This is a genomic window from Vibrio sp. FF266, assembly GCF_041439695.1.
GTDB classification, from domain to species: domain Bacteria; phylum Pseudomonadota; class Gammaproteobacteria; order Enterobacterales; family Vibrionaceae; genus Vibrio; species Vibrio tasmaniensis_A.
In genome coordinates this window covers 1-55,770 of record NZ_JBGOOO010000027.1, presented here as the reverse complement: position 1 = coordinate 55,770, position 55,770 = coordinate 1, and the positions used below count along the sequence as shown (strand labels likewise).

Annotated in this window: 62 protein-coding genes and 3 pseudogenes (1 of these 65 only partly in view); 24 read left to right on the top strand and 41 right to left on the bottom strand. The window is 41.7% G+C overall.

The window, feature by feature from the left end:
- The 5 genes from ACED59_RS17860 to manA form a co-directional block, all read right to left on the bottom strand.
- Nucleotides 1-525 carry the beginning of an ABC transporter ATP-binding protein gene (locus ACED59_RS17860; RefSeq protein ID WP_371731369.1) on the bottom strand. Its footprint begins 759 nt before the window's first position, so the window shows 525 of its 1,284 coding nt (coding positions 1-525); its start codon is at nt 523-525; the stop codon falls past the left edge of the window.
- Entirely contained in the window at nt 525-1,319 is a 795-nt protein-coding gene (locus tag ACED59_RS17855; RefSeq protein ID WP_017097365.1) for an ABC transporter permease, read from the bottom strand. Before ACED59_RS17855 ends, ACED59_RS17860 begins: the two co-directional genes overlap by 1 nt.
- Entirely contained in the window at nt 1,319-2,704 is a 1,386-nt protein-coding gene (cpsG, locus tag ACED59_RS17850) for a phosphomannomutase CpsG (protein WP_017097366.1), read from the bottom strand. Before cpsG ends, ACED59_RS17855 begins: the two co-directional genes overlap by 1 nt.
- Nucleotides 2,704-4,104 carry a mannose-1-phosphate guanylyltransferase/mannose-6-phosphate isomerase gene (locus ACED59_RS17845; RefSeq protein ID WP_017097367.1) on the bottom strand — a complete coding sequence of 467 codons (1,401 nt, stop codon included), beginning with the start codon at nt 4,102-4,104 and terminating at the stop codon, nt 2,704-2,706. The genes cpsG and ACED59_RS17845 overlap by 1 nt, the downstream gene beginning before the upstream one ends.
- A gap of 123 nt (nt 4,105-4,227) precedes the next feature.
- Nucleotides 4,228-5,430 (bottom strand): mannose-6-phosphate isomerase, class I, encoded by a 1,203-nt coding sequence (gene manA / locus ACED59_RS17840; protein WP_017097368.1) that lies wholly within the window; start codon nt 5,428-5,430, stop codon nt 4,228-4,230.
- 306 nt (nt 5,431-5,736) lie between these two features.
- On the opposite strand from manA, the gene ACED59_RS17835 reads away from it, so the two are divergent.
- From ACED59_RS17835 to ACED59_RS17815, 5 genes are all read left to right on the top strand, one after another.
- A complete protein-coding gene (locus tag ACED59_RS17835; protein ID WP_016786319.1) occupies nt 5,737-6,171 on the top strand; it encodes a rhodanese-like domain-containing protein in 435 nt (144 codons plus the stop codon).
- A 99-nt stretch (nt 6,172-6,270) separates the two neighbouring features.
- Complete coding sequence (gene secB, locus ACED59_RS17830; protein WP_009847959.1) at nt 6,271-6,738, top strand: protein-export chaperone SecB; 468 nt, start codon at nt 6,271-6,273, stop codon at nt 6,736-6,738.
- Nucleotides 6,739-6,916: 178 nt separating this feature from the next.
- Nucleotides 6,917-7,963, top strand: a complete 1,047-nt coding sequence (gene gpsA / locus ACED59_RS17825) for an NAD(P)H-dependent glycerol-3-phosphate dehydrogenase (RefSeq protein ID WP_032499719.1) — start codon at nt 6,917-6,919, stop codon at nt 7,961-7,963.
- 262 nt (nt 7,964-8,225) lie between these two features.
- Nucleotides 8,226-9,047 carry a serine O-acetyltransferase gene (cysE, locus tag ACED59_RS17820; protein WP_009847961.1) on the top strand — a complete coding sequence of 274 codons (822 nt, stop codon included), beginning with the start codon at nt 8,226-8,228 and terminating at the stop codon, nt 9,045-9,047.
- Nucleotides 9,048-9,120: 73 nt separating this feature from the next.
- Entirely contained in the window at nt 9,121-10,272 is a 1,152-nt protein-coding gene (locus ACED59_RS17815; RefSeq protein ID WP_277814471.1) for a murein hydrolase activator EnvC, read from the top strand.
- A gap of 237 nt (nt 10,273-10,509) precedes the next feature.
- Here ACED59_RS17815 and ACED59_RS17810 read toward each other — a convergent pair whose 3' ends face one another.
- From ACED59_RS17810 to rffG, 5 genes are all read right to left on the bottom strand, one after another.
- Nucleotides 10,510-11,148, bottom strand: a complete 639-nt coding sequence (locus ACED59_RS17810; RefSeq protein WP_029223855.1) for a TetR/AcrR family transcriptional regulator — start codon at nt 11,146-11,148, stop codon at nt 10,510-10,512.
- Nucleotides 11,149-11,255: 107 nt separating this feature from the next.
- Nucleotides 11,256-12,380, bottom strand: a complete 1,125-nt coding sequence (locus tag ACED59_RS17805) for a DegT/DnrJ/EryC1/StrS aminotransferase family protein (protein ID WP_017097372.1) — start codon at nt 12,378-12,380, stop codon at nt 11,256-11,258.
- 18 nt (nt 12,381-12,398) lie between these two features.
- The gene (gene rfbC, locus ACED59_RS17800) at nt 12,399-12,944 is read right to left on the bottom strand and encodes a dTDP-4-dehydrorhamnose 3,5-epimerase (RefSeq protein WP_017097373.1); all 546 of its coding nucleotides are present in this window, start codon (nt 12,942-12,944) and stop codon (nt 12,399-12,401) included.
- Nucleotides 12,931-13,806 (bottom strand): glucose-1-phosphate thymidylyltransferase RfbA, encoded by an 876-nt coding sequence (gene rfbA / locus ACED59_RS17795; protein WP_017097374.1) that lies wholly within the window; start codon nt 13,804-13,806, stop codon nt 12,931-12,933. Before rfbA ends, rfbC begins: the two co-directional genes overlap by 14 nt.
- Nucleotides 13,806-14,900 carry a dTDP-glucose 4,6-dehydratase gene (rffG, locus tag ACED59_RS17790; protein ID WP_017097375.1) on the bottom strand — a complete coding sequence of 365 codons (1,095 nt, stop codon included), beginning with the start codon at nt 14,898-14,900 and terminating at the stop codon, nt 13,806-13,808. The genes rfbA and rffG overlap by 1 nt, the downstream gene beginning before the upstream one ends.
- A gap of 343 nt (nt 14,901-15,243) precedes the next feature.
- Here rffG and rfaD point away from each other — a divergent pair, with 343 nt between their 5' ends.
- Nucleotides 15,244-16,185, top strand: a complete 942-nt coding sequence (gene rfaD, locus ACED59_RS17785; protein ID WP_029223856.1) for an ADP-glyceromanno-heptose 6-epimerase — start codon at nt 15,244-15,246, stop codon at nt 16,183-16,185.
- Between the two features lie 75 nt (nt 16,186-16,260).
- On the top strand, nt 16,261-17,214 hold the full coding sequence (lpxM, locus tag ACED59_RS17780) for a lauroyl-Kdo(2)-lipid IV(A) myristoyltransferase (protein ID WP_371705030.1): 954 nt from the start codon (nt 16,261-16,263) through the stop codon (nt 17,212-17,214).
- Nucleotides 17,215-17,275: 61 nt separating this feature from the next.
- On the opposite strand, the gene ACED59_RS17775 is transcribed toward lpxM, so the two are convergent.
- The 6 genes from ACED59_RS17775 to ACED59_RS17750 are packed head-to-tail and all read right to left on the bottom strand — an operon-like array spanning nt 17,276 to nt 22,465.
- Entirely contained in the window at nt 17,276-17,950 is a 675-nt protein-coding gene (locus tag ACED59_RS17775) for a CatB-related O-acetyltransferase (RefSeq protein WP_017097378.1), read from the bottom strand.
- A 7-nt stretch (nt 17,951-17,957) separates the two neighbouring features.
- The gene (locus ACED59_RS17770) at nt 17,958-18,845 is read right to left on the bottom strand and encodes a hypothetical protein (RefSeq protein WP_017097379.1); all 888 of its coding nucleotides are present in this window, start codon (nt 18,843-18,845) and stop codon (nt 17,958-17,960) included.
- A complete protein-coding gene (locus ACED59_RS17765; protein WP_017097380.1) occupies nt 18,835-19,791 on the bottom strand; it encodes a glycosyltransferase in 957 nt (318 codons plus the stop codon). Before ACED59_RS17765 ends, ACED59_RS17770 begins: the two co-directional genes overlap by 11 nt.
- 18 nt (nt 19,792-19,809) lie before the next feature.
- Nucleotides 19,810-20,298: a pantetheine-phosphate adenylyltransferase gene (gene coaD / locus ACED59_RS17760; RefSeq protein WP_017097381.1), complete on the bottom strand. Its 489-nt coding sequence runs from the start codon at nt 20,296-20,298 to the stop codon at nt 19,810-19,812.
- Between the two features lie 9 nt (nt 20,299-20,307).
- Nucleotides 20,308-21,372 (bottom strand): glycosyltransferase family 9 protein, encoded by a 1,065-nt coding sequence (locus ACED59_RS17755; RefSeq protein ID WP_371705031.1) that lies wholly within the window; start codon nt 21,370-21,372, stop codon nt 20,308-20,310.
- The gene (locus ACED59_RS17750) at nt 21,365-22,465 is read right to left on the bottom strand and encodes a glycosyltransferase family 9 protein (RefSeq protein ID WP_017097383.1); all 1,101 of its coding nucleotides are present in this window, start codon (nt 22,463-22,465) and stop codon (nt 21,365-21,367) included. The genes ACED59_RS17755 and ACED59_RS17750 overlap by 8 nt, the downstream gene beginning before the upstream one ends.
- A 71-nt stretch (nt 22,466-22,536) precedes the next feature.
- Here ACED59_RS17750 and ACED59_RS17745 point away from each other — a divergent pair, with 71 nt between their 5' ends.
- The gene (locus ACED59_RS17745) at nt 22,537-23,259 is read left to right on the top strand and encodes a 3-deoxy-D-manno-octulosonic acid kinase (RefSeq protein ID WP_017097384.1); all 723 of its coding nucleotides are present in this window, start codon (nt 22,537-22,539) and stop codon (nt 23,257-23,259) included.
- A gap of 1 nt (nt 23,260) precedes the next feature.
- On the opposite strand, the gene ACED59_RS17740 is transcribed toward ACED59_RS17745, so the two are convergent.
- From ACED59_RS17740 to radC (ACED59_RS17695), 10 genes are all read right to left on the bottom strand, one after another.
- Nucleotides 23,261-24,154, bottom strand: coding sequence for a hypothetical protein (locus ACED59_RS17740; protein WP_017097385.1), 894 nt, complete (start codon nt 24,152-24,154; stop codon nt 23,261-23,263).
- Nucleotides 24,155-24,157: 3 nt separating this feature from the next.
- Nucleotides 24,158-24,898: a glycosyltransferase family 25 protein gene (locus tag ACED59_RS17735; RefSeq protein WP_017097386.1), complete on the bottom strand. Its 741-nt coding sequence runs from the start codon at nt 24,896-24,898 to the stop codon at nt 24,158-24,160.
- Between the two features lie 23 nt (nt 24,899-24,921).
- Complete coding sequence (gene waaA / locus ACED59_RS17730) at nt 24,922-26,214, bottom strand: lipid IV(A) 3-deoxy-D-manno-octulosonic acid transferase (RefSeq protein WP_029223858.1); 1,293 nt, start codon at nt 26,212-26,214, stop codon at nt 24,922-24,924.
- Between the two features lie 13 nt (nt 26,215-26,227).
- Nucleotides 26,228-27,283, bottom strand: coding sequence for a lipopolysaccharide heptosyltransferase II (gene waaF, locus ACED59_RS17725; RefSeq protein WP_017097387.1), 1,056 nt, complete (start codon nt 27,281-27,283; stop codon nt 26,228-26,230).
- Nucleotides 27,280-28,230, bottom strand: a complete 951-nt coding sequence (locus ACED59_RS17720; protein WP_017097388.1) for a glycosyl transferase family 90 — start codon at nt 28,228-28,230, stop codon at nt 27,280-27,282. Before ACED59_RS17720 ends, waaF begins: the two co-directional genes overlap by 4 nt.
- 208 nt (nt 28,231-28,438) lie before the next feature.
- Entirely contained in the window at nt 28,439-29,248 is an 810-nt protein-coding gene (gene mutM, locus ACED59_RS17715; RefSeq protein WP_017097389.1) for a bifunctional DNA-formamidopyrimidine glycosylase/DNA-(apurinic or apyrimidinic site) lyase, read from the bottom strand.
- Nucleotides 29,249-29,250: 2 nt separating this feature from the next.
- Nucleotides 29,251-29,817 (bottom strand): hypothetical protein, encoded by a 567-nt coding sequence (locus ACED59_RS17710; protein ID WP_371705032.1) that lies wholly within the window; start codon nt 29,815-29,817, stop codon nt 29,251-29,253.
- Between the two features lie 203 nt (nt 29,818-30,020).
- Nucleotides 30,021-30,188, bottom strand: a complete 168-nt coding sequence (rpmG, locus tag ACED59_RS17705; RefSeq protein ID WP_002535344.1) for a 50S ribosomal protein L33 — start codon at nt 30,186-30,188, stop codon at nt 30,021-30,023.
- 13 nt (nt 30,189-30,201) lie between these two features.
- Nucleotides 30,202-30,438 carry a 50S ribosomal protein L28 gene (gene rpmB / locus ACED59_RS17700; RefSeq protein WP_004728407.1) on the bottom strand — a complete coding sequence of 79 codons (237 nt, stop codon included), beginning with the start codon at nt 30,436-30,438 and terminating at the stop codon, nt 30,202-30,204.
- Nucleotides 30,439-30,730: 292 nt separating this feature from the next.
- Nucleotides 30,731-31,405, bottom strand: a complete 675-nt coding sequence (radC, locus tag ACED59_RS17695; RefSeq protein WP_012603038.1) for a DNA repair protein RadC — start codon at nt 31,403-31,405, stop codon at nt 30,731-30,733.
- Nucleotides 31,406-31,628: 223 nt separating this feature from the next.
- Here radC (ACED59_RS17695) and coaBC point away from each other — a divergent pair, with 223 nt between their 5' ends.
- The 3 genes from coaBC to ACED59_RS17680 all read left to right on the top strand — a co-directional run bounded on the left by coaBC (nt 31,629) and on the right by ACED59_RS17680 (nt 34,604).
- On the top strand, nt 31,629-32,870 hold the full coding sequence (gene coaBC, locus ACED59_RS17690; RefSeq protein WP_017097391.1) for a bifunctional phosphopantothenoylcysteine decarboxylase/phosphopantothenate--cysteine ligase CoaBC: 1,242 nt from the start codon (nt 31,629-31,631) through the stop codon (nt 32,868-32,870).
- Nucleotides 32,871-33,009: 139 nt separating this feature from the next.
- Nucleotides 33,010-33,600 (top strand): nucleoid occlusion factor SlmA, encoded by a 591-nt coding sequence (gene slmA / locus ACED59_RS17685; RefSeq protein WP_017097392.1) that lies wholly within the window; start codon nt 33,010-33,012, stop codon nt 33,598-33,600.
- Between the two features lie 23 nt (nt 33,601-33,623).
- On the top strand, nt 33,624-34,604 hold the full coding sequence (locus ACED59_RS17680; protein WP_029223859.1) for a Kdo(2)-lipid IV(A) acyltransferase: 981 nt from the start codon (nt 33,624-33,626) through the stop codon (nt 34,602-34,604).
- A 134-nt stretch (nt 34,605-34,738) separates the two neighbouring features.
- Here the strand turns inward: ACED59_RS17680 and pyrE are convergent, their stop codons facing one another.
- Both pyrE and rph read right to left on the bottom strand, forming a co-directional pair.
- Complete coding sequence (gene pyrE, locus ACED59_RS17675; RefSeq protein ID WP_004735727.1) at nt 34,739-35,380, bottom strand: orotate phosphoribosyltransferase; 642 nt, start codon at nt 35,378-35,380, stop codon at nt 34,739-34,741.
- Nucleotides 35,381-35,484: 104 nt separating this feature from the next.
- A complete protein-coding gene (rph, locus tag ACED59_RS17670) occupies nt 35,485-36,201 on the bottom strand; it encodes a ribonuclease PH (RefSeq protein WP_017097394.1) in 717 nt (238 codons plus the stop codon).
- A gap of 282 nt (nt 36,202-36,483) precedes the next feature.
- Here rph and ACED59_RS17665 point away from each other — a divergent pair, with 282 nt between their 5' ends.
- The 3 genes and pseudogenes from ACED59_RS17665 to ACED59_RS17655 form a co-directional block, all read left to right on the top strand.
- A complete protein-coding gene (locus ACED59_RS17665; protein WP_009847984.1) occupies nt 36,484-37,350 on the top strand; it encodes a YicC/YloC family endoribonuclease in 867 nt (288 codons plus the stop codon).
- 236 nt (nt 37,351-37,586) lie between these two features.
- The gene (locus ACED59_RS17660) at nt 37,587-38,816 is read left to right on the top strand and encodes a site-specific integrase (RefSeq protein ID WP_305368220.1); all 1,230 of its coding nucleotides are present in this window, start codon (nt 37,587-37,589) and stop codon (nt 38,814-38,816) included.
- A gap of 46 nt (nt 38,817-38,862) precedes the next feature.
- A pseudogene (locus ACED59_RS17655) lies at nt 38,863-39,263 on the top strand (transposase); the annotation flags it as partial.
- 37 nt (nt 39,264-39,300) lie between these two features.
- Here the strand turns inward: ACED59_RS17655 and ACED59_RS17650 are convergent.
- The 3 genes and pseudogenes from ACED59_RS17650 to ACED59_RS17640 form a co-directional block, all read right to left on the bottom strand.
- A pseudogene (locus tag ACED59_RS17650) lies at nt 39,301-39,542 on the bottom strand (IS110 family transposase); the annotation flags it as partial.
- Between the two features lie 183 nt (nt 39,543-39,725).
- Nucleotides 39,726-40,613: a PhzF family isomerase gene (locus ACED59_RS17645; RefSeq protein ID WP_017098431.1), complete on the bottom strand. Its 888-nt coding sequence runs from the start codon at nt 40,611-40,613 to the stop codon at nt 39,726-39,728.
- Nucleotides 40,614-40,664: 51 nt separating this feature from the next.
- Nucleotides 40,665-41,030 carry a RidA family protein gene (locus tag ACED59_RS17640; protein WP_017098430.1) on the bottom strand — a complete coding sequence of 122 codons (366 nt, stop codon included), beginning with the start codon at nt 41,028-41,030 and terminating at the stop codon, nt 40,665-40,667.
- A gap of 557 nt (nt 41,031-41,587) precedes the next feature.
- Between ACED59_RS17640 and ACED59_RS17635 the strand changes: the two genes are divergently transcribed.
- The 9 genes from ACED59_RS17635 to ACED59_RS17595 all read left to right on the top strand — a co-directional run bounded on the left by ACED59_RS17635 (nt 41,588) and on the right by ACED59_RS17595 (nt 47,329).
- Nucleotides 41,588-42,418 carry a LysR family transcriptional regulator gene (locus ACED59_RS17635; protein WP_371705033.1) on the top strand — a complete coding sequence of 277 codons (831 nt, stop codon included), beginning with the start codon at nt 41,588-41,590 and terminating at the stop codon, nt 42,416-42,418.
- A gap of 399 nt (nt 42,419-42,817) precedes the next feature.
- Complete coding sequence (gene radC / locus ACED59_RS17630) at nt 42,818-43,291, top strand: DNA repair protein RadC (protein WP_017098427.1); 474 nt, start codon at nt 42,818-42,820, stop codon at nt 43,289-43,291.
- Nucleotides 43,288-43,725, top strand: a complete 438-nt coding sequence (locus tag ACED59_RS17625) for a DUF2787 domain-containing protein (RefSeq protein ID WP_371705034.1) — start codon at nt 43,288-43,290, stop codon at nt 43,723-43,725. The genes radC (ACED59_RS17630) and ACED59_RS17625 overlap by 4 nt, the downstream gene beginning before the upstream one ends.
- Before the next feature lie 46 nt (nt 43,726-43,771).
- Nucleotides 43,772-44,215, top strand: a complete 444-nt coding sequence (locus ACED59_RS17620) for a DUF2787 domain-containing protein (protein WP_017098425.1) — start codon at nt 43,772-43,774, stop codon at nt 44,213-44,215.
- A 317-nt stretch (nt 44,216-44,532) separates the two neighbouring features.
- Nucleotides 44,533-45,300 (top strand): hypothetical protein, encoded by a 768-nt coding sequence (locus ACED59_RS17615; protein WP_017098424.1) that lies wholly within the window; start codon nt 44,533-44,535, stop codon nt 45,298-45,300.
- Nucleotides 45,297-45,677, top strand: coding sequence for a hypothetical protein (locus ACED59_RS17610; RefSeq protein WP_017098423.1), 381 nt, complete (start codon nt 45,297-45,299; stop codon nt 45,675-45,677). The genes ACED59_RS17615 and ACED59_RS17610 overlap by 4 nt, the downstream gene beginning before the upstream one ends.
- A 50-nt stretch (nt 45,678-45,727) precedes the next feature.
- Nucleotides 45,728-45,988, top strand: coding sequence for a hypothetical protein (locus ACED59_RS17605; RefSeq protein WP_017098422.1), 261 nt, complete (start codon nt 45,728-45,730; stop codon nt 45,986-45,988).
- A gap of 41 nt (nt 45,989-46,029) precedes the next feature.
- Nucleotides 46,030-46,266 carry a hypothetical protein gene (locus ACED59_RS17600; RefSeq protein WP_017098421.1) on the top strand — a complete coding sequence of 79 codons (237 nt, stop codon included), beginning with the start codon at nt 46,030-46,032 and terminating at the stop codon, nt 46,264-46,266.
- A 229-nt stretch (nt 46,267-46,495) separates the two neighbouring features.
- Nucleotides 46,496-47,329, top strand: a complete 834-nt coding sequence (locus ACED59_RS17595) for a tetratricopeptide repeat protein (RefSeq protein ID WP_017098420.1) — start codon at nt 46,496-46,498, stop codon at nt 47,327-47,329.
- A gap of 255 nt (nt 47,330-47,584) precedes the next feature.
- Here the strand turns inward: ACED59_RS17595 and ACED59_RS17590 are convergent, their stop codons facing one another.
- Together ACED59_RS17590 and ACED59_RS17585 are read right to left on the bottom strand one after the other, a co-directional pair.
- Nucleotides 47,585-48,364 (bottom strand): DUF3658 domain-containing protein, encoded by a 780-nt coding sequence (locus ACED59_RS17590; RefSeq protein ID WP_017098419.1) that lies wholly within the window; start codon nt 48,362-48,364, stop codon nt 47,585-47,587.
- Nucleotides 48,365-48,539: 175 nt separating this feature from the next.
- Complete coding sequence (locus ACED59_RS17585; RefSeq protein WP_017098418.1) at nt 48,540-49,022, bottom strand: M48 family metallopeptidase; 483 nt, start codon at nt 49,020-49,022, stop codon at nt 48,540-48,542.
- A gap of 138 nt (nt 49,023-49,160) precedes the next feature.
- Here ACED59_RS17585 and ACED59_RS17580 point away from each other — a divergent pair, with 138 nt between their 5' ends.
- Entirely contained in the window at nt 49,161-49,532 is a 372-nt protein-coding gene (locus tag ACED59_RS17580; RefSeq protein ID WP_017098417.1) for a hypothetical protein, read from the top strand.
- A 59-nt stretch (nt 49,533-49,591) separates the two neighbouring features.
- Here the strand turns inward: ACED59_RS17580 and ACED59_RS17575 are convergent, their stop codons facing one another.
- The 8 genes and pseudogenes from ACED59_RS17575 to ACED59_RS17540 all read right to left on the bottom strand — a co-directional run bounded on the left by ACED59_RS17575 (nt 49,592) and on the right by ACED59_RS17540 (nt 55,709).
- Nucleotides 49,592-50,203, bottom strand: a complete 612-nt coding sequence (locus ACED59_RS17575) for a hypothetical protein (RefSeq protein WP_017098416.1) — start codon at nt 50,201-50,203, stop codon at nt 49,592-49,594.
- Between the two features lie 167 nt (nt 50,204-50,370).
- Complete coding sequence (locus ACED59_RS17570) at nt 50,371-51,036, bottom strand: glutathione S-transferase N-terminal domain-containing protein (RefSeq protein WP_017098415.1); 666 nt, start codon at nt 51,034-51,036, stop codon at nt 50,371-50,373.
- 88 nt (nt 51,037-51,124) lie between these two features.
- Nucleotides 51,125-51,751, bottom strand: coding sequence for a LysE family translocator (locus ACED59_RS17565; RefSeq protein ID WP_017098414.1), 627 nt, complete (start codon nt 51,749-51,751; stop codon nt 51,125-51,127).
- Nucleotides 51,752-51,818: 67 nt separating this feature from the next.
- Nucleotides 51,819-53,474 (bottom strand): SgrR family transcriptional regulator, encoded by a 1,656-nt coding sequence (locus tag ACED59_RS17560; protein WP_017098413.1) that lies wholly within the window; start codon nt 53,472-53,474, stop codon nt 51,819-51,821.
- 96 nt (nt 53,475-53,570) lie between these two features.
- A complete protein-coding gene (locus ACED59_RS17555) occupies nt 53,571-53,738 on the bottom strand; it encodes a hypothetical protein (RefSeq protein WP_371731368.1) in 168 nt (55 codons plus the stop codon).
- Nucleotides 53,739-54,334: 596 nt separating this feature from the next.
- A pseudogene (locus ACED59_RS17550) lies at nt 54,335-54,774 on the bottom strand (ribonuclease HI).
- 79 nt (nt 54,775-54,853) lie between these two features.
- Nucleotides 54,854-55,042, bottom strand: coding sequence for an AlpA family transcriptional regulator (locus ACED59_RS17545; protein ID WP_029223996.1), 189 nt, complete (start codon nt 55,040-55,042; stop codon nt 54,854-54,856).
- 67 nt (nt 55,043-55,109) lie between these two features.
- Nucleotides 55,110-55,709 (bottom strand): inovirus Gp2 family protein, encoded by a 600-nt coding sequence (locus ACED59_RS17540; protein WP_029223995.1) that lies wholly within the window; start codon nt 55,707-55,709, stop codon nt 55,110-55,112.
- Nucleotides 55,710-55,770: the final 61 nt, after the last annotated feature.

The following is a 55,770-nucleotide window of genomic DNA, read 5'->3' as shown; positions in this document are numbered from 1 at the left end:
GTCTCCAACGGATAGTGCTTCATCAACAATGAGTATGTCTGGTCTAATTGCAGTTGCAACAGCAAATGCTAATCGAACTTGCATCCCACTTGAATATACCCTAACTGGTTGATCGATATAATCACCAATATCGGCAAAGCTTTCAATTTCAGAGAAGCATGAGTCTATCTCTTCACTGGTAAGCCCTTGAAGCTGCCCTGCCATATATACATTTTGTCGCCCAGAGAAATCAGGGTGAAAGCCCATACCAAGTTCAAGTAACGCAGCAATGCGCCCCTCAACCATGATATCTCCGTCAGTAGGTTGAGTTGTTCCCGTTATCATTTTTAGTAGTGTACTTTTACCCGCACCATTAATACCAACTACACCAACGGCTTCTCCAGGTTCAATAGAAAAATTGATATCACTTAAAATCCATTTCAATTTGTGTTTAGTAAATGGCGATATCCATTCAATAAACCGAGCAAACCTTGAGTTATATAATTTATATGCTTTTCCAACATTGTTAACTGTGATTTTACCCATTACAATTCATCTACCATATCTGAAGAATGTTTACGAAATAAAGTTAGACCTACTAAACAGCAAAATATCGCAAAAATTAATACAGGAAATAAAAGTTGCCAATCTGGCGACTGCTTGTGTACAAATATTTCTTGATAAGATGATACTAGTCTAGCCATTGGGTTTAGCATTATGGCTGAATGTAATTCATCAGATATTATATCAATAGCATAAACAATAGGCGTAGACCAAAATAAGAACTGAAGACACACATCAACAAATTGTCCTACATCTCGAAAGAAAACATTCAAAATACCAACAATAATCCCAATCCCAGAAGCTAGTATAATTTGCAGAGTCAATACAATTAAGAAATCGAAAATAAGACTGCCTGGGAATTGACCAATTGATAGCAGGAAAATAATAAATAAGGAGAAAATAATAAAAAAGTTAATTGTTGATGATATAACAACTATTACAGGCAAGCATATTTTCGGAAAAGACATTTTTTTCAGTAGATTAGCATTATCGATAAAAACGCCTTTACTCCTGCCTATTATTTCTGCAAACAGCCCCCACGTTAAAACACCAGCACAAAGGTAAATACTATAAGCATATGGGCCAGTTTCGCCAGGAAGCCTAGCTTTCATTACTTGAGAAAAGACTAATGTATATACAAGTATCATTGCTAAAGGTTGTAATATCAACCAAGCAGCGCCTAACATACTCGTTTGATAGCGAGACTGAAAGTCTCGCTTAACACTAGCAACAATAAAGCCTCTGTAATTATAAATTGCTAATAATAACCCTTTCATTAATGACTGGCCTTTAACAAATCTAGTATTTTTTTAGTTTTTTCTTCCATTAACTCGATATCTGATCGAGATTCAACATTTAACCTCACAACAGGCTCAGTATTTGAAGAACGTAAATTAAAGCGCCAATCAGCGAACTCTAAACTAATTCCATCCGTCTCATCAAAAACTAAGGCATCATACTTGTATGACTCTAAAACCTTAGCAATTGATTCTTGTGGATTATCTAGCTTAGAGTTAATTTCGCCAGATGAAGGGTATGCGCTGATACGCTCTGAAACCGTTTCTGAAAGCTTCATGCTTTTAACTGACAACAGCTCGGTTACTAGCAACCAAGGAATCATACCTGAATCGCAATACGCGAAATCACGGAAATAGTGATGCGCACTCATCTCTCCACCGTAAATGGCATCCTCTTTACGCATTCGCTCTTTGATAAAGGCATGACCGGTTTTCGACATTACAGGAACACCGCCCGCTTTGGAGACAACGTCAATAGTGTTCCAAGATAAGCGAGGATCATGAATAATTTTCGCGCCTTTCTCTTTTTGTAAGAACGCTTCTGCGAGTAAACCTACAATATAGTACCCTTCGATAAAGTCGCCATTTTCATCAAATAAGAAACAACGGTCAAAATCACCATCAAAGGCGATCCCCATATCAGCCTTATGTTCTTTTACGGCATTTGCTGTATCTGCACGGCATTCTGGCAATAATGGGTTTGGGATACCGTTAGGGAAGTTACCGTTTTCCTCATGGTGAACTTTGATAAGTTCCAGCGGAATATTCAGTGCTTGAAAACGCTCTTCAAGAGCATCAATCACGTGCCCTGCAGCGCCATTACCAGAGTTGATCACCAGTTTCATCGGTTTGATATTAGCTGGCGTAATATATCCCATCAAATGATCGGTGTACTCTTTCAAAACATTAATTTGCTTGTAGGTTCCTTTAACAGCAACGTCAATGAAGTCATTGTTTTCCGCTAACGTTTGAATATCTCGTAACCCAGTATCACCACTAATTGGTCTTGCTCCTTCACGAACAAGCTTCATACCATTGTAATCCATAGGGTTGTGACTAGCTGTAACCTCTACACCACCATCAACACCTAGATGAAAGGTAGCAAAGTAGATTTCTTCCGTACCTGATAAGCCAATATCTAGAACGTGAACACCCGCCTCCATCAAACCGTTAGCTAAAGAGAGTTTCAGTTCTTCACTCGTAAGACGAACATCACCTCCAACAACAATGGTTTTTTCATCTGCACTTTCACTTTTTAAAAACTGACCGTAAGCTCGGCCGATTCGGTACGCGATGTCATTATCGAGTTCTGAGCCTAGCTGACCGCGAATATCATAAGCTTTGAAGCATGTTAACTTTGTCATTATTTACTTTCCTCTAAACGTACTACGTCGTCTTCGTTTAGGTATGAACCTGATTGTATTTCAATAAGCTCGAGTGGTATTTTACCCGGGTTTTCAACCATATGACTTACGCCAACTGGAATGTAGAGTGACTGATTTTCAGAGATAATTTGTTCTTCGCCATTGCTACTTACTTTGGCAGTACCAGAAACAACGACCCAGTGTTCTGCCCGATGATAATGCATCTGGAGTGATTGTTTTTTACCTGGTTGTACGGTAATACGATTCACCTTGTATCGGTCACCACCATCAATTGCATCAGACTTACCCCAAGGGCGGTAAACTTCTCTATGCTCTCTGAATTCAGCTCGGTTTTCGGCCTTCAGATGCTCAACAATTTTCTTCACTTGTTGAACATTGTCTTTGTGAGCGACCAAAACTGCATCTTTGGTCTCCACGACAACGATGTCTTTTACTCCAACAGAAGCTACCAGTTTATTCGGAGCGTAAATGTAACACCCTTCAGTATCCTCTGTTATCGCATCTCCATGAATCACATTTCCAGAGCTATCTTTCTCTGAAACTTCCCATAACGCGGACCATGAACCAACGTCACTCCAGCCTGCATCCATTGGAACGACTACAGCCTTGTCGGTGCGCTCCATTACAGCATAATCAACCGAATCATCCGGGCATTTTAAGAATTCACTCTTATCTACACGAATAAAGTCCATATCTTCTGTCGTGCCATTTGTTGCTTTTAAACAGCACTCATGAATTTCTGGTGAATATTTCTTAAGCTCTTCAAGAAAAATACTTGCTTTGAACATAAAGCATCCGCTATTCCAATAGTACTCTCCACTTGCAACGTATTGTTCAGCAACTTCTAGTTGAGGTTTTTCAACAAACTTGTCTACAACATAAGCTGCATCACCTTCTTTAGATCCTCGCTTAATATAGCCATACCCCGTTTCAGGTGCAGTTGGTACTATACCGAAGGTTGCTAACTTACCAGCATCTGCAACAACCTGAGCTTTACGAATTGAATCTTGAAACGCTTCCGTATCTTGTACTATGTGGTCAGCGGCTAGAACAAGCATCACAGGATCATCACCATGCGCCATAGCTTGCATTGCAGCCAATGCAATAGCCGGTGCTGTATTTCGCCCTGCCGGTTCCAAGATAATACGAGCTTCCTGCCCAAAAGTACGAAGTTGCTCCGCAACCACAAAACGATGGTCCTCATTAGAAATAATGATCGCTTCAGAAGCCGACATACCACTAATTCGATCTAAGGTGGACTGCAACATCGTTAATGAATTGTGATTATCTAGCGCTAAAAATTGCTTTGGAAACGCTGAACGCGACAGAGGCCATAAACGAGAGCCAGAACCCCCAGCCATAATGACAGGTATAAACATAATTTTTCTTCTTTAATTTGTAATCAATACTTTGGCCCCTGCTTCGTTGTCAGAGCAAGGGATAACAATAAATTGCTTAAAAACAGCGCCAAACTACTTAACAGTTGGTTGTCATACGCTGGATTAACAATGAGCTTTAGCTACATTTCCTTTCGAAGATATACGATATTCATCAACATATGCTGGTATGAAAACTGACTTTCCTTTTTTCAACTTCACAACCTCACCAGAGTCATGAGTTAACGTCAGTTCAGCATCCAACGGCAATAAAATCTCGGCACTTTCTGGACAAACAAGCTCATTATTCGGGTTTTCATAAACAGAGAATCTGAAATCAGGAACCGGAACGGGATAAGTGAGAACACCATTCTCACTTATCGGCGCTAACTTTAGCGCATCAAACGGCTTTTCCTCAAAAAGAGTACAACTAGCAAGTTCTTGAACATCAATGTGTTTAGGGGTTAAACCTGCTCTAAGAACATTATCAGAATTAGCCATAACTTCTAATGCCGTCCCTTTTAAATAGGCATGGGGCGTTCTGGCATCTAAATACATCGCCTCTCCAGGTTCCAAAGTAATGACATTGAGCATTAATGGGGTGAACAAGCCGACATCACCAGGATACTGATCTGACAATGTTAAGATTAGTGAAGACAACTCTTGGGTTACATTATCCTCAATTTGGGAAACTAATGAGTCGACGGCTTCGACTTTGTTATCCCCTTCCAGTGAGAGGATACCTACAAAAAACTCACGAAGTCCTTCTGAAGAAGGGTTTGCATTAAAATGTTCAAGCAACTCACTTAACTGTGGAACCCCAACACCTGAAAATAGTGAAATAATCTCAGGGATTGCTCGGAAACCATTCATAGCTTGATAAGAAGTTAAAGCATAAACCAGTTCAGGTTTGTGATTCGAATCCCTATAATTCCTGTGATGAGCTGAAAGAGGAACCTGAGCTTGCTCTTCTTTGTGGAAACCAAGCTCAGCTTCCTCTTTACTCGGATGCACTTGAACAGACAGTGCACTTTCAGCGGCTAGAATTTTAAATAGATACGGTAACTCTCCAAATTTCTCACTTATCTGCTTTGATAGAAACTCATCTTTGTGAACATCAATCAATTGAGACAATAATACTTTTAAGTCGCTACTTTGAACCTTTGAGCACCCATTTGGATGAGCCCCCATCCACATTTCAGCTTGTGGTTCATCGCCAATGTTATCTATATCAAATAACTGATTAAACGAAGACTTACTACCCCAAGCAAAATTTTGAATGACATTATCCATCTCAAAAAATTTTTTTTCTTTTTCAGCTTCAAACATTTATGTAATTCCTGACACCTTAAATTTTAGCCACCTCAAAAAATAGGCATGCTACCGCCCTTTGATAATCAGGCGAAATCACACTACGCATATACAGGAATGGCTTAATACTTATGTTATTATCTCCAATGTCTCAGTAGGAAGCAAAAAAAATTCTATTTCTCCTCTTACCAATCACAGTAATGGCTTTGAGGTCTAAATGGTAAGAACCTAACTATGACTTCGGCTCTATATACACCAAACCCAAAACCTCGCTATACTCCTACCCTATAATTTTTCGCCCAATAACGAATAAGAGTTCAAGATATGCAAGAGTTAGTTCCATTTGTTCAAGAGAATATGATTTTAGCCATCGTATGGATCGGCTTGGTTGTTGCCATCATTGCGAACGTTATCAAGACATCAAACGCCGCTTACAAAGAGATCACGGCAGCGCAAACCACACACATGATTAATCGTGAAAACGGTGTTGTGGTTGATATTCGTACTAAGGATGAGTTCAAAAAGGGCCATATTACTGACGCAGTTCACATTTTGCCGTCAGATATCAAAGCAAATAGCTTTGGTAGCCTTGAAAGCCACAAAGCCGACCCAATCATCGTAGTATGTAAGACAGGTCAAACAGCTCAAGAAAGCGCTAACCTACTGGTTAAAGCTGGTTTCGAAAACGTAAGCGTGCTGAAAAGCGGCTTAGTGGCTTGGAGCGAAGCTAACCTACCTTTGGTGAAAGGTAAAAAGTAGTTAAAGGTAAGCTGACCTAACTAAACGAATATGACTTTAAGGTTTTGTTCAACAGAGATGGCGAACGAAACCTAATTATAAATTTTTAAGGACAAGAAAATGGCTGAAGCAGCACAACAAGACGCACAACAGAACTTCGCAATCCAACGTATCTTCCTAAAAGACGTATCTTTCGAAGCGCCAAACTCTCCAGACATGTTTCAAAAAGAGTGGAACCCAGATGTAAAACTGGACCTAGACACTCAAAGCCGTGAACTTGGCGAAGGCGTGTACGAAGTAATCCTACGTCTAACGGTTACGGTTAAAAACGCAGAAGACACTGCATTCCTTTGTGAAGTTCAACAAGGCGGCATCTTCTCTGCAAGCGAAATGGAAGCTGGCCAACTAGCTCATTGCCTAGGTGCATTCTGCCCGAACATCCTGTTCCCATACGCTCGTGAAACGATTTCTAGCCTAGTGGTTAAAGGTACGTTCCCACAACTGAACCTAGCACCAGTTAACTTTGATGCTTTGTTCATGAACTACCTACAAAACCAAGCTCAACAAGCTGAAGGCGAACAAGCTTAAGTCTCAAAGTAGAGCTTAACTCTAACGATTCAAGCGCTAGTTAGCTTTTAAGTGCACATCGCAACTTCTGCGATGTGCATTTTTTCTTTACACTGTACTAAAATTGAAAGCTCCTCTGATTTTAGTGGATAGCTTTTCCAAGACTCTTCGATTTCCCTCATTATTTTTAGGTGGAAGCATGACAGAAACAACTCACCCGACAATCTCGACAAACGCTTACGGCAAAGAGATCGCCATGGCAGTAATTGGCGCAGGTTCTTACGGAACATCTCTAGCTATCTCTCTAGCGCGTAACGGTGCAAACGTTGTTCTGTGGGGGCATGATCCTGTTCACATGGCTCGTCTCGAATCTGAGCGCGCAAATAATGAATTTCTACCAAATATCGACTTCCCAGAAAGTCTGATCATCGAGTCAGACCTTGAGAAGGCAGTAACAGCAAGTCGTGATCTTCTTGTTGTCGTCCCTAGCCACGTATTTGGTATCGTTTTAAATAGCCTTAAGCCTCACTTAACAGATTGTTCTCGTATCTGCTGGGCTACTAAAGGTTTAGAGCCGGAAACTGGTCGCCTGCTAAAAGATGTCGCTCATGATGTGCTTGGTGATGGGTACTCGTTAGCAGTTCTATCAGGACCTACCTTCGCCAAAGAGCTAGCGATGGGTATGCCAACGGCAATCTCTGTGGCTTCCCCTGATGCAGAATTCCTTGAGCAACTTCAAGAAAAAATTCACTGTGGCAAAACGTTCCGTGTGTACGCAAATTCAGATTTTATTGGCATGCAGCTTGGTGGTGCAGTGAAAAATGTCATCGCCATTGGTGCTGGCATGTCGGATGGTATTGGTTTTGGTGCCAATGCACGTACTGCACTTATCACTCGCGGTCTAGCTGAGATGAGTCGACTAGGCGCAGCTCTTGGTGCGCAACCAGAAACCTTCATGGGCATGGCTGGATTGGGTGACCTAGTGCTAACCTGTACTGATAACCAATCACGTAACCGTCGCTTTGGTTTGGCACTTGGCGCAGGTAAAGATGTAGATACAGCACAAGAAGAAATTGGCCAAGTAGTGGAAGGTTATCGCAACACCAAAGAAGTTTGGTTACTATCAGAGCGTATGGGCGTTGAAATGCCCATTGTTGAACAGATTTATCAAGTGTTGTATCAAGGGAAAGATGCACACCTAGCAGCACAAGATCTGCTTGCTAGAGACAAAAAGTCAGAAAGATAGTAAGAGCAGATACGAAATTAGAGTAAGCGAGATACGAAGAGAGTTAAAGGTACGGGTAATCAAGATGCGAATAGCATAAAGTAAATGACCCGAACAAAGTTCTCCAACTCGCTCGTTCCTCACTCTTGAAGATGACGTTAATATAATGCTCGTCATTGAAGAATGAAGTATCTGGAATCTCATTTACGCTAATTGGCTTTTCTAAGCTCTTCGTATCTATCATCTCGCTACGCGTATCTGATTTAAAAGAATGGATGGAAAAATGAAACACTGTGAACAGCAAAAAGTTTGGCAATGCATAGTGAAGGAAGCTCGACAGCAGTCAGAGCAAGAACCTATGCTTGCGAGTTTTTATCATGCCACGATCATCAACCATGAAAGTTTAGGCGCAGCCCTTAGCTACATCCTAGCAAACAAGCTAAAGACGGCTTCAATGCCAGCAATGGCAGTACGTGAAGTGGTTGAACAAGCATTTAAGCAGGATCAATCGATTATCGATGCGGCAGCTTGTGATATTTGCGCGACGGTAAATAGAGATCCTGCGGTCGAGATGTACTCGATGCCTCTACTTTATCTGAAAGGCTACCACGCTCTGCAAGGTTACCGAGTAGCGAATTGGCTATGGAAACAAGGGCGTATCGCACTTGCTACTTACCTACAAAACCAAATTTCAGTTGCTTGCCAAGTTGATATTCACCCAGCCGCGCGTATCGGTAAAGCTATCATGCTCGACCACGCCACTGGTATCGTGATTGGTGAAACTGCTGTCGTCGAAAATGATGTATCGATCCTTCAAGACGTTACCCTTGGTGGTACTGGTAAAGAAGGCGGCGACCGTCACCCCAAAATCCGCGAAGGCGTAATGATTGGGGCCGGTGCTAAAATACTCGGCAACATTGAAGTAGGTGAAGGCGCGAAGATTGGTTCATGCTCTGTTGTACTACAAGCCGTACCACCTCATACAACAGTCGCAGGCGTTCCTGCAAAAATTGTCGGAAAACCGAAAACAGATAAACCATCTTTAGATATGGACCAAGGCTTCAATGGTCGCTCGCAAAATTTCATTCATGGTGATGGAATATAAGAGCTGACCCTAGGTTCGATGAGCCAAGATACGAAAGACTTAAGAGCAGATGCTGAAAACTAATAAGAGCAACATGACGATAATGATGAAACCAGTCCAAGTAATTAGCACTGTTCTTTTGATATCTGCCAGCCTTTGCGCTGTTCTTTTCTCTGCATCGCCACTTGCCGCATCGAAAGGGGAGCTGAAAGGTGTGTCGAGTGAGATATCTCGTCAACAAAAAACACTATCCTCACAACAGAAGAAGCTCGACAATTTACAAGCAAACCTCAAGCAACAAGAGCTCTCTATCTCCTTGCTTGAAAAAGCCATTAAAACAAGTAAGAAACAACTCAATACCGCCAATGCTAATGTTGCTAGCTTAGATAATAAGATTAAAGCGCTTACAACACAGAAAAAAGCCCATACCGACAAGTTAGAGCAGCTGATTCAGACTTACTACATGACCAGCAGAGCCAAAGCCTCTTCTCACATCTTAAATACTGGCGTTGAAGAAGACCGCATTAGTCACTATTACCAACACCTCGCCAAAGCGCGTTCTGCAACAATCAAAACGATCGAACAAACTCAACTTGAATTAGAAGAAAGCCATAAGCAACGCCAACTTGAGCAAGAACAAATAGCAGCGCTGTTAAATCAACAGGTAGCAAAGCGCAACAAACTATCGCAGACCCAAACACAGCGTAAAAAGACCGTCGGCAGTATTAAGAAAAACATCTCTGGCGACAAAAATTACTTAGCCGAACTTCAACGTAATGAAACTCGCCTAAAAGCCGAAATAGCGAAAGCAGAAAAAGCCGCACGAGAGAGACGCAATACTGTCCCTATGGATGGCTTAGCCAAACGTAAAGGTAAACTGCCTTGGCCAATCAAAGATAAAGTTCTGCATAACTACGGCTCACGCCAAACTGGTCAAGTAAATTGGAAAGGCATGGTGATCAAAGCGAAATACGGTCAACAAGTAAAATCCGTATACTCGGGAACGGTCGTATTTGCCGAGTACTTGCGTGGTTATGGTTTAGTGGTACTGCTTGATCACGGTAAAGGCGACATGACACTGTATGGCTTTAACCAAGCGCTTTTAAAGAAAGAAGGTGACAAGGTTAAAGCGGGTGAGGCGATAGCTCTCGCCGGTGACACTGGTGGACAAACCCGACCATCGCTGTACTTTGAAATTCGTAGAAACAGCCAAGCTCAAAACCCGAAAAGATGGTTGGTTCGATAAAGAGCAAATACGGGATGCGAGTAACCGAGAGAAGAAAAGCAAAACCAAGTCGTTGGAACCTCTGAACTCGCATTTATCAGACTGAGTCATTCCAGAATTGAAGAACTAAATATCTGGAATCTCTACCTCATACTGCCGTGAATCACCTTTCGAAACACGACATAAAAAGATTCACTATCACGCTCGTCCCTCGCTGTAGGGAATGACGCACTACTTAAAATATACTTTTTAAGCAGACTACTTAGAGTTCAACGCTCTCACACCATCTTCTAGCAATGTCAGTTGCTCAAAGCCTTGAGTCGTTGCAATCGGCTTAACCGTAGCGATCATCTGCAACATTCCTTGATGCACAACTTGCTCAGTAATTTGAGCTTTTGGGGACATCGCCGACTGATACGCCAACCAACCTGATGCGATCAAGTGAAGAGATGTGACCATCGACTTCATTTCTGCATCTGTTGCCTTTAGCAAATTCAACTCAACAAATACTCTCATAATATCCACAAGATTCGTTTGCAGCTTTTCTTGAACGGCCATGTAATCAAGATGCAGTTTTTCATCACGAGACAATATTTCAGGCAGGTTCGCATAGAAGAATCGGTACTTCCACATCAGCGTGAAGATGGAATCTAAGTAGCTCTTTAGTAGCGTCAGGCTTTCTTGCTGCCCTTGAATCGGAGTAAATCTTTCAAGTAACTCTGTCGAGTAGAGAGTAAAGATATCACGTACAATTTCTTGTTTGTTGCGGAAGTGGTAGTAGAGGTTTCCGGGGCTGATTTCGATGTGTTCAGCAATATGATTGGTCGTAATACTACGCTCGCCGTGCTCATTAAAAAGCTCTAGAGCTGCGTAAACAATCTTGTCACGTGTTTTCATTAGCATTAGTATCCCTATCCGTTTAGTGGTTCAGTATATCGCCACTAAACAGATAGATCGACCTGTTCACATCTGGTCGAATTAGCTATAGCTACATGGCAGACAGTTTATTTACTGTACTTTTTCACCATGTTTACTACATTTACTACATCATGCCTTGTTATGCCCATATGCATTGGCAATGAAATGATTTCATTACTGGCTATCAAAGCTTTTGGGCAACGACCAGATTTTTCATACATTTTGTACTCTGAATTATCTGTATAATGCACACCTGGATAGATATCATTTTCATTTAGCTTGATTAGTAACTCATCTCGATTTGAAACTCGTATTTGAAGTAAATGTGTCGATGATTCACACCCTTGAGCAATCGGAACTATTTTTACATTATCACATTCAGATAACTCTTCACGATACCACTTAGCTAACTGTCTGCGATAAGAATTATCATTATCCAAGTATTTAAGTGCAACTAAAGCCATACCGGCCATAATTGAGTTGCCATGATATTTAAAGCCTAAATCTTCAACATCATATTTCCACTTATAAGCACCTTGTGCGGCTGTACGCGCGTAAGTATCTTTATTAATACCCAACCAAGTTAGTTTACGTGCTAACGCATCATATTCTGGGTTCTGAAAACAAATCATTCCAGAGTCAGCTGTAGGCATATTTTTTACAGCTTGATAACTAAACACGGTGACATCAGCATTATAACCTACGTGCTTTCCCTCAAACCTTGACCCGGCCATGTGCGCCGCATCTAATACTAGAGCCAACCCACGCTCTTTACACAGCTTTGCCACCGCTTCAAGTTGACCAGTATTTCCACCGAGCCCCACAAAAACAACAGCTTTAGTCTTATCTGTTATCTTTTCTTCAATACTCTGAGGGTCTAAGCATAAGTACTCATCAACATCAGCAAAAATAGGCTCTAGACCAGCGTACTTAATAGCGTGGTTAGTAGAGACAAATGTTAAAGATGCAGATATAACTTCATCGCCATCACTCCAATTATGCGCACGCTTCAAGACTTCAAATGCGAGGTGAAGGCCCGCTGTTGCTGAACTCAAAAAGTGAGCATGAGGTAGGCTAGTATACTTTTTCCATTCATCCTCAATTTCGACAGTTTTAAAGCCCATTCCTGTCCAGCCTTTTTCTAGGCACTCTCTTACATGCTCTAGACACTCATCAACACGAAACTTTGGAACAAATAATTGCGTTGTCATCTTATAAAGCCTTATTTTTTAGAAATGCTCAGCATCTTTAAGTAGCAGCCCATTCTTGTCTTTATCTGAAACGATCAAACTTTCTTCATCTAATTGCCAATCGATCTTTAATTCTGGATCATTCCAGGCAATAGAACGTTCACTTTGTGGGAAGTAATAATCGGTTGTTTTATACAAAAACTCGACTTCATCTGTCAACGTCAGAAAACCATGAGCAAAACCCTCAGGGATCCATAATTGCTTCTTATTCTCCTGACTCAGTTCAAACGATTGCCACTGTTTATAGGTTGGAGAGTCAGCCCGTAGATCGACCACGACATCTAAAACTTTTCCACGGACAACTCGAACAAGTTTGCCTTGCGGGTGCTGTATTTGATAATGCAGGCCTCGAAGCACAGCCTTACCTGATTTAGAGTGGTTATCTTGAACAAATTGAACGCTTCGGCCAATTAATTTTTCAAAGTTTGAATGATTGAAGCTTTCCATAAAAAAGCCTCTCTCATCTTCAAAAACTTTAGGCTCAATTATCAAAATGTCTTTTAATTTAGTCTTAGTTGCTTTCACTGTTTACAAGCCTCTCTAGATATTGTCCATATTCATTCTTTAGCATAGGCTTTGCTAAGTTTGATATATCCTGGCTACTTAACCACCCATTACGCCAAGCTATTTCTTCTAAACAAGCAACCTTTAGCCCTTGTACATTTTCGATGGTTTGCACAAAAGATGAAGCCTCATGAAGGCTTTCGTGAGTACCTGTATCTAGCCACGCAAAACCACGACCTAATAGCTCTACATTCAGTGAGCCATCGTTTAGGTACATTTCATTGATAGTGGTAATTTCTAACTCACCTCGATGAGATGGCTTTACTTTTTTTGCCATTTCTACAACTCGATTATCGTAGAAATACAAACCAGTTACCGCATAGCTAGATTTTGGCACATCAGGCTTTTCTTCGATCGAAACAGCTCTCATTTTTTCGTCAAATTCGACCACACCAAAACGCTCAGGATCTTTGACTTGATAACCAAAAACAGTTGCTCCAGACTCTTTTGAAGCTGCATTTTGTAGAGTTCTAGAAAAAGCCTGACCATAGAAGATGTTATCCCCTAACACCAAACAAACACTGTCATCACCAATAAACTCTTCACCTATGATAAAGGCTTGCGCTAAACCATCTGGGCTTGGTTGAATTGCATACTCAAGGTTGATGCCAAAATCTGAGCCATCACCAAGTAGGCGTTGGAAACCAGCGTTATCTTCAGGTGTCGTAATAATTAAAATATCTTTGATACCAGCTAGCATTAACGTCGAGATTGGGTAAAAAACCATCGGCTTATCGTAGATGGGCAAAAGCTGTTTTGATACGCCGCGAGTGAGTGGATACAACCGCGTGCCTGAGCCTCCAGCAAGAACAATCCCTTTCATTACTTATCAACCTTACCATTTACAACTAAATCTGAAGAAACACCTAAGCGTTCACCAGCGTAAGAGCCATCTAATACTCGTGACCACCATTGTTTATTATCTAAGTACCACTCGACAGTTTTACGAATACCTGATTCGAAAGTTTCTTCTGGCTTCCAACCCAATTCTCGTTCAATCTTTGACGCATCGATGGCGTAGCGTACATCATGCCCAGGCCTATCAGTGACATAAGTTATTAAGTCAAGGTAGTTACCCACACCGTCTGGCTTATTGGGCACCAACTCTTCAAGTAATGTACAGATCGTTTTTACTACATCAATGTTTGCTTTTTCATTGTGACCACCAATGTTATAGGTTTCACCTACCTCACCTTCAGTGACCACCTTGTACAACGCTCGAGCGTGGTCTTCGACAAATAACCAATCACGGATTTGCATACCGTTGCCATACACTGGCAGAGGTTTTCCATCGAGTGCATTCAAGATCATCAATGGGATTAATTTTTCAGGGAAGTGGTAAGGGCCGTAGTTATTTGAGCAATTAGTTACGACGGTTGGTAAACCATAGGTGCGTAGCCAAGCTCGGACGAGATGATCAGAAGAAGCTTTCGAAGCTGAGTATGGGCTTGATGGCTCATACGACGTCGTCTCGGTAAACAAGTCATCCGTACCTTCTAAGTCGCCATAGACTTCGTCAGTAGAGATATGGTGGAAACGAAAATCCGCTTTATCACTTTCAGAGAGTTCATTCCAATAGGCTCTAGTCGCTTCAAGTAATGTATATGTACCAACAATATTAGTTTCGATAAATGCAGCAGGGCCGTCAATCGAACGGTCAACATGAGATTCAGCCGCCAAGTGCATCACCGCATCGGGTTTATGCTGTTCAAATATACGGTCTAGTTCAGTACGATTACAAATGTCGACCGCTTCAAATGCATAGCGCTCATGGTCTTCAAGCTCAACAAGAGACTCTAAGTTACCTGCATAAGTTAATTTATCGACATTAATAACACTATCAGATGTATCGTTAATAATGTGACGAATGACCGCAGAACCGATAAAACCAGCACCGCCTGTGACTAATATCTTCATAAAAACCCTAAAATATAAAGTGACAAAACTCTTTTCATTGTGTAACTCAGTCGCTCGCTATTCAAGTAGAGTTTGAGCTATTAGCACCAACTCTAAGTTTCATTAACTCAAATAGCTCCGAGTCAATTACTACCGCAATAAATCTCATGCGATGACCTTCGCACAAACTCGTAAAGTAGAGAACTATCATACTAGCCTCCATAAACTCGAGTTTGAGATAAGTAATAATGACTAGATTAACACAATCATATCACACTAGAATTAAAGAATTATTCCGCTAGCTCGCTTCGTTTGTTCCTTGCTATACTCGTGTGAGTTTGTATTCAAAAAAGTAGGAAGAAATATGATTATCGTAACTGGTGGTGCAGGCATGATTGGCAGCAATATTGTTAAGGCGCTCAATGAAGCAGGCCACAACGATATTCTAGTTGTCGACAACTTAAAAGATGGCAAAAAATTTAAGAACCTGGTTGATCTAGATATCACCGATTACATGGATCGTGATGACTTTCTAACTCAAGTTATGGCTGGTGATGATTTCGGTCATATTGAGGCTATTTTCCATGAAGGTGCATGTTCTGCGACCACAGAGTGGGATGGCAAATACATGATGCTAAACAACTACGAATACTCGAAAGAGTTACTGCATTACTGTATCGAGCGCGAGATCCCCTTCTTGTATGCTTCTTCTGCTGCCACTTATGGTGAAACCGATACCTTTATCGAAGAGCCGCAGTACGAAGGCGCGCTAAACGTATACGGCTATTCAAAACAGCAATTTGATAACTATGTGCGTCGCCTAACTGCAGATGCAGCCGCGCACAACGAAACGCTTTCTCAAATCACTGGTTTTAGATACTTCAATGTCTACGGTCCACGTGAACAGCACAAAGGCAGCATGGCCTCTGTCGCATTCCACCTAAACAATCAAATGAACGCAGGTGAAAACCCGAAATTATTCGCAGGAAGCGAAACCTTCAAGCGTGATTTTGTGTATGTTGGTGATGTTGCGGCCGTAAACCTGTGGTTCTTAAAAAATGGCGTATCAGGTATCTTCAACCTAGGTACAGGTAATGCCGAATCATTTGAAGAAGTCGCAAAAGCGGTGATTAAACATCACGGTAAGGGACAGATTGAAACCATCCCATTCCCTGAGCATTTGAAAGGCGCTTACCAAGAGTTTACTCAAGCTGATTTAACTAAGTTGCGTAATACTGGTTGCGATGTTCAATTTAAATCGGTTGCTGAAGGCGTCAGCGAGTACATGCAGTCAGTTAATCGCTAGATTACACTCTCCCGAAAACAAGCTAACTGTATACTGTTAGCTTGTTCAATCTATATCGCCAGTTAAAGGTTTACAGTGACAACTCAACGCGACGACTACGATCCTAAAGCATACAACCCTAAATTCATCAGTGCGTTTTTATCACCAAAACACTGGGGAACTTGGCTCGGGCTATGCCTATGCCTGCCCATTTCTTTGCTGCCAAACTCGATTCGAGTAGCCATCGCAAAATTCGTGGCGACAAAAATGGCGAAGAAGCAACGTGGCTCAGTACAAAAGGCACGTATAAACCTCGCGCTTTGTTTTCCAGAAAAGTCTGTTCAAGAGCGTGAAACTATTCTAACCAATTGCCTAACAACTGCTGGCGCCTTTTTACTTGGTTTTCCTGCTATATCATTACGCAGTAAACGTTGGCTTGAAAGGCACTCAGAAATCATTGGATTAGAACACTTACAGCAGCTACAGCAAGACAATCAAAGTGCTATTTTGCTAGTACCTCACTCTTGGTGCATCGACATTCCGGCGATCCTTTTAGCTTCAAGAGGCTTACCCGTTTCTGCGATGGCCAATAGCCAGAAAAATCCTCTGACCGACTGGTTAATGCACAAGCAAAGAGTTCAGTATGGCGGACGAGTTTATGATCGCAGTGGCGGCATTAAGCCTTTTATCAAATCAGTCAAAGATGGCTACTTAGGATATTACTTGCCAGATCAAGACCATGGCCCAGAACAAAGTGTATTCTCAGACTTCTTTGCGACTGAAAAAGCAACCTTGCCTGGACTTGGAAAACTAGCAAAAGTAAGCCGAGCGAAGATCGTTCCAACCTTTGCCAGCTATAATATTGAGACGGGTAAATACGAAATTGAAATCAAAGCACCCATTGAGTTATCCGGCGATGAACATCAAGACGCTAGGGCAATGAATGAAGTCGTTGAAGGTTTTGTTAATCCGAAACCTGAGCAGTACATGTGGATTTTAAAGTTGTTAAAAACACGTAGGAACGGACAAGACCCATATGTGGGTTATTAACCTACATATAGGTATAAACCCACACGTAGGCATATAGACTCGATTGATTAATTAGAAAACTCTAGCTAATCAATCGTTTGAAATCTTTTATGTTAATGAAGGCCCCTTGATGCTCTTTGATCTTTTCAAGTGGCCACTCCCACCACTGTTCCATTAAAAGAGCTTCCCTTTCGTCTTCAGTAAAGCGCTTCTTAATTTCCTTCGCTGGAACACCACCCACAATACTGAATGCTTCTACATCTTTGGTCACAATAGAACCTGTTGCAATCACTGCACCATGCCCGATAGTCACTCCTGGGAATATTTTCACGTCTTCACCAATCCAAACATCGGATCCAACAACAACTTGGTAATGCTCCTCAACATACTTAGTATGCGAGTAAATAGTACCTTTGTTAAAATCCAATCCTTGTTTCTGCATCAATCGATGATCTGCTCGATGAAAGCAAGGGTGAGTCGACACATAATCATTAACCGGGTGGTTATTTAGGACAATTTTCACATTATTAGCAATCGAGCAAAAACGACCTATTTTGACATTGTTCATATTACAATGAGTATCAATATAAGTACCGAAGCCAATATATGAAGCATTCACATCACAATCGCTTGCTACAGAGTTACAGCCTTCAAATTGAGTGTCTGTAAAGTTTGATTTTCGAGAAAGGAAGTTCTTCTGTTTTTTTTGATCACGAATGAATATTAGCTTCTTAATCTTGCGTATGATTTTTTTCATAATGAGTCTATTCGCCATTACCAGATAGGAGTTTGTGATAAAAACCATCAACAGTGTAATCTTCAAGCTTAATCAAAACTGATTCGTCAAACTCGCTAGAAATAAAGTATTCCATACTACCAGTAAGTTCATTTAGAGAGTCAAATATAAGAAAGTTATCTTTTGAGTATAAAGGGTGATTATAAAGACTCGTATTATTCGTGATTACTTTTTTTCGAGCATACAATGCTTCTTTAACCCTCATAGTATCAGACGTCTGTCCATCAAGAACCATTTCCAATACACATTTGGTATTGAGCATCACGGTTAGGTATTCAACATAGGAATAAGACGGTTTCTTGTCAAAAACAATAAAATTGCACTTAAAACCATCTAATGCACCTTTTATTTTCTGAACCTTTTCTTTCCTTCCTTTATCCACGCCGACAAAAGAAACATCGAAATCAGATGTTCTTTCTATCTCATCGATGATTTTTAGTTGAGGCATAGGTAGGTAAATATGCTTAAAGTCATACTTTGCTGCATCACCTTCATCAAAAGTATATGTTTCAAAACCTTTTAGGTGATGGTTCAGGCTTCCATCTGTGACATTTCTAAAAACAATCACCTTCCTCCCATCAATCTTTGATATCGACTTTATATCTCTCAGAGAATCGGTGGTGAATATGACATCGAAGCCATTTAGTGCCTTTATTTTTCGTCTTATGATCGCTCCATAAGCCTCATGATAATGTTTTTTACTATAGAAAAATAAAAAGGAAACTAATTTAACTAGCCACTTACTTAGGAATATATGATGCTTTTCATAATCAGACGATAGGACGTCAATTTCTAGTTTTTCATACTGTTGCTTATAGCCTACAAAAACCAGTTTCGGTTTCAATTTATCGTTCATAAGGCAACCTTTTAAAAGACTCGACAATACTTCCTAATGCACTATTGGCTTTACTACCTTCAACTACCTTCTCGTAATAACTAACATACGCTGCAGCCATGACATCGGCATTGAATTGATCTCTCGCGTATTCATTGCAACGAGCTGAATCATAGGTGTCAGAATTTAAGATCCCTTCTACGAGCTCTTGTTCACAGCTCGATAAAAGACCTACCTCACCAGAAACTAATTCCGGCAGTGAGCCATAGGGTGTACCAAACACTGGACAACCAAAATACAAACTCTCTGTAATCGCTAAGCCAAACGGTTCATGCCAAGTCACGGGGAATATCAGACCTTTTGACTGAGTCATGATCTGAGATTTCGTTTTATCGTCCACCATCCCTAAAAAACGAACATGACGATCTAACGTTAACCTGAAACCCATTTTTAGGTTCAATCGATGGCCGCCCAACACATCAAGCTGCTGGCCAGCTTTCTTGGTAATATCAATGGCACCTTGAACATTTTTAACTCGCCACGCCGCTTTCCCAAGAAAATGGAAACGTTCTCGTTTCAAGTTAAAGTTAGGCTTTTGGTAGTTGTCCCAATTCAAGCCATTGTAAACATAAGCTTGTGCACCATGATTTTTTGCATGCTGAGATGAAACAAAGACGGTATTAGGGTCAATAGGGCCGTCTGAATTACCATGCTGCGTTAAAATGTAGGGATAAGAGATAGGCTCTAGATCAGAGTGGAAATGCACAACATCAATATCATTTGGAAGCTGACTTTGCAGTGGTACATTCGGTTGATACTCTATGACTCTCGCCCAATCACACTTTGTGCCTTTGCCAGCGAGCAGAGTCACTCGGTGCCCGGCAAGATGCAAAGCATAAACCAAGTCCCAAATGACTCGTTCCGTTCCACCGTAATTCACCACAGGTAACGTGGCTCTTGTATACATTAAAATATTCATAATCACTTAATTTTTAAAAGCTTTTACTTTAGCGACAACTGCTTGATGAACACACTCTGGAACAAATTGCTCTATGTCTCCACCATGAATAGCGACTTCACGAACCAATGTTGATGATAAAAAAGCAAACTCTTCTGAAGGTGTCAAAAACAGGCTCTCTAGTTCTGGTTTTAACCGACGATACATTGTCGTCAAACCAAATTCATACTCAAAGTCCATTGTCGTTCTTAAGCCACGCACCAAAATTGAGGCATTTTGCTCGGTCGCGAAATCAACCAGCAAACCGCTAAAACCTTCAACGGAAACATTAGGTAATTCATGGCAAGTTTCTCGCAATAAGGCCACACGCTCATCTAAGCTAAATAAGGTGGCTTTACTTGGGCTCTCTGCGACACCAATGACAAGCTTTTCAAACATACATGCGGCACGTTTAATTAAGTCATAGTGACCGTTAGTCACTGGATCAAAAGTACCTGGGTATATTGCTATTTTCATGACATTCCTTTATTCACTGGATGTTTTCTTGTTTTTCAATCGGCCTAATACACGCTCTAGCTGCTCAATCACCGATTCTGTAGAAATAAGGGCCATAAGATCTTTTCCTTTTACTCGGGTTCCCCATGGAAGATCGCTAACCGCTTTGCCGCGTTGCTCTTCAGCAATCTGTTCATAAACAGAAACCACATTGTCTAAACTATGGTAAGGCCCAGTGCGCATTGGGTTACTGTGCGCATACAAACCAATCACGGGGACACCTTGAGTCGTCGCGATGTGTGCTGGCCCTGAATCAGGAGCGATCACTACACTGGATTTATCAATCACTGCGGTAAGCTGCTTTAACGAGGTTGAGCCGACTAAGTTAATACAAGGTGATGTCATGTGTTGAGATATATTGTCGACTAAATTGCGCTCTCTATCCGTTGGAGCACCACAAAAAACCACTTTAAAGCCTAACTGATAAGCGTGATCGGCGACAGCGGCATAGCGCTCAACTAACCAGTTTCTCTCATCTTTACTCGCGGCAGGGCTAATAACAATATACGGCTCATGCGCAAGCTCCATCGATAGTCTTTGATCTTCATCAGACAAAGCAAGCTCCCATGTCGGCACCTGTTTGGGACATCCCAAAAAATAAGCAAATTCAGAGAAATTATCTAACACATGAGATGCGTCCGTTTTTGGCAGCTTGCGATTGGTAAAGAGCCACTGCCCCTCTTTGGCACGTGTCCAACTAAAGCCAAGTTTTACTTTTGCCTTTATCCCTATCGTTAACAGGCTGGCTCTTAGTGCAACTTGCATATGCAGTAAATAATCAAACCGAGTTGAACGCAGGGCTCTCCATACTTCTTTCATTCCTTTTAGGCCGCGTTTTTTATCAAACACGACAACTTGAATTCCAGGTATATCACCAAGTAATTGAGCTTCGATTTTTCCCATCACCCACGTGATCTGACATTCTGGATAGGTAGCTTGAATAAGTTGCACTACAGAAAGAGCATGACAAACGTCACCAATGGCAGATAAACGCAGAATACAAATAGATTTGGGAGCAGAAAGAACGTTATTCATTGATCGGTTCCAATGGCATCATTTCTAGGACAGCAGAAACAACGTTATCTGGCTTGATATCTTGAAGGCATGGCGAATAGACATCATCGCTAATTTGACATCTGTTTTTATAACAAGGGACGCAGTTACGTTCAGATTGCACAAGTCTAATATTGGCGACTCTTTGGGAGCTAACACCATTGCTGTATAAATTGTTCGTTACATCAATTGGCTCTTCATAAGGCCAAGGTGACCACATGCTTGCTGGCGCCACGCTAATAATAGATACAATTGGGATAGAGTAACCTGATGCGAGGTGACCAGGGCCACTATCAGGTCCAACAAAACCATCACTGTGTTTTATTAATACAGAGGTTTGAGCTAATGATAATTCCCCCAAAACACTGACCAGTTGATTCGATTCAGGAACTTGGCTAATGATTTGTTCAACAATGGTCTCGTCTCGTTCTAATTTAGCGCCAGATAAGACAATATTATAACCTGCAGATATCAGACGATTGATGACTTCAACCCAATACGAGACTGGCCACTGCTTAATTTCGTTGGAGGATGGCGCATGCACAACAATGTAGTTTGATGGCAATCTCTTTTGAACCACTGAAGGTAATAACTCTTCGGGAGAGACTAGCCGTGCAATACAATTAACATCTATGGTATCCAGCATACGAGCAACGCGACTCATTTTATGCTCAAAGCGATGCTGTTCTTTAATGTAATGAGTATAAATTAACTTTTTAACCCAGGCGCCAGAAAGCGATTCATCAATTGCACCAAGTCTTTTCTTACCAAAGATAAAACTATAGATAGCTGTTCTATCATTAAGCATTTCATTGACGACTAAATCATATCGACCATGCGTTTTTAAAATCCGGTAATAGTCCTTAACGGATGCTCTTGGCGGAATTTCAACTAAAGAGTCAACGTCTGGATTGGTACCAAAAACCATCTCCCCTCTAGCATTAACTAAAACATCTATTGTTGCGGTCGGAAACGCTTTTCTCAGACTATGGGTAAAAGCAGAGATCAACAAACTATCACCAATGCAATGAGTGGCAACAACTAATATTTTTTGGTAACTACATGAATCGTTCATTAATCTGTTCGGCGTTTGATATACTGTTCTACCAAGTATGCCATAAACTCCCCAATACGAGACAGTGATTCATGTTTACAACAAAGCAAATCCATAAAACAACGTACTGGTATAATCCTAAATTACTCACCGAAGACGTTGAATTGGCTTTTTCTGTGGATTATTGGAAGGCGAATCAAGCAATACTGGGGCACGCTCAAGGTAGAGGAACAACATGGTTTGTTAAGGGAGAAAAAAGCAATTTCGCTCTTCGACATTATCATCGCGGCGGCTTGTTTGGAAAGCTAGTTAGAGACAGCTATTTATTTACTGGATTAGAGAACTCACGAGCATACCAAGAGCTAATGTTACTTGAGCTTCTAGCCACACATAAAGTTAATGTCCCGACACCCGTTGCTGCGAAAGTTTCGCAAGAAGGGCTCGTTTACAAAGCCGATATTTTAATTGAAAAGATTTCCGACGCAGAAGACTTAGTAAAGATACTATCAAACAAAAAACTATCCGATTCCCATTTCAACGATATTGGTCATCAAATTCGAAAAATGCACGATGCCGGGGTCAATCATACCGACCTAAATATCCATAACATTCTCGTAGATAAAGCAGGTAAGGTTTGGATTATCGATTTTGATAAATGCTTAACGCAGACAGGCAGCAACTGGAAAGTGAGTAATCTAAAGCGACTCGAGCGCTCATTCGAAAAAGAAGTTCGGTTAGGAAAGATTGATGCTCAGCACTTTGATTTTTCACAAATTGAACAAGGGTACAAAATGAGTACCCTTGAGAGCCTATGATTTATTCTTCTTTCAAACCAAATAACTTACGAAGTTTCTTTTTCTTTTTATAGATATGCCCTCGAATCACTTCAGCAAGAGGGCGCTTGACGGACACTTCTTTAGCTAAGCGTATTTGCTCTTCAAATGGTTTAACTCCATGTTCTTCAAAGAACTGTTCCAACACCGTTCTCGCCCAGTCTTTTCGTCCACTCGTTGAATAATGATTGAGCCAAGCTTTCGCTGGTTCAATATTCACCTGTGTAGAGAGCGCTTCAGATAACGCAAACTGTTCTAGAGTGTGTGCCTCACACCCTTCTTGACGCAACGCTTGAATCAACACATCGGCATAATCAAAAGCTGATGTGTGTTTCCCGGTGATACCGATGACTGCCGATGCCCACATAACTGAGTCTGGATTGGTGCGGTAGATACTGCCATCCATAAGCTTTATATCTCTATCTCTGATATGTGCGTATTCATTAGTGCTTGGCAAAGTATTGATGTTCACTTCTGAGCAAAACAGTAACGCGTTTTTATCCGATATAGAGTCGAAATAGACATTTGTTGGCACGTTAAAGTACGTATCTGTATCTAAAAAAAGCAGTTTATCTTCAGGACTCAACTCTAAATTATCACAAAGATATTTTAAGCCGCGGTTCTTGATTCTAAAGTGATAAGTATTGTCTAGACTCCATTCAGCCTTTTGAGCTGGCGATATCGGAAACACTTTAATTGGCATATTAGCGAAGTGCTCAGGCTCTTCTGCTAGAACAGAAATTTCAGGCCTAGTTCCATTTGCCTCAACCCAATTGGCTAAAAAAGACAAAATGCAAAATCTTGCGCCTTGATAGTAAGTTCTATCATTGCCATAAATGACAAATGTTAAGTGTTTTCTAGCCAATTCTGATTTCATAATTTAGTACTTCGTAATATTTTTAAAAAGTGCTTTGTGCTTGCTGCTGACATGGCTTCGAACATGAGTTCGGTATCCCTCTTTAAACCAACTTCTAACCGTCGCATAAAGTCCTGAGGTTCTACCACTCAACTCACTATCAAATGCACCGGTTTTACTGCCCTGACGAACCAAAGGTGGATGTGTCCAAAAAATATTGTACTCTAATGTCGTTCGCTCATTACCAATATAACCATCAATAGGTGCGTCAGTTATATTGCTTTCCATATGCTCTACCATTGCACGAGCAAAACTAAGGTCATAAAGCAAACCACCAGTAAGCTTGTTCGTTTTACACAAGTACAGATGTTGATTTGGAACTCTTACTGATGCAGGTACTAAGCTCGATGCCTCTTCAATATTTACAAGATACTTTTCTTCACCACGAAGTTCATTTTGGAAAGCTTCTAGTTGCTCAATAAAATCGCTATTTAAAAAAGCATCATCTTCTAACACTAATACTTGTGGAATTTGTTCTTCTACGACTTTTTTCATCACTAAGTAGTGCTTATAAAAGCAAGACTTCTCAGGGAGCCTCAGTGAGTCGTCAAAAAAACCATTTCTAACGTCATCAGATAGATCATCGATATCACCAGCTAACATATATTCGTAATCAGTGATGCCCACTTCTGGCAGGTGCTTATCTATATGTTTTCTACGTTCTTCGTAGCCTTTGCTTACATGAATAACAAAAGTTTTGATCATGGTGATGTCTCAATATTGGTTGACTAATTATTGGTGGCTGAATGATGTATCAATTGGAGTGTTTGTTGTAACGCACCTTGATTCTGTTGAACTATACCATAGCCTATTCGCCCTTTTTCAATTAACTCTTTAGGCTTGGATAATGCACTGATCATTTGTAAAGCAAGCTCATTCTCATCGGCTACAACAGACAGTGCGCTCGAGTCGATCAATTGATTCGCCAGGTCTGCAAAATTGAAATAGCTCGGCCCTGTTAAGCAGTATTTTTGAAGCAGCGCAGGTTCGATGAAGTTATGCCCTCCTACTTTCTTTCCAAGTAGGCTTCCTCCCATAAAAACAAGATCGCTCGCAGAAAGCATAACCATAAGCTCTCCCATCGTATCCCCCAAGTAAACGTCGACATCGAGCGGTAACTCGTCAACAACTTCGGTTCGACGAACCAAAACTAAGCCTTGGTTTTTGGCCAATTCAGCAACTGAATCAAACCGTTCAGGGTGACGAGGTACTATCACTAAGAGTAATTTTGGCAGTTCTCTTTTGGCTTGTTGATAAGCTCTAAATATTTGTTCATCTTCGCCCGCATGAGTGCTCGCGGCGACAACAATCTGCCTACCCTGCCCCAAAAGATCTTTAAGATGCTCGCCTTGTGCGATTACATTATTATCAATCGACACATCGTACTTAATTGACCCTGTGACAATGACTTTTTCGCTCGGCGCACCTAGTAACTCAAATCGAGATTTATCATCAGAGTGTACCGTCAATATTAAACTTAACTTAGAAATTGTCGGATAAATTAACGAACTCATTTTTTGATAATTACTGGCTGATTTTTCGGATAATCGTCCATTGACTAATATCATCGGAATATCATTTTTAGCAACGGTGTTAATGGTGTTTGGCCATAATTCCATTTCAATAATGAGCATGTTATCTGGCTGAATGCGGTTGATAAAACGTTGAACACACCAACTAAAATCAATAGGCATATAACGGTGGCTAATCGAACCGCTCATCTTTTCTACCTGTTCAGCGCCTGTACTCGTTGTTGTAGTGATCAGTATTCTTTTATCTGGGTTTTGTATCGCCAGTTGTTCAACTAACTTTTTACTCGCCAGCACTTCCCCTACTGAAACGGCATGAATCCAAATCACACCCGATTGTCTATTCTTAATAGGCGGTGTAAATCCGAAATGCTCTTTCCAGCGATGACCAAAAGGCGGTTTGTTTGCTTTGGAGCGATATAAGCCCCAAAGCAGAATAGGGCTAACAAGGAAAAGTAGCGCGGTATAGGCCCAACGAACGACGATGCTCATATAACGACCTTATTTATATTTTGCCTTGGGAAATAACATCAAACTGCTCAATAGCACTAATGACTCTACTCGGCATTAACTCAGTGAGGCACTTTAGGTGATGCTTGGGACAAGTTCGTTCAAAGCAAGGTCGGCACTCAATATCGGTATTGATGATCGCCAGTTTGTTCGTTAGCGGAGGCGTATATTTAGGTGAACTAGAGCCATAAACAGCCACGACATTACAGCCCACCGCGGCGGCCACATGCATCAACCCAGAATCATTGCTAACGACAGTACGACAAGCCCCGATCAAGTCTACAGCCTGAATTAAGCTCGTATCTCCAGCTAAATTGAAGCAATCCTGCTGCATATTAACAGGGACTTGTTCGATTATCTTTTGGGTTACTTCACGATCTTTAGCCGAGCCAAACAACCACACTTGGTAACCTTGCTTTATCATCGCTGTCGCTGCTGTTGCAAAGTGATTATCAGGCCAACGTTTCGCAGGGCCAAACTCAGCACCAGGACATAAACCAAGGACAGGCCTTTGATTGTTTAAACCAAATTGCTCCATAGCCTCTTGTTGGCTGGAGTTAACAACTTGCAAACTTGGGAAAGGTAATGATGGTAATTCACCTAAACAACCACTACCCGTCATTTCAGCTTTAGGGTGCGCTAACGCTACATATCGCTCTAACATGTATTGAAACGCTTTTTTATTGGTTCTAACGTCATTTAGCAAACCAAAACGCATTTCACCTTTCCAACCAACTCGTTCAGGAACGCGAGCAAACAGGGGAATTAAAGCTGATTTCGCGGAGTTAGGTAATACGTACGCTTTATCGTACTGTACTTCCCTCAACGATTTACCGATCTTATAACGAGATTTCAGATCAAATTGCCCATGCCCTAGTGGCATTTCAAGAGCTTGATTGACTTGTGGCATTCTTTCCAAAATAGGCTTACACCACGCTGGCGCTAAAACATCAATTTTTGCGTCAGGATACTGTCTTTGCAACTCAATATATAAGCCTTGAGACATTACCATGTCTCCAACCCATGACGGGCCAATAATCAGAATTTTCATTTGTCTTGCTCGTTAATAGCGTGTTCGTTAATAGCTTGGCCAGATAGTCTAAAATATTCTTGAAGTGTTTTAATGCAAACCAATTTTTCTAGTTGTTCATCTTGGAAAGGAGCAAGGTATTCATGCGCATTTTTGATCATCTGTTCAGACTCTTTAGGGTTGTCTAAATAGTATTTGATTTTTTGCTCAAAATCCGACCAGTCATCCTTCACCTCTACATAATGTATGCCTGGCTGCAGAGTGCCTTCCATAAACCACGTTTCAAATTTCATTTTTGGAGTAACGACAAGTGAGTTTGAAGACATTGCCCATTTCAAGTTTGATGCAACATCGTTCCCTTCAAGGCAAATAATGAATTTGTATTGAAGCTGCTCTTCTACTGTCATAAATGGCTGTTGCCACTCTGGGTGTTGCTCTGAAGTATTCGATTGACCTGCATTCATCAGTGGATGACCATACAGAGTTTCCATAAAACGAATTCTATGTGGTTGAGTCACAGCACCACGAAACACGGCCATATTTTTTTTATCAGAAAAACTTAAGCTATCATCCACGAATCGGAAATGACGACGCTTATCTAATTTAAATAGTACAGAGTTACTATTGTTCCCATCAATCGGACGAGCTTTAAATAAAGTTGGAACTGGCTCTATATGCGTTTCATCACCAAAGTAGTAACTGAAGCGAAAGTACTTTGGAAAATAATGAAGAAACTCTTTAAGATCAAAGAAATAAGATGTATAGCCTTTTCGAGCATAATTCTTAATTTCACAACTTAGACTAGCTTTATCAAAGTCGCCGAGCCCTTTTACGTAATAATTTACTCTGCTTTTTATATAGTCAGTTTGACCGGAATATGATTTTTCCAGCTTTTCAAACTGTGTTGAAAAATACAAACGAGGTGCGATAGAGAGCAAGGCATGTTTTAGATAATAAAATATCTTCATAGTTTCTCTTTATATTTTATTTTTGCGTAATGTAACGAAGGCAAAGTCAGCAGCCATAGGTAAGGAATTATCAACAAAGCTCTAGAGGTAGACTCTGCCTTTAGAAATGAAGACGACAAATTCCACAATAATGCCCGTAATTTTATCAGATAAAGTGCCCTAGACACAGCTTCAAGTGATATCAACTTCTGTATTGAGAAGGACACATCTATACCTGACAGCTAGAGCAATAAAACGTGTTTCTTTGCCCTATTTTAAGTTCCTGAATCAGCTCTTCACAGTTAGGACACTGTTCACCAGCCTTACCATAAACCTGCAGCTCTTGAGCAAAATATCCCGGTTTTCCATCCGCTTGGGCAAAGTCTTTTAGCGTTGTTCCACCCTGTCTGATAGCCGTCGCGAGTACTTGCTTGATCTCTTTGGTTAACAAGAGCCACTCTTGTTTTGTAACCTTACTTGCAGAGCGCAAAGGATTAATACGTGAAGAAAACAGAGCTTCATTGGCGTAGATATTACCCACACCGACCACGACTTTGTTGTCCATAATGAACTGTTTGACGGCAACCTTACGCTTTTCTGCTTTCTCAGCAATGTAATCTGCGTTGAAGTCGTCAGTTAGTGGCTCAGGACCAGAACCAAGTAATACAGTATGTATCTCATCAGGCGCCGACCATAACCATGCACCAAAGCGACGCGGATCGTTATAACGCAAGATCTTGCCATTGGTTAACTTAAGATCCACGTGATCGTGTTTTGCTGGCGGGAAATCGGCATCCAACACGCGCAGTGAACCTGACATGCCAAGATGCACAATCGCAGTGCCTGTATCTGTCTCAATCAATAAATACTTTGCACGACGCGAGATAGAGCGAATCACCTGCCCTTCTAATCGCTTAAGTTCTTGAGGGATATCCCAACGCAGTTTGGGGGTACGAAAGGTAAGCGTTTTAATCGTCTCACCGACTAAATGAGGCGAGATCCCCATGCGGCTTACTTCAACTTCGGGTAATTCAGGCATAGTTAGTCGTCCGATAGAGATGGTTCGTCTGATATAGATAGCTTGTCTGATTTGAATGACTGGTCTGAGCCAAAGCTTGGAAACAAGTAGCTTTCTTCAATAGACACCGCTAACCACTGATCATTCCAGTTTTTTAGCAACCAGAACTGAGGCAGCTGATAATAAGTAATACGTTGTGGTTCTTCTTGATCTTGATACCACACCTCAATGGTGTGCGGGGTATTCAATTGTGGTGAGAGATCGGTATAGGTTTGAGAGTCAACTTCGGTGCCCACAAGTTCCTGCCATCTCTGTGACAACTCTTGTGCACTGGTAGTTTGAGGAAGCACTGTGTCTTTAAATTGATAAGCCCAATGATCGTCTTCGAGTACAACTGACCAATTAGCAAAATGCAAAGCTTGAAGCTCAGCTGCTGGATTTAAAAGAGAAGGATAAGAACCGCTGACCTTAACTTCAGGTTCAGGCTCGATAAGGTACGTTTTGATCAAAGTTGGAAGATTTAACACCCCAATAAAAGCGATCACACTGAACATGAGTATGTTGTTCCATCGACGTCCACGATATCTCATCTGATTCTGCTCATCTAACCTATTGAGTAATCAGTATATCGTGAAAGTGGCAATACTTTCTATATTGTACGGTTTTCTACCTATCAGACGCTATATCAAACAAGAATAATTGAGTTACTCAAATTTTAGATATAAAAAAACCCAGCTATAAGCTGGGTTTTTAATTTATTCTTCTATAAAAGAAGAGACAAAGGGGCTATCAATTACTTGATTTTAGCTTCTTTGTACATAACGTGCTGGCGAACTACTGGATCAAACTTTTTGATCTCAAATTTGCCTGGCATGTTACGCTTGTTCTTGTCAGTTGTGTAGAAGTGACCAGTTCCAGCAGAAGATACTAGACGGATTTTCTCACGAATGCCTTTAGCCATTGCTTAATTCCTCTTAAACGTTTTCGCCACGTGCACGGATATCAACAAGAACAGCATCGATGCCTTTCTTATCAATAATACGCATGCCTTTAGCAGTTAGACGTAGTTTAACAAAACGTTTTTCGCTCTCTACCCAGAAACGGTGAGTTTGTAGGTTCGGCAGAAAACGACGCTTGGTAGCATTGCGTGCGTGTGAACGGTTGTTACCCGTTACTGGACGCTTACCAGTTACTTGACATACTCGGGACATGAATGTCTCTCCAAATCGTTTCAGCTCGATATCAACCTTGGTGGCCGAACCTCTCTATCAATTCTGAAAATAGAGGTAAAAACCATAATGGAAAATCCATTCAAGGCTATCAAAGGTCGCGTATTATACTAACTTGACATGCATTGCTCAAGACCCGAACAGATCCTTTTTAAGGATTTCGTGATCTTTTTTTGAACAGGGCAGCTATTTGAGTAATCAGAGCTGATTTAAGGTTCTAAAATGTGGGCGGAATGATAGCAGATTTAACGCAACTAACAACCTAAAATGTGATTCAAATCCATCCGCGCTCTGCAAAAGAGATAACTTCGCCATCTCCAACGACAAAATGGTCGAGAATTCGGATGTCCACTAGTGCCAATGCGTCGGTTAATCTGCGTGTAATTCGCCTATCTGCTTGGCTTGGCTCTGCGACACCGGAAGGATGGTTGTGCGCTAGGATTAAAGCGGCAGCATTATGATGAAGTGCCCGTTTAACCACTTCTCTCGGGTAAACAGATGCTGCATCGATGGTTCCTTCAAACATCACTTCATCCTTTATTACTCTGTTTTGGTTATCTAGGAACAATATGTAGAAGGCTTCTCGCTGGCGATCACGCAATATACTCGAAAGATACAACTTGGTGTGACTTGGGCTAGTTAGTGCATCCCCTCGAGATAAAGTCTCGGCCAAATAACGTTGCGTCATCTCCAAAACAGCCTGCAACTGGACATATTTCGCCTGCCCCATCCCTTTATGGGCACAAAACTCAGCCTCCGTTGCAGAAAAAAGATGGCGAAGCGAACCAAAATCTTTGATCAACTTGTCTGATAGCTCTAAAACATTCATTCCTTGTGTGCCCGTTCGAAGAAATATAGCTAACAACTCCGCATCACTTAAGGAGTCGGGGCCTCTACTCAGTAACTTTTCTCTTGGCATCGACTCAACAGGCATTTTACTTATAGGCATATAAAGGCTATCTAGGGTGATAAATACGATCCATCAGCCTAATCCGTTTGTCTACGGAGAGCTTCCACAGCGTTATAAAGAAGACTAATGCCTAGCAAAACCGTGTAATTGATAAGTTTGATAACATCAACTTGATGAGTGTCAAACCTGTTCCAATTCTGCTTCTAGGCACTAATCCTTTGTTCTGATATCGTTAGTCCCAGAGAAATTAAGGAACAGAATCATGCAAACATTGGTTAATCAACTGGATAACGCTGACCAACAAGGCCTAGCTGGAAAAAAAATCCTACTTGGCATTAGTGGTGGTATCGCAGCTTATAAATGTGCCGAACTGACTCGACGCTTAATCGAACGTGGTGCGCAGGTACAAGTCGTCATGACTAATGCGGCTAAGGAGTTCATTACTCCTCTCACCATGCAAGCTGTCTCTGGAAGGCCAGTGTCTGATAGTTTGCTTGATCCTGCTGCTGAAGCTTCCATGGGACACATCGAACTGGCGAAATGGGCTGACCTAGTCTTATTAGCACCCGCAACCGCAGACCTTATTGCGCGCATGACCGCAGGCATGGGTAACGACCTACTGACCACTTTGGTTTTAGCAACCGATGCGCCAGTTGCGGTATCCCCAGCAATGAACCAACAAATGTACAGCCACCCTGCAACTCAAGAGAACATCGCAACGCTAAAACGTCGTGGATGTGAAATCTGGGGTCCGGCAGCTGGTGAACAGGCCTGTGGCGATGTTGGTATGGGGCGTATGTTAGAGCCAATGCAACTGGTCCATCGTTGTGAAGACTTCTTCCAACCTAAACCTCTGACTGGCCGTTCGGTGTTAATTACTGCGGGTCCAACTCGCGAAGCGATCGACCCAGTTCGTTACATTACCAATCATAGCTCGGGCAAGATGGGTTATGCACTGGCTGAAGCGGCCGCGAAACAAGGTGCTACGGTAACTCTAATTAGTGGCCCTGTATCACTCGCGACACCAAATCAGGTTAATCGCATTGATGTAGACAGCGCACAACAGATGTTTGATGCCGTGAATGCCAATGCTGCTCAGCATGATATTTTCATCAGCTGCGCTGCGGTTGCTGATTACCGCCCAGAGACCATTGCAGACCAGAAGCTTAAAAAAGTCGATGGTAAAGATGACATGACCATTCAAATGGTTAAGAACCCAGACATTGTGGCTTCCGTTGCCTCAATGATCGAAGATCGTCCATTTACTGTCGGCTTCGCAGCAGAAACTCAAGATGTCGAGAAGTATGCGCGCGGAAAATTGGAAAGAAAGAACCTCGACATGATTTGCGCCAACGACGTTTCTGTCGAAGGCCAAGGCTTCAATACCAGTAGTAATGAGTTGCACCTTTATTGGAAAGGTGGCGATAAATCTCTACCTCTAGATAGCAAAAACTCTCTTGGTTTCCAGATCCTTAATCAGATCCAACAGCTTATTGACGTATAAACGCACAAATTTTACCCTGACAATACGCTGACACCTCTCGATTCTGTTGACCTAGGTCTTACAAAACTAGGAACAGAATTGAATGGTGTTTATAATCCTTCTTCACTCAATCCTCATCTTTAGGAAAGGAAGTAAATAGATGGCCGGTACTCGAAAATCAAACCGTCGTGAAGAAATCCTGCAAGCTCTAGCACAAATGTTGGAATCGACCGAAGGCGCTTCTCGTATCACAACGGTAAAGTTGGCCAAGCAAGTTGGTGTTTCTGAAGCTGCGTTATACCGCCACTTCCCAAGCAAAGCTCGCATGTTTGAAGGCTTGATCGAGTTCATTGAAGAAGCGTTGATGTCTCGAACCAACCGTATTCTAGATGAAGAGAAAGACACACTAGAGCGCATACGCCTAGTGCTACAACTTATCTTGGTTTTCTCAGAACGTAACCCAGGCCTGACTCGAATTTTATCGGGTCATGCTCTAATGTTTGAAAATGAACGCCTACGCGATCGCATCAATCAGCTTTTCGAACGTATTGAGACACAACTTCGTCAAATTCTACGAGAAAGAAAGCTTCGTGAAGGGAAGTCATTCCCGGTTGATGAAAAAATCTTAGCGGCTCAATTGTTAGGTCAGGTTGAAGGAAGTTTAAATCGATTTGTTCGCTCGGACTTCAAATATCAACCGACAGAAAACTTTGATGCTTATTGGGCTCTACTCAGCGCTCAGATTAAGTAAACTCAATATCTTAAGTGATGGTTATGACGACGAAAAACTCTCCTGCAAGTAGCACGGTACAACACGTTATTAATAAGCCACCTTTTACCCTAGCACTACTGCACCCTAAATATTGGGGAGTTTGGTTTGGCTTTGGGTTACTGGCTTTTATAGTCAACATTCTACCTTACCGAGTATTACTACTATTAGGCCGTTCGTTAGGTGCTCTTGGTGCCCGCTATGGAAAAAAACGCGTAGCGGTAGCGACACGTAACTTGGAATTAGCCTTCCCCGATAAGCCAGCAGATGAAGTCGCGGCAATGGTCAGCGAGAATTTTAAAAATACTGGTATGGCATTGGTTGAAACCGGTATTACGTGGTTTTGGCCAACATGGCGCTTCAAGCGCATCCTAGTTGATAAAGATACCGAAGTTCTTCGTAGTCATCAGGCTAACGGTAAAGGCGTTCTACTATGTTGTGTTCATGCCTTGAATCTAGAGATCACAGCCCGAGCAATGCCGATCTTGGGTATTCCTGGCCTAGGTGTTTATCGCCCGCATAACAACCCAGCTTATGAGTTCATTCAATACCGCGGTCGAACTCAAAACGGCAACCGTCTAGTTCACCGTAAAGACGTAAAACGTATGATCCGAAGACTGCGACAAGGTGAGACCCTTTTCTACCTCCCTGATCATGACTACGGTCGCAATAAATCTGTATTCGTACCTTTCTTTGCAGTAGAGGATGCAAGCACCACCACTGGAACCAGCATTTTGGCTTACACCAGTCGATGCGCGGTCGTTATTGGGTCTGGCTTTAGAAATGCCGACGGTAAATATGAAATCATGGCCGACGAATCAATCGAAGATAACTATCCGCAGAAAGATGAAAAAGCGGCAGCAGCGTATATGAACCGCTATCTTGAGAAGATTATCTTAAGAGCCCCAGAGCAATGGATGTGGCTACACAAGCGCTTCAAAACCATGGAAGATCCAGAAGCGGAAAAAGGCATTCGTTACAAGTAAACGAGCCTTGTTCTGTCCAATAAGATTTAAGTAAAAAAATGCCCGAAAGAGTTTCATCTCTCGGGCATTTTTCTTTTTTTAAACTCTAAACAGAGGGAACTAAACCATTAGGTTCAACTTCTTCAGTTTACGAATTAGATTCCGTATTGAGCTCGGTACGCTTTTACTGACTCAAGATGTGCTGCGTCTGTGCCTTTCTCTTCAAGAAAAGTCACTAAATCAGTCAGGCTAACGATTGAGATAATCGCACAACCGAAGTCACGCTCTACTTCTTGAATCGCAGACAACTCACCTTTGCCCTTCTCTTGACGGTCGATAGCAACAAGCACACCCGCTAAATCAGCGCCGTTTGCTTGGATGATTTCCATCGACTCACGAATCGCAGTACCAGCAGTGATCACGTCATCAACTAACATGATGCGACCTTCAAGTTCGCTACCCACTAGGTTGCCACCTTCACCGTGGTTTTTCGCTTCTTTACGGTTGAAGCAGTAAGGCGTGTCCACATCATGGTGATCCGCTAGTGCAACCGCTGTTGTTGTTGCGATTGGGATGCCTTTGTACGCAGGGCCAAATAGTACATCGAACTCAATACCTGAATCTGCTAATGCTGCTGCGTAGAAGCGACCTAAGCGTGCTAGATCACGACCTGTATTAAACAATCCAGCATTAAAGAAGTAAGGGCTCTTACGGCCAGACTTTAAAGTAAACTCACCAAACTTAAGTACTTCTTTCTCTAGTGCAAATTCAATAAATTCACGTTGATATGCTTTCATGTTTTTCCTCTACGTTTATTCAATAAAACTTAACTTACGCTCTGCACTACCCTTTCGAGTTTTACAGACAAAAAAATAGCCCCCAAATTGGGAGCTATTAAAAACTATTCTGCTAACGCCGACTTCTGCGCTTCGACGATATCGGTAATGCCCTTATTTGCCAGGGCTAAAAGCTGCATCAGCTCTTCGTGGCTGAACGGTTCGCCTTCTGCGGTGCCTTGAATCTCAATCATCTTACCGTCTTCCGTCATTACAACGTTCATATCGGTATCGGCTGCTGAGTCTTCAACGTACTCAAGGTCACACAGTGCTTGTGCACCAACGATGCCCACTGAAACTGCCGCTACGTGGCCTTTCATTGGGTTCTTCTTCAGTTTGCCGCTTGCTAGTAGGCTGTTGATAGCATCAGCCATTGCAACGCTTGCACCTGAGATAGAAGCAGTACGAGTACCGCCGTCTGCTTGGATAACATCACAATCGACAGTGATCATGATTTCACCCATTACTTTCAGGTCAACAACAGCACGTAGGCTACGAGCGATCAGACGTTGGATTTCCATCGTACGACCACCTTGCTTACCGCTCGCCGCTTCACGACGGTTACGAGTGTGCGTTGCACGTGGCAGCATGCCGTATTCAGCCGTTACCCAACCCTTTCCTTGGCCTTTCAACCAACGCGGTACGTTTTCTTCTACCGTCGCATTACATAGAACTTTAGTGTTGCCGAACTCAACTAATACAGAACCTTCAGCATAAGCAGTGTAGTTACGAGTAATTTTAATTGGACGAATTTGATCTACAGCGCGGTCATTTGGACGCATTGGTATCTACCTTATTAACAGTCTGAAGTGATTTACTATCGAAAGAGTGCATCACCTAAGAAAGGGGTGAGACAGTTTTGATTGGGGCAAGATTATATAGCAGTTTATCTTTCAAATCTATTTACCATTCAAAGTGGCCTACTACTTAAGGCGACTTACGACTCAAAGATACTTACCGTGAAGGCTATTTATAACGGAAAATCGACAAGCTTCGGGAGCACACCATATCGTGATACTATGCGTGCGCGTTATTTTCAGAATGATAAAAGACAGGAAAATTCGATGATTTATAGTATGACCGCGTACGCGCGCAAAGAAGTAAAAGGCGATTGGGGTACAGCAGTATGGGAAATCCGTAGTGTAAACCAACGCTACCTAGAAACTTACTTCCGTATGCCTGAACAGTTCCGTGGTTTAGAGCCAATCCTACGCGAGCGTTTCCGTAAGCGTCTAGCTCGCGGCAAGGTTGAATGTAACCTACGTTTTGAAGCAAACCCAGCAGCGAAAGGCGAGCTAAGCATTAACGAAGGTTTGGCTCAGCAAGTAATCAATGCTGCTAACCAAGTAATGACGATGACAGGTGAAGACAGCCGTTTGAACCCATTCCAAATCATGAACTGGCCTGGCGTAATGGAAACGCCAGAGCAAGACATGGATGCCATCAACAAAGATCTACTTGAAGCATTCAACGATGCAATCGCAGAGTTCATTGACGCTCGTGCTCGTGAAGGCGAAAACATGAAAGCGCTCATCGTTCAGCGTTTAGATGCAATCACTGAAGAAGTCGTTAAAGTTCGTGCACGCATGCCTGAGATCCTAGAATGGCAACGTGAGCGTCTTCTTACCAAATTTGAAGATGCGAAGATTGAACTTGAAGGTTCTCGCGTTGAGCAAGAGCTTATCCTACTGGCTCAGAAGTCAGACGTAGCAGAAGAACTAGACCGCCTAGACTCTCACGTGAAAGAAGCGAATGTAGTATTGAAGAAAGGTGGCGCCTGTGGCCGTAAACTTGACTTCATGATGCAAGAGTTCAACCGTGAATCAAACACGCTAGCATCTAAGTCTATCAGCACAGACATCACAGCATCGGGCGTTGAGCTTAAAGTTCTTATCGAACAGATGCGTGAGCAGATCCAGAATATAGAATAGAATCCAACCAAATCCTCACCAATCTACAAGGCCCTTATTTAAAAGGGCTTTTTTTATTTCTTTGTATGTTCACGTCCATAGAGATCTACTAAAAGCCAAGAATAAATGGGGAGTATTATGGGTGGCACTTTGCAATTCACTCCCCAAAATAGTATAAAAACCGAAAGTACTCCCCATATTTTGTAATAGTAGATCAAGACAATTGCATTTATCCCCATAAATTCAAGGAGATCGAGATGAGTAATCTCAACGTCAAGCGAGTCAAGAAATTAATAAAAGACAAAGAAATAGGTCGTCATGCTGGTGGGGGTGGTTTCTATCTTATGGTCCCCAAAGTTGGTCAAGCATATTGGATGTTAAGATACACCTTTTTTAAGAAAAGAAAGGAAGTGACTATTGCTAAGGTAGATGAACTTTCTCTTGCTGACGCAAGATTAAAAGCCGCAGAGCTACGAAAACAAATTAATGAAGGAATCAATCCAATTGCTGAAAGAAAACGAAGCAAGCAGGCCGATATACATATAGTTGATGATCTTTTTATAGACTGGTACAAAGATTTAGAAAAGAGGTTAAAATATCCAAGTATTCCTAAACGTATCTATCTAAAAGAGATCGCGCCTCAAATAGGGCAGTACACGTTGAAACGAGTTACTCCTTTGGATATTCGCAACATCATCCAAATAGTCGCAGACAGTGGCCGTCCAACCACAGCCAATGACACGCTAATGTACTGTAAACAGCTTTTTAGGCACGGTATGAAGATCGGTGTAATAGAGTCGAATCCTGCGCTAGCATTTTCTAACTATGACGCTGGTGGTATTGAAGAGAGCCGAGATCGAATCTTAGAACTGGAGGAGATTAAACATATTTTCTCTGTATTCCATGAAAATATTTATAGTTTTAATAAAGACAACTACCTAGCCTGCGCTTTACTTCTTTGCCTTGGCATTCGTAAATCTGAACTAACCGAGGCGAAGTGGGCTGAGTTCGACCTTGATAACGCTTTATGGCATTTACCAGCGGAGAGAAGCAAGTCAGCTACAGGTTTTACAATTCCTCTACCGAAACTTTGCGTACTATGGTTTCAAGAGCTACTTGTACGTGCTTGTGGCTCAGATTATGTATTTCCCAATAGAAGGAAAAGTAAAGTTCCTCACATGGGTAAAGACACGCTTAACAGAGCTATTTCAAAGCTATTCGGACGCGAAGCAGGCCGCAAAATTCAACCACCAAACAGAATGGGTGACATTAAACATTTCGCTGTCCACGATTTGCGTCGAACTTGCCGTAGCCTACTCGCTTCAATGAAAGTCCCAAGCCATGTTGCCGAACGTTGTTTAAATCATAAACTTAAAGGTGTAGAAGGCATCTATGACCGATATGATTATCTTGAAGAACGTAAAGAAGCGCTAGAGAAAGTCACTACTCTGGTAAAAGACTATATCGCGACTGATCCGCACCAGTAGTTTTGGACACTGAGTTAAGTGAGTACAATCACTAACGAGGTGAATAATGACAACTAAGAAAACACGAATCAAACATGCTCCTGAATTCAAAGCCGAAGCGCTTAAGTTAGCAGACAAAGTCGGTGTCGCTGCTGCCGCACGACAGTTATCGTTATATGAATCTCAAATCTATGGATGGCGTAAAGCCGTCAAAAAGAACGCGAAAATCAGCGATAGAGAAAAAGAACTCGCAACTGAAAATGCCAAACTCAAACGATTATTGGCTGAGCAAGCTGAAGAGTTAAATATCGTAAAAAAGGCAGCCACCTACTTCGCAAAAAATCTAGGGATTGCTATGAGTTTATACTCGATCACCTGATTTAATATAGGATTGTCCGTATGGCTAAGGTATTTGGGGTTTCTCGAAGTGGGTTTTATTATTGGATTGATAATCGCCATAAAGTCACTTAACGCAACGAACACCGAAAGCGGCTTGATAGCAAAGTTTGAGAAGTCTTTGATGATAAAATTTAACTTGATGCCCATAAGACTCCCACCATCTTGCCAACCAATGAGCACCACCACAAGCTTCCATCGCAACAATAACTGGTTCATGAACTGATAATAATTGAAGTGATTTTTGTCTGTTAAGCTTCTTCCTGAAGACTTCTTTACCTGAATAATCATGGCGATAATATGGAATGTATTTTTTCCTAAATCGATGCCAATAACGCGAATAGTAGTCATGATAGTCACCTTTATTTAGCTGAACCTCACAATGTTAAGTTTAGCGTGTGGGTGGGACGTACCATCTTATTAACGTGCTAACCGTCTTTGCTAAATTAGCTATTCTCGAATAACTATAGGGGTGGTGAGCAACCTAACTCAGAGTCCAAAACTGCTAGGTACGGAGCAGTTTACAGGTTTTAGTTACAACTCTTCGACTCTCTTACCAACTAGTACAGCTTGCCCAGCAATGCTGACGAGTAATTGTGTATCAGTTTTCTCCACTGACACTAGTACTCGGCCGGGTTTTCCTATTGCCAATCCCTGATAACCCCAAAAGCATACTTTCGAGTTAAACTCAATCAAACTGTGCTGAACAAGATACGCTCCTACTGGGCCATTGGCATTGCCCGTTACAGGGTCTTCGTTAATCCCAATTGCAGGGGCAAACATTCGTCCGTAAGTAATAGGTTTTTGCTTGCTCCCCTCTAAAACAAAGGGAAAGAATCCATTGCAGCCTATCTCACCACTGAGCGCTTTTAACTTCTCGTTATCTGGGTTTAATCCATCAAGCCTCTTTCTGCTAAGCATAGGAACCATAACCTTGGAATGACCTGTCGAGACAATTTGTATTGGCAGTTCAGCAAAATCACTCACACTAATACCTAGGGCATTTGCCAACCCATTCCGTTGATTTTGGTCAAATGGCGGTAGAAACTCCACGCGGCCCTGAGTCATTTTCACCAAGATATCATTTGGATTACCCGAAATTGATACAGGTAGATTGCCTGCCCCTGTCTTCGCTATTAACGGATAGTCTGATAGGTGCCCAGTACTTGCTCGCAAAAAATGAGTGGCTATGGTCGCGTGCCCACATATTGGGACCTCCTTGGTCGGGGTGAAGTATCGAACATATACGTCATGGCTTTGATCTTTAGGTGACAAAACAAAGGCCGTTTCTGAATAACCCGCAAATGCAGCGATGTGTTGCATCTCCTGAGTGGTAAGACGGTCTGCATCTAAAACAACTCCTGCCCGATTTCCTGTGTTAGGTTCGGTGGTAAATGCATCAACCACATAAATGGTAACCATGGCACAATTCCTCCTTTGCTAGCATAGTGATTTCAGCGATAGCTTCCACCATCACCAAAAATCTTGTTTAATCGCTGCAGCACATATTACGGCTCTTGCAGGTTTATGCTCACCCATAAAATCGGCAAACGTTTGATCTTTTATTGGCCAGTACGTTACATCTGTAAAAGATAACCTTACCAACGCAAGACTGTGTAGTGTACCGCCTGTCGTTTGAGTAAACGCTAGATTGTTATTTAAAACAGAACGAGCCTGCCTTTCAACCTCTTTCGTCATGTCTTTTTTTTCAACACTTACCGCAGTATCTGAAAGTTGTTCAGATATGTACAATGTATTACTTATTAAGGTAGCGGTGTTTTTCAAGGTAGTTGTCATCATTTGGTTGTTTAGCGCAGAAGCGGTGTCAATGAATCCCACTTTGTGATTTCCTTAGTAGTTCTTGTTTTAATGGTATAAATAGAAATCTCGTGGATACTATTTTTTATTGCAAATACGTTTCGGGTTGTTCGAGTGGAAACTCCCAATCAATCTAAACCAAGATCCCGTTTCATGTGCTCACTAAGCTCAGATGTACTTGGTAAATTGATGTTACTTTTTTTGTGGCGAGCTCTCATCTCATCTCCAAATAATGTAACAAACACTTTTGTGTAATACTGGATAACACAATTTATCAGGTTATAAAAAAACTCGTGATAAAATAGATATTTCTTTTTATTTTGACATTCTGCTTTCATAGTTTACTTCTCTAATTTAATTAGGTTATAGATAAATATTAAAAAATAATATTTTCTATTATTAGAAAGGATTTTGATGAACACTAATGAACTTTTAATTTACTAAACTCTTAAAACTCAGAATTTCAAATGAGTCTAATTAATAATTAAAATATCACTTTCATCCTCCGACGAAAGCTAGTTATACTAAACAGGCATTTAAAAGACAACGTGACTCAGAGTTGCAAATAGGTAACAATCATGGAATTGATGAACAGTGAACTAATCTGCTTTGCGGCAGTTTGTAAGAACCTTTCCTTGACGGAGGCTTCAAAAGAGCTTGGAAAATCGAAGGCTCAAGTAAGCCGTCAACTGACATCCTTAGAAAAACAGCTTGGGGTTACGCTCGTTCACCGAACAACAAGAAAACTCGTTCTGACTGATCATGGCGAAAGCATCAAAGAGCTTGCCATCGAAGCTTTAGATAATTTACAAGAATTGAATTACAGAGCAAAATCACTGAGTGACTGCATTAGTGGGAAATTTAAAATAACAATGCCTAATTCAATAGCCTCATCTGTTTTTGGTGAAGTTCTTAAAGGTCTTCAAGATCGATATCCTGCTGTTAACTTTGAAATATCATCAAGTAACAACATTGAGAACTTATTAGAAAGCAATGTAGATATGGCAATTAGGCTTAATAACGTTGTTGATGACACATTGATTGCACATAAAGTAGCAAATTATAACGATGTTTTAATATCAAAAATCGACAACACTAAAAATAAAACTTTACTCATCTATAAAAACCATTCGAGCAAAGAGTTGATAAAAAAGAATTATAATGATGTCATTGAAGTTGATAATACATCTATTTTAATGAACTTTGTTGCTAGAGGAGTCGGTGTTGGCGTCATTCCAAATTATCTCCTGAAAGATAACCATATAAATAGACATATCCATATTACGGAATTTTTCGATACGGAAAGAACGATGTATATCGCTTACCCTTATCAAAATCCACTTCCGAGAAAATTGGCCGAAATTTCAGTTTTCATTAGAGCAGAATTGGATAGTATTTTGAGTCGATAAGTTGCCATTGATTATATAAAGTACGGCACCAAAACCACTCTGACATTTTAAAACCAAAGCTCAGAAGGTGAAGGTTGTAGGTTAGATGGTTAGTTTTTGTAAGATGAAATTTATCTTTTTAACACGTGATGAAAAACTGGCTAAACACACTTTTGGGCAAAAATCATTTAGAGTAACGAATCAATGAAGTGTGTTCACCAAGCGATCCGATCTTGTCCTCCTCTCATTCTAACTCCATCAGCTTTCCTCTCTAGCCAGATACCCCTTAGACTAACAAGCCACATGCTCCCGTAGGATCTGACTACAGCCTTCCCTTATCCCTTCACTCTCCAAACCAAAAATATTCAGGCATATGTCATCAATGTGAATACCCATAATTGATTCCGACAGGAGCCTGAAATGAATCCCAAAACTTCCGATTACCAAAAACAGCAACGCTATCAGGAAAACGAAATCCTAGAGCATGCCGCTGAGATACTCGCTACGCGCTATGTGCGTGGTGATGCCCTAACCAAACCCGAAGCGACTAAAGAGTATGTCCGCTGCAAACTCGGCAGCTATGAACGTGAAGTGTTTGCTTTACTGCTACTGGATAACCAAAACCGACTGATTGAGTTTAAAGAGCTCTTTCATGGCACCGTCGATGCCGCCAGTGTCTACCCAAGAGAAGTAGTAAAAACTGTGTTGGAAGTGAATGCAGCAGCGGTAATTATGGCTCACAACCATCCTTCTGGTGACTCTACCCCCTCACAAGCGGATAGACGTATAACCGAAAGACTCAAAGACGCTTTAGCGCTGGTGGATGTGCGCGTATTGGACCATATCGTAACGGGCGAAATCTGCACCTCATTTGCTGAGCGAGGCTGGTTATGATTGAACAACACTATGGTGATATCAGTATCAATGATGCACTGCTCTCGTCACTAGAAAGTCTTCTTACTGATCATACACTACCTGAACAGGCTGAGAGACTGGTACTGAACTGCCATCAAATGAGTTACTACCGCCACCGCCAAGGATTGCACCCTATAGAGATACAGCTCAAACGAGAGTCAATCTCAGAGCCTTGGTTCATCGTGTTCTTTGCAAGCTTTTCTTACCCTAATGACAACAGTACTTCAGTAGAACCGGAGCTGTACTTTCACCTTACTAATCGTTGGTTCTATCAACCCGATACAGGAACAACGGATTTATCTCACCCAGAAGTGCAAGAGGTGCTCTCTGCTTGGGTGAATGCATTGACTCGCCACCTAACCCGAAACGTCTTTGATAACGTGCAACTCTCGTTGGTCAGCTCGTTTAACTAACCCCCTACCTACTTTCTGATTTATCCCTAAACAAGGAGGACTGTCGATGTCCCAATTAGCCTTTACGTCATTACCCCTGCCTGTTTCTAAGAAGCTGTATGCGTTGCTTAATGAGCGTTACTCGGCTCATTTACTTAACAATGAAACGCTCTCCACCAGCCGTCATGTGGTCTTTAACTTTCGTGATAAAAGTTACAGTGCTGATGCTGGTGGCTTTCACCCTGTCGAAATTTCTATTTACCAATCTTCAACAGGAGAATGGTGTGTTGAGTACATCACGGACTTTGCTTATATGGGGAACTACTACCCTGAGCTTGAGCGGAATTTGGATTTTGACTTTCGCGATCGTCAATGCTTTGCCAGCTACCACGGCTGGTTTTCAATGAAAGATAAGCGTGAGGCTGTCGAGCTGTATCAATTGTGGGAGAGTAATTTTCTCGCATACGTCGAGATGGAGGCATTCGACGATATTACCCTTACCCCGCAATAACTCATGACTTCCCTTCTTATACAAACCATCAAACTTATCTCTGCCCTCATCACGTTACTTTCTCTTTCTCCTTTCTTTGGTGCCATAGGAACCCTAACGACTTTAGGCTTTCTGGTGGTACTGCTGATTGGGTTACTGGTAGCCATCTCAGAGCTGAGAGATAAAAACAACCATCGATAATGTTAATCGACTCACGCTTTCGCTAAGCCGATTGATGGCGCTTTAACCGTTGGACATTATGTGTCGAACCCACCTCTATTCTCCCGACATTAAATGTCCGACTCCGGTGTGGAGCGCTATGTATTGAGAGAGTAGTCATGAGCAATAAAACCAGCATTGAAGGCTTATCTGCTTTGCTGCACACGCTGATGCTTATTCCTCAACATCGATGGATCACCGTTAGGGAGTTGCAGCAGCAGTTAGCCCTAATCGATATCCACCGCACCACCCGCAGCATTAAACGCTACCTCGATGACATCATTGTGGAAGTGTTTAACGTAGAGTGCGATTCGATGAGCATGCCCCATGTTTATCGGAAAACCTCAGAGCAATTACTGACGTTCAATAAGCAAGAAATGCTCTATTGGCAACTGACCAACAAGTACTTACAGCCGCTTATTCCTGATGCACTGAATTATGGACAGGGTCGGTCCTCGGAGAGAGACAAACCCTTACGGAATAAGGCTTCAGCCATTTCAAAAGAACGACTTTGGCTAAGCAAAGTACACCTCAACCTACCTAATACGAGAAGCTGGAGTAACAAGCAGAAACAAGTCTTAGGGTCAGTCCATGAAGCATTACTTAACAACCGAATGCTGAAGGTCTCTAGCCAAGCTTTGCAGAAAGAGCAAGCGCTCATTGAACCACTGGGACTCTCGGTTCAGTGCGACGCGCTCTTGCTGCTCTTTCGGTTATCCGACCAACATCCAATACACACCGTTGCCTTACCACTCATTGATGAGGCCAGTGTATCGACATTTTCATTTACCTATCCCTCTAACTTCAATGTTGAGCAGTTCATGCTGGCTCACGAAGGAGCAGGCTACCCAGAATTACACTCACCAATGAGGAGAGTAACCCCATGACAAAAATAAAACGTCGACTAAACCAATCGGTTCGATACGCAATCACGATAGCCCTGTTTATAGGAGCAACAGGATGCACTGAGCAAGAAGAATCTCCTGAAGCCGTTGCGGATATAGAAGTATCGATCTCCACCAACTCTCATTGGGGAAGCTTAGTCTTTGACCTACAAGCCATCACCAACAACACCGTCATCACCGACGTTGTAATTAACCGAGGTAATTGTCGTATTCCTGCTGGTACGGCCTCAGAGCTATCTAGAAACGTTTCATTGAAGTTCGGTGAAACCTACACGGGATACAGCAACAACTGCACTGTCGATAACGTGAAAGAAATTGAAGTCACTTCAACGGCTGGCACCTTTGTTTACACCTTCTAAACCGAAAGCAAAACAACTCATCTATCTATCAACACCAATAAGGATCGAATATGAAAAAATCATACGTACTCATCGCGATTGCATTGAGCTCATCTCTAAGCGTTTCATCAATGGCAAACGCTGCGCTCGGTGGAACACCAAACATCTCTAAGGAGCACCTGGAAAAACACTGGAATGGAAAACAAGGTCCTCAATCCACTCTTGTCGCTGGAGCTCTTCTGCATTGGACAGCCGATGCGTGTGGAAAGCTTAACGGTCAGGTCTCCGATAAGAATAAATGCTCACCAGAAGTTGAGCAAACTTCTAACTAATCCTACAACTTTCTTTTTAAAATTATAGTGAGAATCACACCATGAAAAACATTACAACAAACACACTTGTTCTACTGGCTTCCCTAGCATCACCTTTTGTTTTGGCTCAAGGTGGTGGATCGCTTGGAGGTAATCCATCGGTAGAAACGGGAGCGGTTAACGTCAGTGTAGGCAAATGCACTCAATACAAGCTGGATGTGAAAGCAGCCCTAAACGCAGGTAAACAGGCATCGTCGGTTGCGATACCTAAAGGCTGTGAAGCCATCAAAGAAAAATAGTGCCACCAGCAAAGGCTCAAAATGATAATGGGGAGCGAGATTGCTCCCCATTCTTTTTTGCTTCTGGACATAGCTTCTTATTTAAATACCTCTCAACAATACTATTCCCATTAGCTGGCAATTTCACTTAATTCAAATAGCACTTAGTAATCATCTGATTAACATCATGTTTTTAGTGACCACCACTGATATACTTACGTTTAAATTTTCATCACGTAGTCAATAAATCATGCTTCGCTATTTAATTTTAATTCCTCTTTTTATTTTAAGTGCCTGTACGAGTGGTACTACCAATATCACAAATGAACAAACTCTAAACTCTGATGAAGCCTATGAAAAAGGATACATCGCGCTTAGCCAAAAGAAATATAAGGCTGCTTATGCAGAATGGCTACCCTTAGCTGAGAACGGAGATGCTCAAGCACGGTACTCTATAGGCTGGATGTATAGTAAAGGACTGGGTGTTGAAAAAAGTGTCGCGAAAGCTTTAGATTGGTACGTTAAGTCAGCAAACCAAGGTTTTGTAGACGCGCAATATAGTGCTGGGCGAATCTACCTTTATTCTCTTCAACAATACGAGGATGCATTTACGTATTTTAAGTTAGCAGCAGAAAATGACGAAAATAAAGCGCAGTTTTATTTGGGTTTAATGTACTACCGTGGCGATGGCATTAGCAAAGATCTAAAAAAATCAGCACATTGGTTCTTACAATCAGCAGAGAAAGGCAATAAAGATGCACAGTTTTACATTGGTCAAATGTATGAGCTAGGTGAAGGTGTCCTACAAAATGACAAATACTCTCTACATTGGTTTAACTTAGCCTCAAAGAATGGACAGCAAGACGCACAGTATAAGCTTGCTGTTATTTACTACCTGGGGAAAATTGTGCCTAAAAATGATGTTACAAGCTATATGTGGTTAAACATCAGTCAATACAACGGAAAAGATATTCAAAATATGAAAGGAATAATATTTGATGACTTAAGCCAAGCTGATATTGATGAAGCTCAATTCAGATCAATAGAATGTGTCGAATCCCTGTATGAACACTGCAATTGGTAATTTTTGGTACGCAATCAGAACTATGCTGTAATGGTTTATACTCGCGGCTGTTTCCATAGCTCGAAAATAAAAACATTCCCTTCGTTAATATCCGAGGCTACGGTGATGAGAATGAGAATTTAAATTTTTACTTAGTTATAGCACGCACACTAGGAATGAGTGTTCGATAGGCAAAGTGTGAGCTTTTACTCTCAGTTACGTTTCCGTTGTATTTTTCTCACCCTATATTTTCACTAAATGTTTGAACTTCCCATATCATAACGCTCGACTCAACTGACGCCTAAAGAAAGGTCCTTCACCTACCGAGCGCACTATTTTTCTCAAGATCAACACACGCAATCTGTAACAGAGAAAAGTATCACCAACTTGCCCTACATAATCACCAAGCACACGACCAATGACTACTGCTGCAACACAAACTCGTGGGCCAATCGCAGCAAGAAGAGCAGCATCAAAAAACGTCTCATCATGGGATACAATTGCGGAACCGTTCCAAGTTCGAACCATATCCCTACTCACAAGAAGACTATCCCATTCTTTGGCTAATTTAACCTGCTGAAAGATATCAAGAGGTACTGGAATGACGGTAGTAAGTTCTTCGGCTGAACAGGCACCAACGATTGGCATAGTGTCTTTGCTCAACTTACCTGTCGTTACATCGGCTAAAAATAAACGTTGTTCCGGTAGCACAGAGCACAGCGCTCGCAACATTAATTGCTCATCCACTGACTGGCCAACCCAAACAACATAATCGCCATCGCATTCGAGGTTCTGATAGCTCTGCAATATGGGCAGTCCTATATGGCCGGCTAACCATGGCCATAAGTCTGGATCATTAATAAGATCACATACCCCCCTAAACCAATTACTACGTAGAGCATCTCCCTGCTGCGTACCATAATTATTTAACGGACCGTAAGTCAACGGGTCACTCAGCTCTACTACCCGCTTCTTTTCATCTGGCGCAAGAAGATAATTCAAAATGCCAGCAGCTGCGCCTCCTGTAACAAAGTGAGTCACCTTACGAAGGGTCATGACTAAACTCACTTATCATATCAGCACATCGTCTCTCTATTCTCATCATCGATCCTTGTCTGCTACCAACTGCTAATCACTTATCGAGCTCCATAACCTTAGAATTCATAAGTTGGTTTACTCTATTGTTTCTATTCCCCGGTTAGACGAACAAATATACGTAGGAACGCAACATTTACCACGTTTTATCAAGGTCTTTTGCATAAAGCAGAATGGCTCGCTGGTAACTTTTGATTTTCTTACTCTCAGTGGTTGATACCAATAACTTAATTAGTAACGCCGTTGCTTCTTTGTGTCGTTCTAAGTTGTACAAACACATGGCATAGAACGGCTGTACTTCCAGTGAATCAGGGTATTCAGCAATGGTTCGCTCAAAATACTCTAACGCTTCAGTGTATTTACCCAAACTGCGATAAGTACTTGCCAACCCAAACAGAGCGTCAAAACGTTCAGTTGTTGAAAGCTCCCCTTCCAATGCAAGATGATAATGTATAAGCGCTTGCTTCTCTTTGCCTTCATTATCATAAGACCAAGCCATGTGTAAATTTGCTTTGGCTACATATTGACTGTCACCCAATAGCGTACGCAGCAAAAGCCGAGACGCATGATAATTTCCAGCCTCTCTAAGAGCGATGGCTTCGTTAATAATGGTTTCCATGTGCTCTCCTCTACAATTGACTAATTAGAATGTATTTTATGAACACTCTGCGTTAACTCTCAAATCGTCTCACGACAAATTATCAATGATAATGATAAAATCTTAAACTAGATGAATAAATAGTAATAAAGGAGTCCAATGTTTATAAGATTTATTGCCAGTATGGAAGAGGAAAAGCGACTCCAGCATACTCATGGTATCATTACCCAAGCACAAATTATGCTTGTCGACGGACTGATCCTTTACGATTACCATCAGGTGCATATTAAAGAAATTTTCACTCAACTTAATGAATCACTACCATGCCCACCATTCGACTCAAAGTCATGGCCAGACAATGCTATCTCTTGGTTTTTAGACTCAAGCGTCAAACATATATCACTCATGCATGAGCTAAAATATATATTAGAAGAATATGATACAAAAGTGGCGATATTACATTATTCAGACGTAGGCACCATTTTATACAGAGATGACTTTCAAGTGGTTGCTAAGTCTAGCCTCTTATGAAAAACAAGATAATATATTGATAATGATATGAAACCTCTAAGAATATATACCCTCGCAAGTTAAAATGAGAACTGCAACCCAAGCTCATAGCTCACTTCCGCCTCATCACGCTCTGCATATTCTAAATTTGCAACTAAGCCAAACACTGAGCCGAATTGAAAGACGTTATTCCACTTAAACTCATCTCTTGCTAGATCTAAGAAATCATGCTGATAGGAAACTCCCATCAACCAATGATTAGCTATTTGTTTTCTAACCATCGCTTGACAGTATGTTCCACGCTCGGAATATGGTGAACTGTAATCACTATCAGCACGATAGTTTACTGCTCCACAGGATAAAGAGCTTGCCATTGCCCCTCCCAAACGCCCAATGAGTCCTCCGCCAGCTTGCCAACTATCTACCTCCGAACTAAATCGAGTGAGAAAGTCTGCTCTTCCTTCAACGAATACGTAGTCAAAAACTTGAGCACTGACATCTAAGTATAACCCTCCCATCGTCTTATTCTCTGTATTGTCATACTTATCGTTAAGGTAAGGTTTTAACGCTCCCGACTTAAAACTAGCTCCTTTATAACCAAATCCTATATGAGAAAAATTATCAACAACCTCACTTGATGCAAAGCTTGAACACGAAACTAACAACATCAGAGGAACAACTTTAGTTATCATAATACGATATCCTGTGGCACTTTTTTGAAATGAAAATTTATTCTGTACATTGCATATTGACAGCAACATACGGAAATAAACTGTAACAAATCAATATGTAACATCCGATAAATTTAAACGCAAACTATGCGTTGCGTTCACATTTCCATCGTTGTCTTAAAGCATGTTTAAATTCTAGTGCCAATCCTATCTAGGCTGTCATACCAATTCAAAACATGGCTAGTCAGCATTTCCCCTGTGAAAGCGTTACTCGTAGACAGCAGCCACTTCAACGTCCCATAGACGATATAGTCTGAATACATGGGCGCATCGCCCGATAAGTATCGTGTCTTAGCTAAATAAGATTCCAGTACTCTCATTTTTTTGAGTAAGTCGGCCTTTGCTAACTCTTGGTTGTTGCTTTGTACATTTTCTAAGCTGTCCTGAAAGTGTTTCTCTCTAGAGGAACGAAAGTAATCTTTATCGCGACCTTTAAGCTTGCAGTAAATGTCGAAGATGGCAATTTTGGCGATGTCCGAATGTAATGATGCTGTCCACTCATGGAAAAAAAGTGCTATTAAACGCCCTTTTTCACCGCCAAATAATGAAGGTGATTCAGGGTAGTGGGCCTCAAGATAATCAGCGATGTTAAACGAATCAGAGAGCACCGTTTCACCATCTTTGATGGCGGGGAGTGTAGAAAACTGCGCCTTAAACTGAGCCTGAATGTCGACAAAAGAAAGCTCAGTGGTATCAAACGCTATATTTTTGTGTATCAAGCACATTTTCGTTCGCCAACAATAAGGACTGAATTTTAAGCCATCGTCCCCACACAGTTCGTAAAAAGTGATCATAGGTGTCTTACTCCGAGAGTTGCTAAATAGGTGTATTGGTTGTGCTGGGCACAGTATGTTCAATCTTGGTCGCGGTTCTCAGTCGAGATTAAGTGGCTTCTTTAACTGCTAGAATACCTGCGGCTCCCAGCAGTAAAGCACCACTTCCTCTGGTCACAGCGGTAAGAGATAGTCGGCTCGCATCAACAATCCGTCTGGCCGAAAACGCATAAAACATCACTAAACTGAAATCAAGCAACGCCATGGTTGGGCACATCACTAAGAGTTGAGGGAATACGGGTAAGTCGGGGTTGATGAATTGCGGGAAAAAAGCCGAGAAGAATAGGATGGCTTTGGGATTGCCAGCCGCGACTAAAAAGCCAGAGTAAAACAACTTTTTGTTTGAGGCCTGTAAATCTGAGTTGTTGAGGTTTAAGTGCTCAACTTGTGCTGGTTTAGCGAGGAGTATTTTTAGCCCCATGTAAACCAAGGTGATCACACCAAAGACTTTGATGACAGTAAATACCACTACCGAATTGGCAAGGATGACACCTAAACCCAAGGCGACTAACACCATTTGAATAAAGTTAGCTGAGATGTCCCCAAGGGCGGTATATAGCACGCGTTTGTGCCCATATCTGAGAGCATGTGCAATACCTAAAAATATGCTAGGCCCTGGTGTCGCGGTAAGAATGAGCGATGCCGCGACAAAGCTGAGCCAAAGGTGAAAGTCCATTTTTATCCTTAATTATCCGTTAAACACTGCAAATCATATCGCTACAGATACACTACCATACCAGCGATTACTCCAACCACATATTGACCAGAGACATTACGCCCATATTGTTCGTTTCTGTGCCATACAAGTTGTCCGCTCGAGTCACGGTGAAATGATTGCGCCATAGAGGGCAATAATAATAGTTCTGGATAAGCCAATCCTCCGCTCGATACAGTTTGTGCAAAAACTCTTGACTGTTGTTACTTTCCTGCATAAACATATCAATAAATGTCAATAGGCTTTGTTTTCCACGTTCAGGCAAGCAGAGACTATACACATTACTGCAAAGGAGCCATTCGTAATATTGAAATGTCAGGTCGTCACCAAAAACGTAACAGTCATAGGAGATATCAATAGCAATGTCTTGAGACTGTCCTTGAATACATACCTGCCAAACAACCCCTTTTTGAGATAACTCATCGAGCAAAGGCTGTAACTCGCTCATATGACTGTCTATCACTTCAATTACCACCGGACGAGTCGGCAGTTTCATGTCGTGATTGAACAAGTGAAACCCCTTATCTTGATGGCAATCCATCACGCTATTCGCCGCTCTTTTTTGGCTACCAAGCGTAAAACGTCGACTATGATGAACAATCCAGGCTCTTTCTTGAGCGGATAATGCCCCTGCATGATGATGAAACTGTAAAACAGTACATCCGCTGCGATCGATTTTTTGTGGCTGAGTAGGTTGGGATTCGCAATAGAGCAGTTCTGCCACGTGCATAGGCGCTTGAGGTTGGGCATCACTACACCAAAATTCTACTCGTTCAATATGGGCACCAAAACCAAAATAGTGGTTATTGCGAACTAAACTCCAATATTGTTTTTCCAAACTTTCGACTCGATATACCCCACACCCAATTGGTTTTGAAGCCTGGTAATCAAAAATTGCACTGTGTGAGTCGGCTAACAAATGCAGGAAAACTGGGTCAGATTGACGCATAGAGAAAATGACCCACTGCTTATCTATGTCAATAGCCTCTACATGACGAAATAGAATTTGATATGGATGTGGAGTACTAAGGCGCATTTCTATATTTTTTTTTACAAGTTCCGGTGTCAGCACTTCTCCATTGTGCATCATTATGTCATTACGGATGCGGAGACGGATTTGCTTGTCACTGTAATGAAACTGGTGAGCGATATGAGGCACGATCTCATTCTGAATAGGGTTATATCGAACTAAGGTATCGAAGACGCTTTCGACCAATAAAATAGAACGAGCGGACTGCGCCAAATGAGGGTGCCATTCAGGCAGCACATAAGGGACTAAATACATTAAAGTATTCTGCTTCTTTAATTCCTGCTGCGCGTCCCCTAACCAGAGAGGTAAGTGATCTTGAAACAGACGTACTTCGCCAAATTGAGTGGCTAGTCGAAATGCCTGATCCATTCTGCCAGAGCGAGCCATGCGCTCTAACTGAGCCAGCAGTGAGGTCTCAAAACTTTTTAATAGCGTCAATTTCGAGCGATGACCACGGCCCTGACCCGAAGCCCAAAGGATAAGCCCAAAGTTTTCAAATAAAGCCATTAGCTTACTCACGTACCTTTCTGAACAGGCCAGAATTTCAGCAAGGGAGACAATATCAACATCATAAGTTTCATTGCGAGAAAAATGTTTCTCGAGTTGCTTTAAACGCTGCAGATGACTCGTAGATAACAACTGAGAAGCTACCATGTCAACCTCAAAATCATGTTCATTAGATACAACGGATCCCTCTGAAATATGGCGACTTAACTTAAAGTTGTCCTCTTATAATGCCACGGGACGTGATTAATAAAGGTGGGTAATCTGACCGACTAGGAATCCCACCAAGAAAACTATCCCAGGCAAGATCGGACGGCTTTGGCTTTGGCTTTGTATTACCGTCATCGTTTGTTCTGGTTCCAGTAAGTAGTGTTTGGCGTTTAAAGTATAGAATGTGTAGTCTAATGGATTCATTGTTTTACTCACTAATAATGGCTCATGTGTTCATTATCAGCGAACAAACCCGAAATAATAACGCTCTCTTTACTATAAACAGTTCACCTTTTAATTAATGAAGTACAGCTCTATTTTTGCTAACTGCCACCAAACAAAATAATTCAACAAGCATGTCGAGGCAAGTTAATCCCAGTCACATGCAATATTAGCAATCGACTCTACATCTTCATCAAAGTAAACGTAAGCAGACTTACAACTATCTTCCATAAGTTAAAGTCGCTTTGACACGTCGACTCAACAAAGCGTAACTTTTCGCTGGTGCTGAGAAAGAGTAAATGTAACGTCTGCGCAGCGGTACGCTAGATTGTAGTGTCCTAATATCGTTCTATTTATAAATCATACAATCCTTATCTACATCATGATCACTATCATCGTCAATGTCGAGCCTGAAAAAACACCCCAATTGCAGCCATTGAATGCTTCATCTTCAGGTATATGTTATCTATAAAAACGCTTAACGCTACCCTAAAGACAAATCACCGTTCCTAGGGATAAAGCAAAAATACGACCGCACAGCCTGCTAGCGGTTTGCCAACAAACTGTGCTCTATCTTCTTACTCGGCTTCTGCCGCTTCAACAGCTAACAAGTCTGCCATGTCATTACCTTTATCACCTGAATGAGCTTGACCTTAAACACCTCTACGTATTTCTGTGAACGCAATTCGTCGATTTGTTGCCATAGATGACGGTTCTTAACTGGCTTCTTATCTGACTTACGCCAACCTTTATCCTTCCAGTTATCTAACCAACCGTTATAACCCTTCACACAAAAGTCACTGTCTGAGTAGATGACATCGCCATCCTGCGCATACTCTAGACCTTCGATTAAGGCCATTAGCTCTAATTTTGCATTGGTGGTACTGCGTCTGATAGTGATGCTATCTTGATACTCTAGTTCACCGTGCTCATTAAAGGCTGCAATACCAATCCCACCCTGTGTGCATCCGTGTTGATTGTTTGGTGCTGCGCCATCTACGTAAATTGCAAAACTCATTTAATTTCTCTCTCTAATTGAAAAGGGAGCCTTCGAGGGCTCCCTGTTGATGTGGTCAGTATGTTTTCTGCTACTTGGATTATTCTTGGCTCTCTCGCAGTGCTAGACGCTGTTCCATCCATTCTTCGATTTCACTCTCCAGCCACGCTACTGCTCTTCCTCCCAATGGAATGGTTTTAGGAAAGACTTCTTCATCCATAAACTTGTAGATAGTTGAACGGCTTAACCCTGTTGCTGCGATTACGTCTTTTAGTCTTAAGAATCTCATTGGGAATGCTCCTGTATTTTGTATATACCCATGAGATAAGCCACCGCTGTAAAAAAGTGCGGTGAGGTTAACCCTCGCTAGAGCCAAAACAGTAATGCTCTTCTTGCCATGCCTCAGCTAGACGGCTCATGCGGTGAAATACATTGTTCTTTACTACGCTACTTTTGCTCTTGCAGCGCGTCCCTAAGCCGTAGTTACCTCGGTCGTTAAATAATACCAATGAACGCTCTTTGCCTTCGTAGTGGCTCTGTACAGCCTCTTGCCATGCCTCTTTAAGGTGGTTGGCTAATTGATTACGTTTATCCCAACAGATAGCGGAGCCAAAGTACTGGTTGTAATCAAGCAAGAGTATGACTTGGTAATTGTGTGAGGGGGATTTATCGGCTCGCTTACGCCACGAGTAATAGAGTGAGTCTGTATTAAGTTTCTTTTTAAGCTGGTGGATGTAGTCATTGATGATGGTTAAATCGGTGTCTGGGTGGTCTTTAGGAAGGTATAGCCCCAAATGCATGACTAACGTGAACTCAAACTGCTCTAGTGCCTGTTCAAAGAGGTTGGTCATACTCGTAAGGGCGGATTCATACAGCCCGTGCTCACTGTAGATCACTGGATAATCGTTAAAGGTGGTGGAATGGGTTATTGCTGGTGTATGGGGAGTGGGGGGCATGAGACAGTGATCCGCACCAGAAGTTTTGGACACTGAGTTAAGTGAGTACAATCACTAACGA

What these genes read in the sequence shown, in the direction of transcription:
- rpmG (WP_002535344.1), bottom strand. Translation starts at nt 30,188, where the DNA reads ATGGCTAAAGGCATTCGTGAGAAAATCCGTCTAGTATCTTCTGCTGGA.
- ACED59_RS17750 (WP_017097383.1), bottom strand. Translation starts at nt 22,465, where the DNA reads ATGAACGATTCATGTAGTTACCAAAAAATATTAGTTGTTGCCACTCAT.
- ACED59_RS17595 (WP_017098420.1), top strand. Translation starts at nt 46,496, where the DNA reads ATGCTTCGCTATTTAATTTTAATTCCTCTTTTTATTTTAAGTGCCTGT.
- cpsG (WP_017097366.1), bottom strand. Translation starts at nt 2,704, where the DNA reads ATGACAAAGTTAACATGCTTCAAAGCTTATGATATTCGCGGTCAGCTA.
- secB (WP_009847959.1), top strand. Translation starts at nt 6,271, where the DNA reads ATGGCTGAAGCAGCACAACAAGACGCACAACAGAACTTCGCAATCCAA.
- ACED59_RS17615 (WP_017098424.1), top strand. Translation starts at nt 44,533, where the DNA reads ATGAGCAATAAAACCAGCATTGAAGGCTTATCTGCTTTGCTGCACACG.
- ACED59_RS17585 (WP_017098418.1), bottom strand. Translation starts at nt 49,022, where the DNA reads ATGGAAACCATTATTAACGAAGCCATCGCTCTTAGAGAGGCTGGAAAT.
- ACED59_RS17580 (WP_017098417.1), top strand. Translation starts at nt 49,161, where the DNA reads ATGTTTATAAGATTTATTGCCAGTATGGAAGAGGAAAAGCGACTCCAG.
- ACED59_RS17855 (WP_017097365.1), bottom strand. Translation starts at nt 1,319, where the DNA reads ATGAAAGGGTTATTATTAGCAATTTATAATTACAGAGGCTTTATTGTT.
- ACED59_RS17645 (WP_017098431.1), bottom strand. Translation starts at nt 40,613, where the DNA reads ATGGTTACCATTTATGTGGTTGATGCATTTACCACCGAACCTAACACA.
- ACED59_RS17775 (WP_017097378.1), bottom strand. Translation starts at nt 17,950, where the DNA reads ATGAAAAAAATCATACGCAAGATTAAGAAGCTAATATTCATTCGTGAT.
- ACED59_RS17545 (WP_029223996.1), bottom strand. Translation starts at nt 55,042, where the DNA reads ATGAGATTCTTAAGACTAAAAGACGTAATCGCAGCAACAGGGTTAAGC.
- mutM (WP_017097389.1), bottom strand. Translation starts at nt 29,248, where the DNA reads ATGCCTGAATTACCCGAAGTTGAAGTAAGCCGCATGGGGATCTCGCCT.
- rfaD (WP_029223856.1), top strand. Translation starts at nt 15,244, where the DNA reads ATGATTATCGTAACTGGTGGTGCAGGCATGATTGGCAGCAATATTGTT.
- ACED59_RS17845 (WP_017097367.1), bottom strand. Translation starts at nt 4,104, where the DNA reads ATGTTTATACCTGTCATTATGGCTGGGGGTTCTGGCTCTCGTTTATGG.
- ACED59_RS17815 (WP_277814471.1), top strand. Translation starts at nt 9,121, where the DNA reads ATGACGATAATGATGAAACCAGTCCAAGTAATTAGCACTGTTCTTTTG.
- ACED59_RS17635 (WP_371705033.1), top strand. Translation starts at nt 41,588, where the DNA reads ATGGAATTGATGAACAGTGAACTAATCTGCTTTGCGGCAGTTTGTAAG.
- ACED59_RS17660 (WP_305368220.1), top strand. Translation starts at nt 37,587, where the DNA reads ATGAGTAATCTCAACGTCAAGCGAGTCAAGAAATTAATAAAAGACAAA.
- ACED59_RS17555 (WP_371731368.1), bottom strand. Translation starts at nt 53,738, where the DNA reads ATGAATCCATTAGACTACACATTCTATACTTTAAACGCCAAACACTAC.
- ACED59_RS17720 (WP_017097388.1), bottom strand. Translation starts at nt 28,230, where the DNA reads ATGAAGATATTTTATTATCTAAAACATGCCTTGCTCTCTATCGCACCT.
- rfbA (WP_017097374.1), bottom strand. Translation starts at nt 13,806, where the DNA reads ATGAAAGGGATTGTTCTTGCTGGAGGCTCAGGCACGCGGTTGTATCCA.
- ACED59_RS17835 (WP_016786319.1), top strand. Translation starts at nt 5,737, where the DNA reads ATGCAAGAGTTAGTTCCATTTGTTCAAGAGAATATGATTTTAGCCATC.
- ACED59_RS17735 (WP_017097386.1), bottom strand. Translation starts at nt 24,898, where the DNA reads ATGATCAAAACTTTTGTTATTCATGTAAGCAAAGGCTACGAAGAACGT.
- waaF (WP_017097387.1), bottom strand. Translation starts at nt 27,283, where the DNA reads ATGAAAATTCTGATTATTGGCCCGTCATGGGTTGGAGACATGGTAATG.
- pyrE (WP_004735727.1), bottom strand. Translation starts at nt 35,380, where the DNA reads ATGAAAGCATATCAACGTGAATTTATTGAATTTGCACTAGAGAAAGAA.
- ACED59_RS17590 (WP_017098419.1), bottom strand. Translation starts at nt 48,364, where the DNA reads ATGACCCTTCGTAAGGTGACTCACTTTGTTACAGGAGGCGCAGCTGCT.
- ACED59_RS17605 (WP_017098422.1), top strand. Translation starts at nt 45,728, where the DNA reads ATGAAAAAATCATACGTACTCATCGCGATTGCATTGAGCTCATCTCTA.
- ACED59_RS17810 (WP_029223855.1), bottom strand. Translation starts at nt 11,148, where the DNA reads ATGAAAACACGTGACAAGATTGTTTACGCAGCTCTAGAGCTTTTTAAT.
- ACED59_RS17565 (WP_017098414.1), bottom strand. Translation starts at nt 51,751, where the DNA reads ATGGACTTTCACCTTTGGCTCAGCTTTGTCGCGGCATCGCTCATTCTT.
- ACED59_RS17710 (WP_371705032.1), bottom strand. Translation starts at nt 29,817, where the DNA reads ATGAGATATCGTGGACGTCGATGGAACAACATACTCATGTTCAGTGTG.
- ACED59_RS17765 (WP_017097380.1), bottom strand. Translation starts at nt 19,791, where the DNA reads ATGTATACAAGAGCCACGTTACCTGTGGTGAATTACGGTGGAACGGAA.
- cysE (WP_009847961.1), top strand. Translation starts at nt 8,226, where the DNA reads ATGAAACACTGTGAACAGCAAAAAGTTTGGCAATGCATAGTGAAGGAA.
- ACED59_RS17665 (WP_009847984.1), top strand. Translation starts at nt 36,484, where the DNA reads ATGATTTATAGTATGACCGCGTACGCGCGCAAAGAAGTAAAAGGCGAT.
- ACED59_RS17610 (WP_017098423.1), top strand. Translation starts at nt 45,297, where the DNA reads ATGACAAAAATAAAACGTCGACTAAACCAATCGGTTCGATACGCAATC.
- manA (WP_017097368.1), bottom strand. Translation starts at nt 5,430, where the DNA reads ATGTTTGAAGCTGAAAAAGAAAAAAAATTTTTTGAGATGGATAATGTC.
- rph (WP_017097394.1), bottom strand. Translation starts at nt 36,201, where the DNA reads ATGCGTCCAAATGACCGCGCTGTAGATCAAATTCGTCCAATTAAAATT.
- ACED59_RS17680 (WP_029223859.1), top strand. Translation starts at nt 33,624, where the DNA reads ATGACGACGAAAAACTCTCCTGCAAGTAGCACGGTACAACACGTTATT.
- waaA (WP_029223858.1), bottom strand. Translation starts at nt 26,214, where the DNA reads ATGAGCATCGTCGTTCGTTGGGCCTATACCGCGCTACTTTTCCTTGTT.
- coaBC (WP_017097391.1), top strand. Translation starts at nt 31,629, where the DNA reads ATGCAAACATTGGTTAATCAACTGGATAACGCTGACCAACAAGGCCTA.
- rffG (WP_017097375.1), bottom strand. Translation starts at nt 14,900, where the DNA reads ATGAAGATATTAGTCACAGGCGGTGCTGGTTTTATCGGTTCTGCGGTC.
- ACED59_RS17575 (WP_017098416.1), bottom strand. Translation starts at nt 50,203, where the DNA reads ATGATAACTAAAGTTGTTCCTCTGATGTTGTTAGTTTCGTGTTCAAGC.
- ACED59_RS17620 (WP_017098425.1), top strand. Translation starts at nt 43,772, where the DNA reads ATGTCCCAATTAGCCTTTACGTCATTACCCCTGCCTGTTTCTAAGAAG.
- gpsA (WP_032499719.1), top strand. Translation starts at nt 6,917, where the DNA reads ATGACAGAAACAACTCACCCGACAATCTCGACAAACGCTTACGGCAAA.
- slmA (WP_017097392.1), top strand. Translation starts at nt 33,010, where the DNA reads ATGGCCGGTACTCGAAAATCAAACCGTCGTGAAGAAATCCTGCAAGCT.
- radC (WP_017098427.1), top strand. Translation starts at nt 42,818, where the DNA reads ATGAATCCCAAAACTTCCGATTACCAAAAACAGCAACGCTATCAGGAA.
- ACED59_RS17560 (WP_017098413.1), bottom strand. Translation starts at nt 53,474, where the DNA reads ATGGTAGCTTCTCAGTTGTTATCTACGAGTCATCTGCAGCGTTTAAAG.
- ACED59_RS17625 (WP_371705034.1), top strand. Translation starts at nt 43,288, where the DNA reads ATGATTGAACAACACTATGGTGATATCAGTATCAATGATGCACTGCTC.
- ACED59_RS17755 (WP_371705031.1), bottom strand. Translation starts at nt 21,372, where the DNA reads ATGAATAACGTTCTTTCTGCTCCCAAATCTATTTGTATTCTGCGTTTA.
- ACED59_RS17600 (WP_017098421.1), top strand. Translation starts at nt 46,030, where the DNA reads ATGAAAAACATTACAACAAACACACTTGTTCTACTGGCTTCCCTAGCA.
- ACED59_RS17570 (WP_017098415.1), bottom strand. Translation starts at nt 51,036, where the DNA reads ATGATCACTTTTTACGAACTGTGTGGGGACGATGGCTTAAAATTCAGT.
- ACED59_RS17770 (WP_017097379.1), bottom strand. Translation starts at nt 18,845, where the DNA reads ATGAACGATAAATTGAAACCGAAACTGGTTTTTGTAGGCTATAAGCAA.
- ACED59_RS17745 (WP_017097384.1), top strand. Translation starts at nt 22,537, where the DNA reads ATGTTTACAACAAAGCAAATCCATAAAACAACGTACTGGTATAATCCT.
- ACED59_RS17805 (WP_017097372.1), bottom strand. Translation starts at nt 12,380, where the DNA reads ATGACAACGCAATTATTTGTTCCAAAGTTTCGTGTTGATGAGTGTCTA.
- ACED59_RS17540 (WP_029223995.1), bottom strand. Translation starts at nt 55,709, where the DNA reads ATGCCCCCCACTCCCCATACACCAGCAATAACCCATTCCACCACCTTT.
- coaD (WP_017097381.1), bottom strand. Translation starts at nt 20,298, where the DNA reads ATGAAAATAGCAATATACCCAGGTACTTTTGATCCAGTGACTAACGGT.
- rpmB (WP_004728407.1), bottom strand. Translation starts at nt 30,438, where the DNA reads ATGTCCCGAGTATGTCAAGTAACTGGTAAGCGTCCAGTAACGGGTAAC.
- radC (WP_012603038.1), bottom strand. Translation starts at nt 31,405, where the DNA reads ATGCCTATAAGTAAAATGCCTGTTGAGTCGATGCCAAGAGAAAAGTTA.
- ACED59_RS17740 (WP_017097385.1), bottom strand. Translation starts at nt 24,154, where the DNA reads ATGAAATCAGAATTGGCTAGAAAACACTTAACATTTGTCATTTATGGC.